Here is a 56,130-nt window from a genome sequence, read left to right as displayed (position 1 = left end):
TCACCGACCAGAAGACGGTCGAGATCGTCGAAATGGTGCTTGCAGGCTCGATCAACAAGGAGATCGTGGCCCTGATCAATGCCGAGGGCGAATGGGCGATCGGGCTCTGCGGCAAGGACGGAAACATGGTCTTCGCCGAGAAGGCGAAGAAGACCATGATCGACCCCGACAGCAACATCGAGCGCATCCTCGACCTGGGCTTCGTCGGGGAGCCGGTCGAGGTCGACCGCAAGCTGCTCGACCTGCTTGCCCGCTCGGAGGTGATCCCGGTGATCGCACCCGTGGCGCCGGGCCGTGACGGCCACACCTACAACATCAACGCCGACACCTTCGCCGGCGCCATCGCCGGGGCGCTGGGCGCTTCACGCCTGCTGTTCCTGACCGACGTGCCGGGCGTTCTCGACAAGGACAAGAAGCTGATCGACGAACTGACCGTGGCCGAGGCGAAGGCCCTGATCAGGGATGGAACCATCTCCGGCGGCATGATCCCCAAGGTCGAGACCTGCATCGAGGCGATAGAGCGTGGCGTCGAGGGCGTCGTTATCCTCAACGGCAAGACGCCGCATGCTGTCCTGCTGGAACTCTTCACCGAACACGGCGCCGGCACCCTGATCGTGCCGTGATGCTTGCCCATGCCGGTCGTCTTTCGGCACAAAGGCTTTCGGTTCTTCTTTTACTCGAACGAGGGAGATCCAAGAGAGCCACCGCATATCCATGTCTTGAGAGACGGTGTGGACGCCAAATTTTGGCTTTGGCCCGAGGTAGTGGTCGCATACAATGACGGCTTCAGCGCCAAAACATTGCGCGAATTGTCGGAGATCATAAAGAACCGCCGACAGATGATTATGGATACCTGGAATGAGTTCTTTGGTGAAAGCCACTAAAGTCTGGTTCGATGCAGACAGCCTGTGGGTGCAACTGTCCGATGGACGCACCCTGAGCGCCCCCCTGGCCTGGTTTCCGAAACTGCTGCAGGCGAGCGTCGCGCAGCGCAATGAAGTTATCATCAGCACTCGCGGCCTTCATTGGGAAGAACTGGATGAAGATATCTCAGTCCAAGGCCTGCTCGCTGGCCGGGGTGACCGGATACAGCCCAAATCCAAAAGCAACGCCGCTTAGGAACTGACAATCTAAAGCAGGTCGCGCGAATTGGTACTCGCCCAACATGCTTTAGCTGTTATTTTTGTGCATGTCGTTTTGCCCAAAACCGCTGCACACTTTTGGGCGACATGCATTAATCTCGCGAACCGCGGCTCCGTTCCGCGAACGCCCGGATTGCCCCTTCGGCGATCTGCGTAAAGCTCGTGCTGGGACCTTCCGTCCCGCATGCCCTGAGATTGGCGCGGGCGCCGTCGACAAGCAGGATCAGCGTGTTGGCAAGCAGCTCTGCATCGGCGATGCCTGCCCTTCGGCACAGATCGGTGAGCCGTTCTCTTTGCAGCCGCTCGAATTCCTGGATCACCGCGCGCGCGGGATGATCCCCGTCGGCCAGTTGGAACGCCACGCTGGCCATCTCGCAATTGCAGTCCCGGATTTCCAGCTTGTCGGCCGCCAGCCGCGCCCAATCCTTGAGCTGCGCCATCGGGTCGCCAGGGTAGGCAGCCTCTAGAGTTCCCCAGAAACCCTCCGCCTCTTGGGCCGCCTGCTTCAGGCAGGCGGCGACCAGATCGTCCTTCGAGCCGAAGTGGCGATAGAGCGTCATCTTGTTGCTGTCCGCGGCATCGACGATCGCATCGACGCCGATGCCGTTGATGCCATGTTTGCGGAACAGGTCGCGCGCGGCGCCGATGATGCGCTCGCGCGGTTTGAGGGTCGTACACATGTCCGTCATCGCGATTACCGCAGCCAAAAAATCCGTCCGGGCACCTTGACAAATGTTACCGATCAGTAACAAGTATGCGTTACTGACAAGTAACACCCTTGCGCGCCAAGTCAAGCCCGATGCGGCAACCTATCGGTCACCTCACGTCTGGGGACAAGGAAAAACGCGAGCGTCCCAGAGGGATCGCTCCGTTGCGCAGGAAGGACATGGAAGCACGGCGAAGGACGATCGTCCCCCGTCGATGAAAGGAGAAAAGTCATGACACCGCCCACCGTACATCCGATCGATCGCATTCTCGCCGATCCCATGATCCGGGCCGTCATGAAAGCCGACGGCATCGAGATCGCCGAGATGAAGAGCCTGCTCTGCAATGTCAGGCGACGCCTCACGGCATCGCCCATCATCGACGACGGCGGATTGGCCAATGCAGACGGCTACGGCGCGCTCGCGGCGGCAAGTACCGGCCGGCTCGGTCAGGGAACCAGCAGATCATGGTAGATTTCTTCATCCGGCGGCCGATCTTCGCGTCGGCCATCGCCATTATCATGACGCTGGCAGGGGGCATCTGTTATTTCCTTCTGCCGGTGGCGCAGTTTCCGGATGTCGCGCCGCCGCAGATCGTGGTGAGCGCCAACTATCCCGGCGCCAGCGCGCAGGTGGTCGCCGACACGGTGACCACCCCGCTCGAACAGCAGATCAACGGCGTACCGGGCATGCTCTATATGTCCTCGACGAGTTCCAACGACGGCTCGGCGCGCATCATCGTCTCCTTCGAGGTGGGCTATCCCCTCGACACCGCCGCCATGGACGTTCAGAACCGCGTCTCCCAGGCGGCGCCGATGCTGCCGGCGCTGGTCAACCAGAGCGGCGTGACGGTCACCAAGCAGAACCCGAATTTCGTGGTGATGGTGAGCCTGGATTCGCCCGACGGGTCGGTCGACCCGGTCACGCTCAGCAACTACGCCTATCTCCAGATCCTGGATCCCTTGAAGCGCCTGCCGGGCGTCGGCGAGGTGCAGATGTTCGGCGAGCGCCGCTACTCCATGCGCGTCTGGCTCGACCCCGATCGCATGGCCGCTCTCGGCATCACTGCCGTCGACGTCCAGAACGTGATCGCCGAGCAGAACATCCAGGTGGCAGCCGGCAAGATCGGGCAATCGCCCGCTCCCGCCGGAACAGCCTTCGAAATGCAGGTGAACGCGAGAGGCCGGCTGAGCGACCCCGCCCAATTCGGCGAAATCGTGGTCCGCACCGGCAAGGAAGACGGTTCGATCGTGCGGCTGCGCGACGTGGCGCGCATCGAGCTCGGCGCCTTGCAGTATTCATCGTCGACCGATTTCAACGGCAGCCAATCGATCGTGCTGGCGGTGTTCCAGTCGCCCGGCTCCAACGCGCTCGAGCTGCAGGCCCAGGTCAATGCCAAGATGGGGGAGCTCGCCAAGCGTTTTCCCAAAGGCATCGCCTATCACACCTATTACGACACGACCCGCTTCGTCTCTGCCTCAATGCATGACGTGCTGGTCACGCTGGTCGAGGCGCTGGTGCTCGTCGTCGCGGTCGTCTTCATCTTCCTGCAGAGCTGGCGCACCACGATCATCCCGGTCATCGCGATCCCCGTTTCCCTGGTGGCCACGCTAGGGGTCATGTATCTGCTCGGCTTCTCGCTCAACATGCTGAGCCTGCTCGGCATGGTGCTGGCCATCGGCCTCGTGGTCGACGACGCCATCGTCGTGGTGGAGAATGTCGAGCGGCAGCTCGAAGAAGGTCTGCCGCCGCTCGCCGCCGCGCGCAAGGCCATGCAGGAAGTGACCGGCCCGATCATCGCCACAACGGCCGTTCTGATGGCCGTGTTCGTCCCTGTCGCCTTCATTCCCGGCGTTGCCGGCAGGCTGTACAACCAGTTCGCCCTCACCGTCGCCATCTCCTTCGGCATTTCCGCGCTCGTTTCGCTCACCTTGACGCCCGCACTGAGTGCCGCCTTCCTGCGCCATCGCGGCGCGCCGACCTTCGCTCCGTTCCGCTGGTTCAATACCGGCTTCAACCGGCTGTCGGACGCCTATGCGGGCGGCGTCGGCACGCTGATCCGCTGGCGCTGGGCATTGCTCGGGCTGTTCGCGCTGGCGATGGGCGGTACCTGGATGCTGTCGCAGCGCATCCCCGCCACCTTCCTGCCCGTTGAAGACCAGGGCTATTTCTTCGTCGTCATCCAGCTTCCCGACGGCGCTTCGCTGGAACGCACGGAGGCGGTGGCGAGGAAATCACGTGAAATCCTCCAAAACACCCCAGGCGTAGACGTGGTCGGGTCGGTCAACGGTTTCAACTTCCTGACTTTCGCCAACCAGTCGAGCGCGGCCGCGCAGTTCGCCATCCTGAAGCCCTGGGATGAACGCGGTCCCGGCCTGCGTGCCTCCGACATCGTCGCGCAGGTCCGGCCGCAGCTCATGCAGATACCGGACGCGATGGTGCTCGCCTTCGATCCACCCTCCATCCAGGGGCTGGGCACGACCGGTGGCTTCGAGTTCCAGGTTCAAGATCTCAGCGCCCGCGGCAGCATGGCGCTCGACGAGGCCACGCAGGCGCTGATCGCGGAAGCGCGCAAGCAGCCCGAGATCGATCCGATGCAGCTCTTCTCGACCTTCAGCACGTCGACGCCGCAATTCGACTACGATCTCGACCGCAACAAGGCCAAGCTCCTGGGCCTCAATCTACCCGACGTGTTCAGCACGCTGCAGATCTTCCTGGGCTCGCTCTACGTCAACGACTTCAACCTGTTCGGCAGGACCTTCCGCGTGACGCTGCAGGCCGATCCTGGAGCGCGCGCATCAGCGAACGACATCTCGCGGCTTTCCGTCCGCAACGCATCCGGAGAGATGGTGCCCTTGAACACGATCGGCACGCTGAAACCGATCGTCGGACCGGAGACCGTGACACACTACAACAATTACGGCTCGGCCCTGATCAATGGCGCGGCTGCGTCGGGCTTCAGCTCCGGACAGGCGGTCGCGGCCATGGAACGCGCCGCCGCCACGGCGCTGCCGCGGGACTTCGGCTTCGAATGGACCGGGATCACCTACCAGGAGATCCGCGCCGGCTCCGTGGCGCTGATCGTCTTCGCTCTCGCGATCGTGTTCTGCTTCCTCATCCTGTCGGCCCAGTACGAAAGCTGGTCCATGCCCTTCATGGTCCTGCTTTCGGTGCCCCTCGCCCTTCTCGGCGCCATCGCCGCGTTGTGGATCCGCGGCATGCAGATCGACGTTTATTCGCAGATCGGCTTCGTCATGCTGATCGGGCTCGCGGCGAAGAACGCGATCCTGCTCGTCGAGTTCGCCAAGCGCCGGCGTGAGGAAGGCTTGAGCATCGTCGCGGCCGCCCAGGAAGCCGCACGGCTGCGTCTGCGTCCGATCCTGATGACGGCCTTCGCCTTCATCCTCGGGGTCGTGCCGCTGCTCAACGCGTCCGGCGCGGGTGCGGCCAGCCGGCAGTCGATCGGCACCACCGTGTTCGGCGGCATGCTCGCGGCGACGGTGCTGACCTTGATCTTCGTGCCGGTGTTTTACGCGACCATCGAGAAGTGGCGCGAACGCCGGCCTCTCCGGGCGGCCGATCACGTCGCCGATGTCCATCCCCAGGCGGCAGAATAACAGGAATTGACATATGCGTATCTGGAAGAGCTTTTTCGGCGCCGCCGCCATCTTGGCCGTGCTTGGAGCCGGCACCTATTTTGGGCTTCGTGACGGGCCGAGCAAGGCGGGAGCCGCTACCCCGCCCGCCGCGCAGGCAATGCCCGTGCCGGTGACCAGGGTCGTCAAGCAGACCATCCCGATCTACCTGGAATATTCGGCGCGCACGGAGGCGATCCGCAACGTCACGCTTCAGGCCAAGGTTTCCGGCTATTTGCAGGAACAGGGGGCGCCCGATGGGGTCGACGTCAAAGCGGGCGATCTCCTCTACCGCATCGACCCGCGCGACTACGAGGTCGCGCTCGACCAGGCAAAGGCGCAGTTCGAGCGTGACAGCGCTTCGCTAGAATATCTGCGCAGCAACCGCGACCGTGGCAACGAACTCGCCACCAGCGGTTATCTGGCCAAGGATAGCTTCGACCTGCGCAACTCCACGGTTCGTCAGGCCGAAGCCGCCCTCGCCATGTCCCGGGCCGCTGTCCGCGCCGCGGAGATCAATCTCGCCTATACGGAGATCCGCGCCCCCTTCGACGGCCGGCTCGGGCGCAATCTCGCCCCCAAGGGCACGCTGGTCGGCGCGGCCGGCACTGCTCTCAACGACCTCGTGCAACTCTCCCCGATCTATGTGACCTTCAATCCGAGCGAGACCGAAATGGTCGATATCGTGAAAGCACGCGCCGCCGGAAAGCTCGAGGCCGAGGTGTTCCTGCCTGGGCAGACAGAGCCCAGTCACCGCGGCGAGGTGACCTTCGTGGACAATTCTGTGCAAGGCAACACCGGCACCATCGTGGCGCGGGCGACGATCGAGAATGCCGACCGATCACTGCTGCCGGGCCAGTATGTGCGTGTCCGTCTGCTGATCCGCGAACAGCCGAACGCGCTGCTCGCGCCCGTCGCGGCGATCGGATCGAGCCAACTCGGCAAATATGTCTATGTGGTCGGCAAGGGCGACATCGTGGAGCAGCGCCTCGTCTCCCTCGGCCCCTCTGTCGGGAACTTCGTGGCGCTCTCCTCCGGCGTGTCCGAGAGCGACCAGGTGATCAGCGGCAATCTGCAGAAGATCTTCCCCGGCGCGCCCATCGCCCCCATCGCCGAGGCCAGGGCGCAGCAATAGCAGCAACTTGGCCTCGCCCCGGAACAGGATTTGCCGTCCGGGGCACGCGTGCTCCACAGCGCTCCCTTGGTGCCACTGTTCTTGCTGCCGTTCAGAAGGGACTTCACATTTACCGAAGTGCCGCCTTTATTCGGCTGCCCCTCCGAGAACGGGCAGCGCGAGTGAAAAGCGCTGCCCGCAATGAGTTAGGTCGTCAGTTACCCGGTTTGTTTCTGATGGCTTGATCGATTTGTTTCTTGACTGCGTCCAGATTGAACGATGCGGGATCCTGCATCGGTGGATAGTCCATCGCCGTGGCCGCCAGTTTTGCGACCTCTTGCTGAACGCTGACAAACCGCCAGAACTCGCGGGCATAGAAGTCGTTCATGTAACCGCCGCCCAGATCATTGAGGTTTTGGCCACCAATTGAGGGCGTCCGCTCGAACGGATCCTGGCGAATATTGATCATGGTGGGCATGTCCGTCGTCACTTTTGCGCCGGGCCAACCCTGCGGCTGTTGATAGAACTGGAACTTGAAGTCGCCAATGCGCACGGCACCCAGCTGGGGTCCACCGAAATAGAAGAACTCCTGACGTGCAGATGGCCCCTTCCCTTGCAGCAAGTCCATCTGGTTATAGCCGTCGAGATGGTTCTTGTAGGTTACATCGCCCAGCTCCACTCCCTTCAGGAGCTGATCGGTGATGTCGGGGTTGCCGGCAGCCGCCAGGAGGGTGGGAAACCAATCGAGGGCGGAGAAGACACCGTTCTCGACGGTGCCCGCCTTGACCTTGCCGGGCCAGCGAATGATTGCAGGTGCACGAAAGCCGCCTTCAAAGACGGTACCCTTGGTGCCCTTGAACGGAGTCATGCCGCCATCGGGCCAAGTGAATACTTCCGCGCCGTTGTCAGTCGTGAAAACTACGATCGTGTTGTTCGCATCCCCTGAGTCTTCCACGCATTTCAGAAGCGCCCCCACGCTATCATCCAGCTGCGCCATGCCGGCTTCCTCGAGACCGTAATTGGTGGAGCTGTTCATCATGGCCTGGTATTTGGGCCCGAGGAACGTCCAGACGTGCATGCGTGTTGTGTTGTGCCAAACAAAGAACGGCTTTCCGTCCGTCTTGGCCTTGTCCATGAAGTCGCATGAGGACTTGACCAGCACTTCGTCAAAAGTGGTCATGTCATACTTGGCCTTGGGGGTGATGTCGTGCATGTTCGGGACGTTCGACATATCCGGATAGGGAGCCAGCGGGCCTTCATCCACGATCCGCTGCTTGCCGATCTTGCCCCAGCGCGGTTGCACGGTCGCGTCGTCCGTAGCAGTGGCGTAACTATGCAGCAGATTTCGAGGGCCGACCTTGTCTCGATAAGATTGATCGTCGGGGAACGAATACCAGTATGGATCCGACATCGCGTCGAGGTGATAGAGATAACCGAAGAACTCGTCGAACCCGTGCAATGTGGGCAGATATTTGTTCAAGTCGCCGAGATGGTTCTTGCCGAATTGCCCGGTCGAATAGCCTTGATCCTTGAGGGCAGCGGCTATGGTGGCCGCCTTTTCGGGCATCCCAACGTCCGCCCCGGCCTGTCCCACTGTCGTCAATCCCGTCCGTAAAGGTATCTCGCCGGTGATGAAGCTCGCTCGGCCAGCGGTGCAGCTTGCCTCCGCGTAATAGTCCGTGAACATCATGCCTTCGGAAGCAAGCTTGTCGAGATTGGGCGTCTTCCCGGACATCATGCCGCGATGATAGGCGCCTATGTTGAACCAGCCGACATCATCGCCCATGATGACCAGGATGTTTGGCTTGGCCTGGTCTTGAGCGTGGATTGCCGAGGTGCTGGAAAGAAGACTGGCGCCGCAGGCGAGGGCCGCGCCAACACAGTTTCTGGCGAACGTCTTCATTTCTTTCTCCTCCGTTTATTTCAGCAATTTCCCGTTGAGCGGTCTCTCGATGGACAATCTGGCTGCATGTCTCGACAACAACGCCGGGTCGCTAGCCAAAAGTCTCGTGGCCATAGGCCAGGCACAAAAAAAGAGACCACCAGTTAATAAATTTAGGATAAATTACAATTACGCGATATTGTCCTTTAGATAATTTCACTTTGAAAAAACTTATCGCGCACGGATACAGGAAAATAGCACAAACTTATACTTTGGCGAGTCGATCTATTTTATATCTTTACCGCCGCCCCCTACGCGGGACGACGTTGCCGGAGCCGCAGGCGCCATTCAGTGAGCCGGCAACGTCAGAGCTGGTCGACTTGCTCGCCTACCGACGCAAATGCGCCAGCGGGGTGCGGCCCGGTCCCTTGATGTTCTGGAGCACAAGCTGGGTGTGCACGTCGCGAACGCCGGGAAAGCGCATGAGTCGGTGCATGACGAAATCGTTGAGATCATCGACCGAGCGCACCATGACGTGCAGCAGAAAGTCGTAGTCGCCGGTCATCGTCCAGCAGGACGACACTTCGTCCATGCGTTCCACGGCCGCAATGAACCGTTCGGGTGACCCATCGCTGTGGCTGACCAGCCGCACTTGGATGAAGACCTCCACCATGAGGCCGACGGCCCGCCGGCTGATCTGCGCCTGGAACCCCTTGATGATGCCCTTTTCCCGCAACGCCTCGAAGCGGCGGGCGCAAGGCGTCGCCGACAGGCCGATCTCTTCGGCCAGTTCCGAGACAGGTTTGCGCCCTTCGCCCTGCAGGATCTCCAGCATCCTGATCTCGAATTCATCCAGCCGAGACATATTCTCTCCCCTCGCAAGGACTTTGAGTGAAATCTACTCCATTTACGGTCATTCCACGAGGATAAAGGCGGAATTCACTAAGCCAACCGGCCTAGACTTTCGTCAGATCGGTTTTCCCTGCGAATGGAGGTTCGTCATGGAGATCAGCGTTCAGGAATACGCCCGCCAATGCGCCGCCCAGGGCCTGCGCGGCGATTATCTGGCTTGTCGGCCGGACTTCACGGTGCGGCAGGAATATGACTACGACGAAGCCCAGCAGGAGGTCTGGCGCCTGCTCTGCGACCGTCAAACACGGCTGACGCGACGCCTCGCCCATCGCTCCTATCTCGACGGGGTCGAGACGCTAGGGCTGCTCGAACGCATACCTGATTTCGACGAGGTCAGCGCCAAACTGCGGAAACTGACAGGCTGGGAGATCGTCGCGGTGCCCGGGCTCATCCCCAATGCTCCGTTCTTCGATCATCTCGCCAACCGGCGCTTCCCCGTCACCAACTGGCTGCGCAAGCGTGAGGAGCTCGACTACATCGTCGAGCCCGACATGTTCCATGATTTCTTCGGCCACGTCCCCGCGCTCACCCAGCCAGCCTTCGCCGATTTCATGCAGATGTATGGCGACAAGGCCGCCGGCATCGTCGATCTCGGCGGCGAGGAGATGATGGGCCGGCTCTACTGGTACACGGCCGAATTCGCTCTGATGCAGGAGCCTGGACAGCCGCTGAAGGCCTTCGGCGCCGGGCTGATGTCGTCCTTCAGCGAATTGCAGTTTGCTGTCGAGAGTCCCGACGCCCACCGCGTGCCGTTCGACATCGAGACGGTGATGCGGACGGGCTATGAGATCGACAAGTTCCAGCGCGCCTATTTCGTGCTTCCATCTTTCGACGCCCTGCGCGACGGGTTCCAGACTGCCGATCTCGCGGGCATCGTCAGGCGATGGAAGGACGAGCCGGCGCTCGACCCGTCCACAGTCTGATCGCGGCTCGCATCTTCGCCGTCCATCGTCGCGGCGAGATGCTTTTTTGAACGCAAACGCCCGTCGAGGAAAGTCAGCGCTGCATGTTCGGCCAGGATGCGTGGATGGCAGGGCGAAGCTTGCCTTGTCGCCATGACAAGGGATGTAGCCACAATAGCCGCCACATGATTGGACCTGGCTGCGTGATGCTCCCCGCCGACTCACACCTTGCCGTTCTTCAGCGCTGCGAGATGCTTTTCCTGTAGTGCGAGCGCGCCCTCCAGGAAGCGCAGCACTGTCTGCAGCTCGGGCTCGGAAAAGGTCGCAAGGAAGCGCGCGCCCTCCTCGGCAATAGGCTGATAATAACGCCCGGTCAGCGAGGCCGCGGCATCCGTGATCTCCACCATCACCTTGCGTCGATCTTCGACGCTGCGCGTGCGCTTGAGCAGACCACGCCCCTCGAGCCGGTCGATCAGCGACGTCACCGCGGCGGGCGTCAGACCAATGGCGGCAGCGATCGCGCCGGCGGACTGTTGTCCTCCATGCAGAAACGCCAGGCAGCGCCGCTCGGCTGCGTTGAGTTCCAGCCTTTCTCCGACCGCTTCGTCATAGGTCTGCGTGGCATCCTGCCACCGCATTACGGCCCCGCCAATCGCAATGACGAGATCGCCGCCCGCGGGGATTGACGAATTTGTTTCGATCATCTAAATATCAATCTATCGTAACTTATGTTGGTCGCACGAATATGAACCTTCGCTGCGACTGAAGCAAGCATCGGGAATGGCCATGCAATACGACAGCGAACCGTTCGAAGTCCCGGGAGATTGGGGCAGCGAGGATTGGGACGACCGGGAATCACTCGCCAGCCTCGCGCCGACGCGGGTTCTCGGGATCGCCGCGCTGCTGGGCGTCAGGATTTTGGAGATACTGCCATGACGGCTTCGACTGCGAACATACCTATCGCCATCATCGGAGCGGGTATAGCCGGCCTCACGCTGGCCATTCGCCTCCGGCAGGCCGGCTATGCGGTCAAGATCTTCGAGGCGCGCTCCGAAGAGGTCGGCAGCGAAGGAGCGTTCCTCACGCTCGCCCCCAACGGCATAAACGCGCTGAAGGCTCTTGGCCTTGCCGAACGCATCTCGGCGCGAGGCATACAGACCTTGGGCATCGAAATGCTCAATGCATCCGGCAAACGGCTGGCATTGATCGACGAGCGCAAGCTGCAACACGAGTCAGCGGCCGCGAGCATAACGCTTCCCCGCTCCGCCCTTCTCGAGGAGCTCCTCATGGCGGCCAAGGCAGCCGGCGCCGAAATATGTTTCGGTCACGCCTTGACCGATCTGGAGCGGGAGGGAGCCTGCGTCGTGCTCCGCTTCGCCAATGGAGTGGCGGTGCGTGCGGCCTGGGTAGCCGGCTGCGACGGCGTCTGGTCCAAGACACGTCGGCTTGCTTTTCCCGATGCGCCTCCGCCCACCTATACCGGCCTGACCGGCACGGGCGGCTTCATCGACCTGCCGGCCGTAGCGCCGACCGATGGCTTCATGCGAATGGTCTTTGGCGAGCATGCCTTCTTCGGCTATATCAAAGCGGAACAAGGTCCGGTGTTCTGGTTCGATTCCTTCCCGCTCGCCGAACACGACGCCATGGCCCGCCCAGATCCCAGAGCACTGGCGGCATTCACCCGACGGCTCCACGCCGGCGATCCCGAGCCTGTCGGCGAGATTGCCGCGAACATCACCCATGTTCCTCGTGCTTATCCTATCTATGACATGGCGCATCTGCCGCGTTGGCACGATGGGCAAATCGTGCTCGCCGGGGAAGCCGCGCACGCCGTCTCGCCTCACGCCGGCCAGGGGGCATCGATGGCGATCGAGGATGTCGTCGTGCTGGCCGCCTGTGTGACCCACCATTCGACACGCCCGGCAGCTTTCGCCGCCTATCAGGAGCTTCGGCGCGAGCGGGCCGAGCATGTCGTCAAGATCAGCCGGCAACGCGGTACACAGAAACAGGCGAAAGGCCGTTTCGCCTTGCTTCTGCGCGACCTCATCTTGCCCTGGGTCATACCGTTCGGCGCGCGCACAGCGCATTCGGTCATGCGCTATCGTGCCGATCACGCGCCGCTCGTGAAGCCGGGCCTCTGACGCGGGTCAGGCGACGACCCGTGTCAAGTGATCGCCCAATCTGACGGCAAGTGCCGTGATGGTGGTCGTCGGCGTGCACTGGCCCCCTGTGGCAAAGACCGAGGAACCGGCGACATAGAGGTTCTCCATGCCATGCACCTTGCAGTCGCGGTCGACGACCCCGTTCGCCGGATCGTCGCTCATCCGCGTGCCGCCCATATGATGGTTGCCGGCAAGCTCCATGCCGTCGGGATAGGGGCTGCCGTCCAGGACCCAGTCGCTGATCCGCAGGCGACCGAGATTGCTTCGCGCCATGTTCTCCCCGAACAGCCGCAGACCTTCCACCAAGGTACGCCGATCGAGCTCGTTCTTCTTCCAATGGAGTTCGAGGCGCGGCACCCCGGCGGCATCCCTGTCCGTCTTCGACAAGACGATCCTGTTCTCTGGGTCAGGCGCCTGCTCCCAGGCGACATGGACGCGGGAGCTGCATTGCAGGCGCAGATCGAGCTGGGAAGAAACCCACTCGGTAAAATCAGGAGCGTAGCAGGCAAGCTCAGCGATGTGCCGCTTCATGCCGTGATAGGGCATGGTCTCGATCTGGACATGGAAATTCAGGATGCCCCGCGCCGCCATGGCCTCCGGAGACGGGCAGAGGAATGCCTCGCCGTCGCGGTCCCATGCGATGGCGCCGGGATCGGTGATCAGGGCATCACCGCCCCAGTACATCGGATGCTCCATCCAGTAGCGGCCGAGTGCGGCATAGTTCGGCACGACGCCGCCATTCGACTGTTCGTTTGACCACAAGAGAAGTCGGGAATTCTCGAGCCCGCCGGTGGCGACGACGAAGTAATCGAGCGCGATTTCGCCGGCAGGCGCCCCGTTCGACCACAAACGCGCCGATGTCGCCACGCGGCCGTTGCCGATCAGCCGCTCGACTTCGGTGTTGAGCACGACGGCGACATAAGGATTCGTGGAGAGCTCGTTCCTGAACTTCTCGCCGAACTGCACGTGATCGCTCTTGATCATCTCGAACCAGCGGAAATCCGCACTCACCGGTGTGTCGGGCCGGAACGGCGCGATGTCCAATATCTCATAGGTCTCCGGCAGGAATGGCTCGATATCGGCACGACGGATCGGCCAGCCTGTATGCGGCACGTAGTCCTTGGGCGTGAAATCGTAATCCTCGAGCACCCGGCACCAGCCGGCCCAATGATTCGACGATCCCCCGAGGAATCGCAGGCGCGTGACGTCCAGGTCGAAATAGGGATCGCCGATCACCCTGCCCTTATAAAAATCCTGCGACTCTTCGGAAAACTCGTCGGACCCGGCCTCGAAGAGGACGCTCGGAATGCGTGCCTGGGCAAGCTTGTGAGCGATGGTGATCCCGGCCGGGCCGGCTCCAACGATACCGACGCGCGGCTGGAAAGCTGCCGCCTTGAACGCCGCGAAATTATCGAAGATCACGAGAGGTCACTCCGGCGCAGGATCCAACCGTTTATCTCAACGATGTCCTCGGACTGCCCTTCATTCTCCGTCTGGACGGGCGGCCCGGAGCGCAAGGTAAGCAGGAACGGCAAGGCCAGAAAGGCCTGCAGCAGGTTGCGGCGGCCAGTGCCGCGAATGTGGAACTTTTCGGTCATGTGTTACCCCAAAGGCATATTGCTTCAGCCGATGCCCTCACCAGCCATGCGGGACCATGGCAAAGAGCCTTGAAAGCCGTCTTTCTCCGATCGGTAAAACTTGAAGTATCGCTATCCGGCAGGCGCGTTTGCGCCCGCAACCGGACATGGTACAAGCCCCGCCAATGAGCTTGAAACACGCCATGACACGTCGCCCCGGAAAGAGTCGGGGCCGGAATGTATCGCCGTCACAATTTTGGCGGCGGCGTAGCCCGATGCCATCGGCGGACAAGCAGGCGTTCAAAAGCGCGCACTCCTGGTCGGCGCTCGCCTGTTTCCTGTTTCTCCTGGCCAAAGCACTGGCTGTCGTTCCCGCGGTTCCGTCCTTGCCTTCCAAGCAAGGCGCCGTCGCCCTGCGCTGGCAGGACCAGAAGCCGACGCGGGAGGCCGAAGCAGCTGCCGAGAGCCGTCGCGTCTATCTGGCCTCCAGTCGGACACGCAGCCCGGTCGATGCCGGGAGTGGCCAGGACCTGGTCCTGCCGACGCGCCCGCTCCTCGTTTCGCTCACCGAAGGAGGTGAGCGCCGAACTCTCGGGTCAGTCTCGGTTTCATCGCCTTTTGTCCCATCCGGCTTCCGCGCCCGGGCACCGCCGCCGGCCATAGGCTGAATCCCCTCTTTCTCGAAATCCTAGAAGCGCCTGGCTTGCGGCCGGGTGATGACGTCGTTTTTCGGGCCCGCGACGCGGCGCCTGAGCAAAAGGAGTCCTGCTATGGACAATATTGACAAAGCAAGGAAACAGCCCGACACCGAGCCGGTCGTCAGTTCAGCCAGATGGGGCTGGGTCGTGTTCGTGGTTTTGACGGCTGCGATCCTCGCGATTGCCTATTTCCTCAAGCCGTAACGCGGTCAAGGAGTGAAAGCGCCGCGCCCTGCTCTTGTCTGAGCCGCATTGTGCAACGCCAAGTGGCTCCACCTGGCTGTAAACGCTCGATCGCGGGGCGCGGCAATCAACACCTTCGAGCGAGGCTTCCCTTGCCATCGTTTCGTGTCATAAGAGCATCATGATCGCTCTTCCGGATCCCGCTCGCTTCGCCCATGTCACCGATTGGGTGTTCGACCTCGACAACACGCTCTATCCCCATCATTCGAACCTGTTCTCGCAGATCGACGTGAAGATGACGGCCTATGTGTCGGAACTTCTCAACATGTCGCGCGAGGAAGCCCGCAAGCTCCAGAAGGAGCTCTATCTCGAATATGGCACCACGCTGAACGGGCTGATGGCGCGCCACGGCATCGATCCGGACGATTTTCTCGAGAAGGTCCACGACATCGACTATTCGTGGCTGGTGCCGAACCCGGCGCTCGGCGAAGCGATCAGAACGCTGCCCGGGCGCAAATTCATCTTCACCAATGGCGACCGTGGCCATGCCGAACGAACCGCGCGCCAGCTCGGGATACTCGGCCACTTCGACGACATCTTCGACATCGTGGCAGCGGGCCTGACGCCGAAGCCCGCCCGCGCGACTTATGACCGTTTCGTCGATCTTTACAGGGTGGTCGGTCCCAACGCCGTGATGTTCGAGGACCTCGCCCGCAACCTGTCCGTGCCCAAGGCGCTCGGCATGACCACGGTCCTCATCGTGCCGAACAATTTCGAGCCTACCTTCTCGGAAATCTGGGAACGCGATCCCGGTTACGACGATGACGTGGACTTCGTGACTGACGACCTCTCGGCCTTCCTTCAAACCATCGTCAAGGCGCGGACATGAATAAGCCGTGCGTCTCTTTCGAGGCACTAGCGAAGCGGGCCTCGAAAGACTAGTGCGCCATGCCGTGACCGGAATGGTCCATGCCCTGGCCTGCGTCTTCACCGGGCTTGCGCACCGGCAGGCTCACATCCACCTTGCCGGCCTTCTCGAATTCCAGGCTGAGCGGCACAGCGCCGCCGTCCTTGAACGGCTCCGAAACCTTCATGAACATCAGATGGAGGCCGCCAGGCTTTAGCGCGACAGCGGCACCGGCAGGAATCTCAAGACCGCCTTCGACGGGCCGCATCGTCATGACGTCGTTCACGACCTTCATGTCGTGGACTTCGACCTTGCCGGCCGAAGGCGAGGATGCGCCTACCAGCCGGTCGGCCTCGTCGCCCTCGTTGACGATCGTCAGGAAGCCTCCGCCGGCCGGCTGGCCCGGCAGCATTGCCCGCGCCCACGCACCGGAGATCTCGATATTGCCGACCGTCACGGACGCGGTTTCCTCCGCCCCCGCCTTTCCCGAAAACGCGGAATAGATGGCGATGATCGTCAGCAGCACTGCTGCGGCGAAAGGCAGGGAAAGTCGGCGGGTCATCTGTCCTCCTGCATCAGAGAGCGTCGTGCAGGAAGAGCTATGGCCCTCTTGTGTCAGTTTCCAGACAGACGCCCTGCGTCATGCGCGCACAGCGACCGATCGAAGCGGTTCGTAAAGAATTGCTATAGCCTGTAAAAACGGCTGATGATGTCCCACGCCTCCTCGGCCGTTTCGACATAATCGATGATGTCCTGGTCGCCGGGCGAAATGGTGCCTTGCTCGGCCAGGAAATCGAGGTCGAAGGCGCGTTCCCAGAACTTGCGGCCGAAGAGAATTACCGGAACGCGCTCCATTCGCCCCGTCTGGATCAGTGTCAGCGTCTCAAAGAACTCGTCCAGTGTCCCAAAACCGCCGGGGAATACCGCGACCGCCTTGGCGCGCATGACGAAATGCATCTTGCGGATCGCGAAATAGTGGAAGTTGAAGCACAGTTCCGGTGTCACATAGGCATTCGGCGCCTGCTCGTGCGGCAAGACTATATTGAGGCCGATCGACGGGGCGCCGACATCGTTCGCTCCGCGGTTGCCCGCCTCCATGACGCCCGGCCCGCCACCCGTCACCACGACATATTCGCGATAATAGGAGGTGGCCGATTGCTCCGAGCAGAGCCGCGCGAACTTGCGGGCCTCCTCGTAGTATTTGCTGTTTTCCTCCAGGTTGCGCTTCTGCGTCTCGGTCTTGGCGGCCCAGGCATTGCCTCCGGGTTCCGGCAGGCGAGCCCCGCCGAACATGACGACGGTCGAGCGTATGCCACGCTCGGCGAGCAACATTTCGGGTTTCAGCAGTTCGAGCTGCAGGCGAACGGCGCGCAACTCGCGCCGGGTCATGAAATCCTCGTCGTTCCAGGCAAGCCGGTAGGTCGGCGACAGGGTCTGCGGGGTGGACGGCGTCTTGCGCGCCCGTTCGAGGTCTTCGTCCGAATGCGGGAGCGGGGTCCACCCCGTCTTTTCCATCGGATTCATATCAGCAACGATCCACTTCTGTGTCTCGGCGCCGTTCGGCGGCGCCGTCATGATTGACCGTCAATCAGGCATGACATAGGGTCCGCGCCGATTTGGGGCCAACTGTTTCAGAAACCTATGCCCCAGCCCTTAACGTCGCGTCAAATGGAGCCCCTCATGCCGAAGCCGGACCTCGCCAGCCTCGAGAAGACGATCGACAAGGCTTTCGAGGAGCGCGATAGCGTTTCGACATCGACGCGCGGCGAAGTCCGCGAGGCTGTCGAGACCTCGCTCGATCTGCTCGACCGGGGTGAAGCCCGTGTCGCCGTGCGGCAGGGCGACGGCCAGTGGCATGTCAATCAATGGCTGAAGAAGGCGGTGCTGCTTTCGTTCCGGCTGGCGCCGATGGAAGTGATCGCAGGCGGTCCCGGCCAGTCGGTCTGGTGGGACAAGGTTCCGTCCAAGTTCGACCGCTGGGGCGCGGTCGATTTCGAGAAGGCCGGCTTCCGCGCCGTGCCGAATTGCGTCGTCCGCCGCTCGGCCTATGTCGCGCCGGGCGCCGTCCTGATGCCGTCCTTCATCAATCTCGGCGCTTATGTCGACGCCGGCACGATGGTCGACACCTGGGCGACGGTCGGCTCCTGTGCGCAGATCGGCAAGAACGTCCATCTTTCGGGCGGCGTCGGCATCGGCGGCGTGCTCGAGCCCATGCAGGCCGGCCCCACCATCATCGAGGATAATTGCTTCATCGGCGCGCGCTCCGAAGTGGTCGAAGGCTGCATCGTGCGGGAAGGTTCGGTGCTCGGCATGGGCGTCTTCATCGGCAAGTCGACCAAGATCGTCGACCGCTCCACCGGCGAAATCTCCTATGGAGAAGTCCCCCCCTATTCCGTGGTCGTGGCCGGCACCATGCCCGGCAAGCCGCTGCCAAATGGCGAACCCGGCCCGAGCCTCTATTGCGCCGTCATCGTCAAGCGGGTCGACGAGAAGACCCGGTCGAAGACGTCGATCAACGAACTCCTCAGGGACTAAAGCATGTCGCGCGAATCGGTATTCGCCCAACATGCTTTGGCCGTTGTTTTTATGCATGTCGTTTGCCCAAAACCCCGGCACACTTTTGGGCGACATGCATTAGCAACCCAGGACCGCGGAACGGACCAGCTCCTTGCCTGATTCATCCCAACTCGTATGGCTGTTCTTCAGCGTATCTGGCCGCGTCAGCCGCGCGGCCTATTTTCTGGCGGGCCTTCTGCTCGCCATTGTTCCGGCCTTCTTCCTCTACCGCTTGATGCTTGTTTCGGACGGAACCACCCTTCCGCAAGGCGAAGGCCAGATGTGGGCATTCGCCTTCTGGGCCGCCTTCCTGGTGTCGATCTGGTCAAATGTGGCACTCGGCATCAAACGCCTTCACGATTTCGGCCAGCCCGGCATCTTCGCCGCCTCGCTCTTCATCCCGGTCGTTTCGATCGTGGCCTTCGTCGTGCTCTGTTTTTTTCCCGGTGATCCAGGTCCAAACAAATACGGGCCGCGGACCAACGCGCCCGGCTGAGACCGGTACGCCGGGGCCCGCCGGACGCTTTCCGGCGAAAGACGGGGTGAGCCCCTGCTCTCTTTCTCGGCTTCGCGGACAAGCTCCAAGATCCGGCGCGACAGGGGAGCGTCGCTACCTGTCTGCTCGGCAAGGCGGACGATCGTGCCCTGGAACTCATCGATCTCGGTTTTCCGGCGCCGGTCGAAGTCTTCCCACATCGAAGAGCGAGCGGCTGGATCGACCGCCAGCATGCGTCGGGCCAGCCATTTGAAGAGAATGTCCGGCAAGCGCAGGATAGCAGGCAATGCGCCCGGCCTCGGCCCGCCCGCGCTTGCAGGCATCACTCCCGCCCTGCGCATCACCGCCAGCGCTTCCGCGATCTGGTCGGCGAGGATCAGCCGCCAGCGCCGATCAGCAAGCTGCTCCGCAAGCGGAAGGCCGGAAAGCGCGTTGAGCGCATTGTTGAGATTGAACAGTAGCTTGCCCCATAGCACTGCTTCCATGTCGCCGCTCTCCTCGAAGGGAGCTCCTTGGACGTCCAGGAATTCGGTCAGGCCGGGCAATCCGGCCTGAACGAGGCATTGGCCTGACGTGGTGCGACGGAATGTCGGCGCCCGATCTCCGCCGAGAGATTGGACCACGTTGAACGGAACCATGCCGGCCAGCACGGTCCGCTCCTTCCCCAGCGTCGAGCGCAACGTGCCGGCATTGCGCACCCCGTTCTGAAGACTCACGACAATGGCATCCGGCGGAGCATGCGCCGCGATCAGCTGCGCCATCTCCTCCGTCGCGCCACTCTTTACCGTAACCAGGACGATCCGCGCTTCGGCGAAGGCTACGGCTGGTTCGTCCGTCAGCGCGACTGCCTCCGGAGCAAGCAAACGCTCCTTGCCATCGAGGTCGACGATTCCCAGGCTCCGGGCGCGGATCGCATCGGCTATTCGCGGCCGTGCGAGAAAGGCGACATTGCGACCGGCGAGTGCTAGGCAGCCGCCGATATAGCAGCCGATGCTGCCAGCGCCCGCGATTGCGACAGACGTACCCTTTGGGAACATGTTTTTCGACCGTCTTCCCCTACGGCATCACCGCATGCGGCGGCGATGCCGTCAATACCGCCCCCCTAGGCAGGTTTGCGTGACTTCATGCACGCTGGACCATGGTCCCGAGCGTGACAGGCCTGGCCGATTCGACTATCCATCCCAGCCATGAGTCTGCCCATCGATCCCGCCGCCAATCTCGCGACATTGATCCGCTGCCCGTCGGTCACGCCGGCCGATGGCGGCGCGCTCGCGGCATTGGAGGCGATGCTGGAGCCGTTGGGTTTCGGCGTCGAAAGGCCGGTCTTTTCCGAAGACGGCACGCCTGACATCCAGAATCTCTATGCGCGCCTTTCCGGCAACGGGCCGCATCTTATGTTCGCCGGCCATACCGACGTCGTGCCGGTCGGCGACGAAGCGGCCTGGACGCATCCGCCTTTCGCCGCGGCGGTCGCCAATGGCGAGATGTATGGCCGGGGTGCCGTCGACATGAAGGGCGGCATCGCCTGTTTCCTCGCGGCCGTCGCGCGGCACGTCGAGCGCCATGGCCCGCCGAAGGGCTCGATCTCCCTCCTGATTACAGGCGACGAGGAAGGACCGGCAATCAACGGCACGACGAAGCTTGTCGACTGGGCCGCGGCGAAAGGCGAGACATGGGATGCGGCGATCGTCGGCGAACCGACCAATCCGGAAGCCCTCGGCGACATGATCAAGATCGGCCGGCGCGGATCGATCTCCGGGCAGATCACGGTCCATGGACGCCAGGGCCATGCCGCTTATCCGCATCTCGCCGACAATCCCGTGCGCGGCATTGTCACCCTGGTCGAGGCGCTGCTCACGCCGGGTTTCGATGAAGGCACCAAGGATTTCCAGCCGACAAACCTCGAAGTCACCTCGATCGATGTCGGAAATCCCGCGACCAATGTCATTCCGGCCAAGGCGACCGCCGCCTTCAACATCCGCTTCAACGACAGCTGGACAGCCGAAAGCCTCCATGCCGAGATCCACAACAGGCTTGACCGGGCCGCGCGCCGCGGCAAGCTCCGGCCAGGCCGGGCAGAGCCGATCGACTACGAGCTCGTCTGGCGCGACCGGCCGAGCCATGTATTCCTTACGCGCGACGAGAAGCTGATCGCCACGCTGTCGGGATCGGTGGAGGCGGTCGTCGGCCGAAAGCCTGCCCTCTCCACCTCCGGCGGCACCTCCGACGCGCGCTTCATCAAGGATTATTGTCCGGTCGTCGAGTTCGGCCTCGTCGGCAAGACGATGCATATGGTCGATGAGCGGGTAGCGCTCGCCGATCTCGAACTGCTGACCCAAATCTATCAGCGGTTTCTCGTTGATTGGTTCGAATAGCGATGATCGCGGCGAATGAAATGCAGAACAGCCTGCTGGGCGCCTGGCGCTTGATGACAGGCAGGGCCGACGGCCTGAGACTGCTCGACCTGTCGGCGGACGGGTTCTGGAACTCCTTTTTCGCCATGGTCGTCGCATTGCCCCCTCTCTTCGTCAGCTGGACCAGCTTCGCCAACGAGATGAGCCCGGGCCCAGAAATGTTCGCCGAGCGCCTCGGCCTGATGCCGCGACTCGCCATAATCGATTTCTGCGCCTGGGTGGTTCCGCTGGCCGGACTGGCCGCCGTGGCGAAACCGGTGGGCATAGCCGGACGTTTCGTCCACTATGTCGTGGCCAGCAACTGGGCCTCCGCGATCATTGCATGGATGATGATGCCGCCCGCGCTGCTCAGGCTCATCTTTCCGACGGCCGGCGACGTCGCATCATTGATAAGCTTCGCGCTCTTCCTTCTCTCGATGCTGTTCAGCTGGCGGCTGACCAATGCCACGCTGAACAGGGGACCCGCCGTCGCGACCGCCGTCTTCGCGGCCATGTTCGTCGCCTCGGTGGTCGTGCTGCTTGCCTTGCAGTCGGCGCTCGGTCTCGCGACAGCCGGTCAGGTACCGGCGTAATCGACCGCGACGAGATAAAGACCTTGCGGCGGCGCGAGGCCGGCGCAGGCAGCGCGATCCCTCGCCTCGAGGGCGGCCTTGACATCGGCCGCCGTCCAGGCGCCCTCGCCGACGCGTTTCAGCGTCCCAACCATCGAGCGTACCTGGTTGTGGAGGAAGGAGCGCGCGGAGGCACGTATTTCGACGACCTCTCCCGAGCGCCCGACATCCAGCCGATCAAGCGTGCGCAATGGGCTGTTCGCCTGGCAATGGGAGGAGCGGAACGTCGTGAAGTCGTGTCGGCCGACGAGCGCCTGCGCGGCCTCGTGCATGGCTTCCGCATCCAGCGGCTTCGGAACCCACCAGGCCTTGTTCTTTTCCAGCGCGAGCGGGGCGCGCCGGTTCACGATCCGATAAAGATAGTGGCGGCCGCGCGCGGAAAAGCGAGCGTCGAAGCTTTCCACGGCCCGGCTCGCCACAAGTATGGCGACCCGCTCCCCGGCCATGGTCAGGTAGGCGTTCAGCGCATCGCGAACCTTGTCGGCCGACCAGTCCCTGGCGAGATCGACATGCGCCACCTGGCCGGTCGCATGGACGCCCGCGTCGGTACGCCCGGCGCCACGCAACGAAACCTCCTCGCCGCAAAAGCTCTTGATCGCCTGCTCGATCGCAGCCTGCACGGAATGATGGCCTGCCTGCCTCTGCCAGCCGGCATAAGGCGTCCCGTCATATTCGATGTCGAGGCGGTATCGCGGCATTTAGGACCTGCCATCAGCCGAGATTGTCATCCCGAATTTGACGACGCTGCGCTCTACGTTGCCCCCCTCTGCCCTGCCGGACATCTCCCCCTCAAGGGTACGAGATTCACACATCCGGCGGAGCTTTCTGGAGCGCCCCTCATCCGACCGCGCTTCGCGCGACCACCTTCTCCCACAAGGGGAGAAGGGGGAGTTTTGCAGAAGCGCTCCTGCCAATCGCCAGCGCTGGCGATTGGCAGGAGCGCTGCGGCCGTCTTGCCTTCTCCCCTTGTGGGAGAAGGTGGCCGACGAGCTTGTGACGCGGCCAGGCCGCGGCACAAGCGCCGGAGGTCGGATGAGGGGTGTTCCAGAGACCGCCGACGCCACATGAGGTGCGTGAATTTCGCAACCCACAAGGAGGGAGATTGGCCGTCGCGCATGTTCCCGCCAATCGTCGGCGTAACGGACGATGCGCTGGCGCCAAAGCTGCCAATCTCCCCGCTTGTGGGCTACGAGATTCACACATCCGGCGGAGCTTTCTGGAGCACCCCTCATCCCACCGCGCTTCGCGCGGCCACCTTCTCCCACAAGGGGAGAAGGAGGAGTTTTGCAGAAGCGCTCCTGCCAATCGCAAATGCTTGCGATTGGCAGGAGCGCTGCGGCCGTCTTGCCTTCTCCTCTTGTGGGAGAAGGTGGCCGACAAGCTTGTGACGCGGCCAAGCCGCGGCACAAGCGCCGGAGGTCGGATGAGGGGTGTTCCAGAGACCGCCGACAATACGTGAGATGTGTGAATGTCGTAGCCTTGTGGGGGAGATGTCCGGCAGGACAGAGGGGGGTGTAACGCATGTTCCAACCGATAAGAGATAAGGACTTCAGAGCCCGCTGAAGGGAGCGGGATAGACAAGCTTTCCCAGGAGCGGCGCGTCACCCCAGGCAACCGCCTGCAGGGCATCGCATTGGTAATCGCTTTCGAAATCCTTTGCCCGCTGGTGTTCATATCCGAACCGACCGTAATAAGAGGGCTCTCCGAGCACCACGGACAACGTCTCGCCGGCTGCCTGGAGACGGCGGTGGGCTTCCTCGACGAGGGCGCGACCCACACCCGTGCCCTGCTCTTCCGGCAGGACGGCGAGCGGCGCGAGGGCTACGCCGGTCAAGGCGGCACCGTCCTTCTCGACGCGCAGCCGGGAGAACAGGACATGGCCGACGATCTCTCCGTGGCGCTCTGCGACGAGCTCGAGCACCACATCGCCGGCCGCTACGAGCTCCTCGACCAGATCTGCCTCGTCCGCGCGACCGAAGGCGCGCTGCTCCACGTCCCGGATCGCCCCGCGATCGCGCTGCTCGGCCAGCCTCAACGTCAGACCGCTCATGCGAGCTTCCCTCCTTTTGCAAGCTTGGCGCCGCGCAGGAACTCCACCGCGCCGGCAGACTTTCCTCCCGCGCGCTGCACTTCGACCAACCGCACCGCACCCCTGCCGCATGCGACGGTCAGCCGATCGTCCAGGATCTCGCCAGCCAAGCCGGCGCCCTCAGCCAGTGACGAGCGCAGCAGCTTCAGCCGCTCCGTCCGGCCGGCAATCTCGAACTCGCACCAGGCACCGGGAGCTGGCGATAGGCCACGGATGCGATCGTGAACCGCCCCGGCCGTCAAGCTCCAGTCGATGCGGGTCTCGCTCTTGTCGATCTTCCGGGCATAGGTCGCACCTTCCTCGGGCTGGTATGTCAGCGGCAATGCTCCCGCCTCCAGCAGGTCGAGAGCCTGCGTCATCAGCTTCGCCCCCACGATCATCAGCACGTCGTGGAGTTCGCCGGCGGTCATATCCGGACCGATCGGCACTCGCTCGCTCATGGCGACAGGGCCGGTGTCGAGACCGACATCCATCTTCATGACCATCATGCCTGTCTCGGTATCACCGGCCATGATTGCGCGCTGGATGGGCGCGGCACCGCGCCAGCGCGGAAGCAGCGAAGCATGGCCGTTGAACGCGCCGAGCCTGGTGCCCTCGAGGACAGGCTTCGGCAGCAGCAGGCCATAGGCGACCACGACAGCGACATCGGCCCGCAAGGCCCGGAACGCCTCCTGTTCCGCCTCGCCCTTCAGCGAAACCGGCGTGCGTATTTCCAGGCCGAGTTTCTCGGCCTCGCGTTGCACCGGGGAAGGCGTCAGCTCCAGTCCCCGGCGACCGCCCGGCCGCGGCGGCTGTGTATAGACCGCCGCCACCTCATGACCGGCCTCGACGATGCTGAGCAATGTGGGGACGGAAAAATCCGGCGTTCCCATGAAGACTACGCGAAGGGGCATCCGATCCTATCCGCTTGTTTCTCCCACCGGATCCCGATGGAGTAGCGTCCCGCATGGCGGATTTACATGGCTCGGGTCAAGTCCAATGTCGAGCCGGCAGTCCTTTACAGCGCGTCGCGTGAAAAGGATTCACACGACGCGCTGTAGGTTCTTGATTTAGCGCATGTCTTTTCCCGAAACCGCTGCATACTTTCGGGAGACATGCTTTAGGATCTGCCCTTTAAGAATAGAGATAACCCACGCCGCGGATGGTCTTGATCACTTCCGGCTTGGAGGGGTCCGCCTCGATCTTCTTGCGCAACCTCGAAATGCGGATGTCGATGCTGCGGTCGAACGGGTCCCAACCGCGATCATGGGCGAGCTCGAGAAGTTGGTCGCGATTGAGAATGCGGCCGCGATGCTCGGCAAAAACCTTCAGGAGCCGAAATTCCATGGGAGTGATCGCGATCTCGACGCCTTCGGCACCGTAGAGCTTGTGGGCCTCGATATCGAAACGGCAATGACCGAATTGCACGAGGTGACGCGACAAAGCCTCGGCCTTGTGGTTATGCCGCTGCCGGCCGGAGGTGCGGCGCAGAACGGCCTTGATCCTGGCCAGGAGTTCGCGCAGGTCCACGGGTTTGGCGATGTAGTCGTCGGCGCCGATTTCCAATCCGACCACCCGGTCGACGACGCCCGCCGAACCCGTCAGCATGATGATGCCGACGTCGAAATGCTCGCGCAGGTACCGGGCCAGCGAAAGACCGTCCTCGCCGGGCATTCGCAGGTCGAGTATGACCACGTCCGGATGTCCTTCGGTCATAAGCTTGCGGAGCGCCGGTCCGCCATCGGCGGTCGTGACGTTGAATCCGCTGCGTTGCAGATACTCGGCGACGGTATCCCGGACGTCGGGCTCGTCGTCGCAAACAATAATATGTGCGTTGGCGGTCAAGGCTTTACCCGGACGATCCTGGAACCTCCGATCTCCTGCAAATCACGGCTTGGCGCCGTTCGAAGGACCCGGAGGTTGTTCGTTGCGTGGAGCCGTGCCCACACCAAGACACCGCCATGTGCCGCCGTCATGGCGAATGCAGGCCGGGCATACGCCCCGGACAAGAAACAAGATTCCTTGAAGCCGGCGGGCAAGTCAACAAGCGTTGCCATCAGGGGCCCCTCTGAACGACTCGGGAGGCAAAGGCCCGCAGATCGATCGGCTTCACCGGCTTCTCGATGTAGGGCCGCTTGGTCGTGCTCAAGAAACTGCGAGCGTCCGGGCTGATCGTGTCGCCGGTCAGGAAGGCGAGCTTGTCGAGCGCGCCAGGATGGAATTCGGAAATGTGCCTGAACAGGCGGCGTCCATCCATGTTGGGCATCTTCAGGTCGCTGAGGATCAGGGCGAAGGCGTTCTTCTCGAGCTGCGCCAGCGCCTCCTCGCCCGACCGGGCGATGGTCACCTCGAAACCGTCTCGGCTCAGCACGTCCGCTATCATGTCGCCGACCTCCCTCTCGTCGTCAACGACCAGACAGGTAAGCCCTCTGGAGGCGGTAGGCACGGGCTTCGCCGCCTCGCCCGGAGCTTCGAGCCGGTCGGAAGCGGGCAGCGAGACGATGAAAGTCGATCCTCCCCCTTGGGATGTCTCGACCTTGATCGTGCCGCGATGGGACTGCACGATTCGGTGGCAGAACGACAGTCCAATCCCGGTCCCGGCACCGACGTCCTTGGTGGTGAAGAAGGGCTCGAAGATGCGCGGCAGGATTTCCCTTGGGATTCCCGGGCCGGTATCGGCAATCTTCACGACAATGCTGCCGGTCTTGGCGCGTCGCTTGGTGGACACGATTATCTTCCTGCGACCATCCCAGTCGTGCAAGGCCTGCTCGGCATTGACCAGGAGATTGATCAGCACCTGGCTGAGTTGATCCGGATCGGCCCAGATCGGCGGAAGGCCCGGCTGAAGCCTGAGCACGAGGTCGATGTCCGATGACCTGATGGCGTAACCGGCCACCTCCACGGCGGCGGCAACCACATCATCGATGGCCACGTTGGAGGTGCGCGCAGGCTGCTGCCTGGCCATGGCCAGGAACGTCTTGACGATCCGCGCGCAACGTTCGGCTGCCCGGCAGATGCGGTCGGCGCGCTCGGCGACGGCCGGATCGACGACCGTCTCCTTCATCATCAGGGATAGTCCGAGAACGACGGAGAGCGGGTTGTTCAGTTCGTGGGCGACCCCGGCCAGGAGCCCTCCCAACGCCGACATCTTTTCATTCTGGTGCAACGTCTCGCGCTGGCGCTCCAGTTCCTGCTGCATCTCGATGCGATCGGTGAGGTCGTAGGTATGGGAGACGATGACCTTCTCACCCTGGAAGTCGATGAGGCGCGACGATATCGAGCACCAGCAGGGCTGGCCGTCCCTCCGCCAGAGCTGCGTCTCGAAATCGTCGACCCACCCTTCCCTCAACAACCGCTCGACATAGCGACTGCGGTCCGCGGGATCGACATAGTGATCGACCGCATGGGGAGCATCGCCGAGCAACGCGGCGGTAGCCGGGCTGCGATAAAGCAGCTTTCCATCTCGGGCTCGGGTCATCTGGATGTTAACGGGGCAGGCCTCCAGCACCTTGCGGACGAGTTCGTCAGCCTCCTTGGCGGCGAGTTCGGCACGCTTCCGCTGGGTGATATCGACTCTGGTAACAACGAACCCACCTTCTCGTGTCGGGCAGTTGGACACGAAGAACCAGCCGCCGTCCGTGTGCTGGAATTCCTGTTGGCGAAACTCCCTGCGGTCTCTTGCGCGCTCGGCAAGCCATTCGTCGATCTTGTCCCGCGGCACCCGAAACTGGTTACGTTCGGCCGTCACGCGCAGAAAGTCGAACCAGTTTACGCCCGGCACCAGAACGTCGGCGCAGATCGAATGCATCTTCCGGTACTGGCTGTTGGCCATGACAAGGCAGTCGTTGCGATCGTAAAGCGCGAAACCTTCGGCGAGCGATTCGATCGCGTCGATCAACCGGTCGTTCGCCTGCCTCGTCTGCTCCTGGGCGACGATCATGTCGGTGATGTCCGAGGTATTGGACACGATCACCTGGCGGCCCTGAAAATCGATCAGCCGCGCCGAGATCGATCCCCAGAATATGTTGTCGTCGCCGTCATATTGCCGGACGCGGAAATCGTCGATCGCCCCTTTTTCCTGCAGGACCCTGACCAGTGTTTCCCGATCGCCGGGGTCGACGTAGTAATCCGTAAGCCGGGGCCGATCCCCGTAGAGCTTCCTGCTGGCCGGATTGCGATAGAGCGTCTCGCCCTCGATGGTCGACATACGGGTTGGCGACGGGCAGGCATCCAGCACCTTCTGCATCAGCGTCGTGGCCATGCGATCGGCGGCCTCGGCCTTCTTGCTCTCGCTGATATCGGCCCGCGTCACGACGAAGCCGCCGAGATCTGTCGGATGGATGGACACCGAATGCCATCGGCCATCGCCGAGGTCGGCTTCGTAGCGGCCACGGAAGCCGGTTCGATCCGGCTGCAGCCGTTCTTGCAGCCAGGCCTCCTCCTGCCCGACCGCATCGACATAGACACCCCGTCGGACCGACTCCCGCAGCAACTCGGACCATTCGACGCCGGGCTTTATGAGATGCTGCACCGGCTGGTTCATCTCGCGGTAGAGACTGTTGCACATGACCATACGGCGATCTTCGTCGAAGAGCGCAAAGCCTTCCGACAACGACTCTATCGCGTCGGCAAGCATTGCCCGGGCCAGCATCACCTCCCCGTCCCGCTTCTTCTGCCGGGTGACGTCCGCAATGCCGGACAGGACCACTGGCCGCCCGTGATACTCGACCATTCTCAGATTGCCGGTCGCCCAGAATTCCTGGCCGTCCGCTCGGCGCAGCAACGCCTCGCAATTTTCGACCGCCCCATTGGCCACGAGTTCGCGGCTGATCTCCAGATATTGTTCGTGATCGACGAAACGCTCCGCCAGCCACTGCGTGGTGTGACGGCCGTTCTCGTCCCATCCAAGGAGGCGCTCGGCCACGCTGCTGAGATAGATCACCTCCCCGGTGACGGCATCGTTCATCCAGACGGCCAGCGGATGATTCTTGATCAGGAACCCCAACAAGTCCTCGCGCTGCTTGCGCTCGGTGATGTCCAGCACGCCGATGACAAGCGAAGGCCGTCCGCCATAGGCGCCGCGTCGGCAATTCGTCGAGCACCAAGCCACCGCACCGTCGCTGCGCCGGAGCTCGATCTCGTGGTCGCGAACGATGCGGTTTCTGGCGACCAAGCCGCGCATCTCATGGAACCCATCGGGATTCACATAGTGGTCCGTAATGTACTGGGGTGTGCTTTCCTGCCATTCGCGGCCGAGGAGGTTGGACGCGTCGAGACTCTCGTACAGGATTTCACCGCTCTCCTCGTCGACGACCCATACAGGCAGAGGATGGCTGTCCGTGATGCAGCGGAAGATTTCCGCCTTCTCGGCATAGGCAAGCTGGGCGCGCTTCATGTCCGTGATGTCGACGCTCACAAGCGCGGTCTCGCCGTTCGCACTGGGATGCACGGTCAGCAGTTTCCAACGACCTTCCAGCGTCTGTGCCTCCACCGGCTGCCTGTCGGCACTTTTCCAGCGCGTCGTCGCAGCTGCGAGGAACTCCTCGCTCTCCTCTACCGGCTGACCGTCGAAGCTCCTCAGCCCGGAGAACATTTCGGCGATGGAGCCGTGATTGCCGGATCGCCTTCGCCGACGTCGCGCAGGCCCGAAGATCTCCGGATTGGAAGCGACGAGATGCCCGTCGCCATCGAAAAGCGCATAGCCCGTGCGCATGTTCAGTCACTCGCAGCAAGGACCCAAAGGCGATCCTGCATTTCGGCAGGATTTCGGCAGCCCGTGTTCGGTTTTTCAGAAGCGCTCGTATCGAGCCTAGACTTTCCTACGCAGAGACGATGCTCTTGCCCCAAGCCCGCTCTCTGACGGGCGAGAGAATGCTCGGCATGGCAATCGCCACAGCTGCAACTGCAAAATGCCGAAAGCAAACCCCTCAACCAAGTTCAATCTCCGACAATCACGCTCTTTTCACGTAAATAGTGTCATAATCTCTACGACGATGTCAAATTCACAGAGTCAAATATCTGATCTTCTCCAGCGTGATACAAATGAAACCTTTCAACCTAACTTCAGAAAAACTTGTGAAACACGGGCCGATTAGACCGTTGGATGCCGCCAACTGGGCGGATTCCACCAAAGGAGCACTGCAATGTCTACCGGACCACTGGCCGCTGCCTATCGCGCATTCCGTAGTCACAGAGCGCGCCGGCATGGAATGAAGCTCCTCGCGGAGCTTGACGATCATATCCTCAAGGACATCGGACTGAGCCGCTGCGTCGGCTCCGTCTATATCGGCGCGGCCGACGAGCGGAGGCACAATCATGACCTTCATAGATCTTGACCGGGCCATACGTGGCCCGGTTGCTACCGATGCTCGCAAACCCGTCCTCGCCCTGCACGCCGCAGCGAGCTCTGGTGAACAATGGCAAGGTCTTACCGACTATCTTCGCGGTCGCTACAAGGTGATCGCGCCCGACCTCCCCGGCTATGGAAAGGCCCGCCTGTTGCAATCGCGCTCCCCCAGGGACACCGCCGAACAACTCGCGCATGCCGTCGCTCACGATGCGCCGCTTCATATCGTCGGCCATTCCCTCGGCGCCGCGATAGGCCTGGAACTCGCGACTTCGCACCCTCATCTCGTGCGCAGCCTGACTTTGATCGAGCCGATGCTCTTTCACCTTCTGCGCGACGGCGTGTCTTCCGACCGCGCGCTTCATGGCGAACTCGTCAGGCTGGCAGACCGGATGCTGACGGCGGTCGCGGCGAACGACAATGCCATCGGGATGCAGGCATATATCGACTTCTGGTATGGGGTGGGCGCGTGGCGCCGGACTGGCGAGGCTCTCAAAGAGCGTCTGGCGCGGCTGACGTTACGGGTCGCCTCGGACCTGACGGCCTCGCTCGCAGCGGCCGGAAGTGCAAGCGTGTATCGTGAGCTTCGCTGCCCCACGCTTCTCGTGAAGGGGCTTCAAAGTCCTGTCGCCAGCCTTCGGGTCACCGAAATGGCGGCCCAGGCGATCCCGCACGCACGGCTCATGATGATAGCGGACGCGGGGCACATGGCCCCTCTCACAGATCCGCATATCATAGACCCCTTGATCGGCCGACATCTGTCGTCGGTCGAAACGTTCGGCAGCAGCCGAGCTTTCCTGTATCGTGCGGCCTGAGGACGGGCCGCATCGATCGAGCATCGGCGAGCGCCAACGCGATGAGGGTCAGGTTTTCATCCCCGATTCGCCAAAAGCAGGGCTGCGGACCCGAACTCTGCGGCCAGCCGGTCAATCAGGCCAGCGACGTTCGGCAGATCGTCAATGGCTCCGACGCCCTGGCCGGCGGCCCAGAGGTCCCGCCAGGCTTTCGCATCCGTGGTTCCGAAATCGAGCTTGTCCGGCGGCGTCAGGTCATCGGGGTCGCGACCATACGCCGTCAGGCTGGCACGAAGGAAATTGCCGGGGATGCCGCTGACGGCCGGCGTGTAGACGATGTCGGCGGCCTTAGCCTCGAGCAGCATCTGTCGCTGGCGCTCGACGGCCATGCTTTCGGCCGTCGCCATGAACCGGGTGCCCATATAGACCATGTCGGCCCCCATCAGGCGCGCGGCCGCCACCTGTCGTCCCGTCGATATCGCACCGCCGAGAACAAGCACGCCATCGAAGATCTGGCGGATTTCATGCAACGCAGCGAAGGGGCTGATGAGACCGGCGTGCCCCCCGGCTCCATAGGATACCGCGATCAGGCCGTCCACGCCTGCTTCCGCCGCCTTGGCGGCAAATTTGAGGCTGGTGACGTCGTGAAACACCAGGCCGCCATATGCATGGACGGCCGATATCAAGTCGCGGTTCAGCCCAAGCGATGTGACGACGAGCGGCACCCGCTTTTCCACGGTGATGGCGAGGTCCGTGTCCAGTCGCGGATTGCTTCTGTGCACGACGAGATTGACCCCGAAGGGCGCAGCCTCCGGCATCAACCGGCTGGCGATCTCGTCGAGCCAGTCGCGGTACCCTTCACTGGTGCGCTGGTTGAGCGCGGGAAATGTTCCCACGACCCCGGCGTTGCAGGCCTCCACGACAAGGTCCGTCCCCGAAATCAGGAACATCGGCGCAGAAATGACCGGCACGCGCAGCCGATCGGTCCAGGTTGGCGGGATAGCCATCATTCCCTCCGGTGAAGCGGAAAGGCCCGCCGCCGGCGGGCCTTTCTCGGTCAGTAATCGACGAAGTCGGTGAGTGCCTTGAACGTCTTGTCCGCGGCATTGAGCTGGTAGATCGCCAAGGCGGTGCCGGAGAGCTGCTGCTCGTTGTCGAAGCTCAGCGGCGCGCTGATCCCGCCGGTGTCGAAGTTCTTCAGGCCGCGCAGCTTCTCGACCGTGCATGCGCGCGTCAGTTCCTTGCCGCATTGGGACATAGCCTCGGCAAGCGCCTTGAGGCCGATATAGGTCACATAAGTGTAGCGGTTCATCGCCGCTATCTCCTCCGCGGAGGCATATTTCTTGGCTTTCTCCATGAAGGACTCGATCGCCGGTCCGCTCAGCGCCACATAGTCGGCAACGAGGAAATCGTAGCCCGCCGGAGCGGTGAGATTGACCGAAGGCGGCATGTCTTCGCTCCAGACGGAGGCCACCTGCACGTCCATGCCCAGCTTGCGCGCCTCGCCCAGTATGTTGGCCGCCCCCGCGATGATGCCGCCATTGGCAAGCACGTTGACGCCCGCCTGCTTCATCTGAGCCACTTCGGCGGCGAAGTTCGCCGTTCCCTTCTTGAAGCGGATGCGCGCAGCATCCTTGACGCCGAATTCCTTGATCGCGCGGTCATAGCCGTGTTCGACCGCCACGCCGAAATCGTCGTCCTGCCGGATCAAGCCGTAGACGGGCTCAGCTGGCGCCATTTTCTCGTGAATATATTTCAGCTGCCCATAAAAGGCGTCGGAATAGGAGGCGCCGATCGTGAATACGGAAGGCCTGACCGGGTCGTACACGAGTTCGTTCGGCGCGGTGGTGACGACCGTCGGCAGGTTGTTTTCCTCGATCAGCGGCATCATGGCAAGAACGTTGGCGGTGCCGGACGTGCCGTTGAGCGCGAAGATGCCGTCGACCTCGATCAACTTCGTCAACGCCTGGAATGATCGCGACGGGATGTAGCCGTCGTCCTCCGTGACGATGGTGATCTTGCGTCCGTGGATTCCGCCTGCCTCGTTGATTTCGCCAGCGGCAATCTTGGACCCGACGGAGACGGCCCGGCCGATGAAAGAGGCAGGTCCCGTCATGATGTTGACATCGCCGATCTTGATCTCGGTATCGGTGACGCCGGGATCACCGGCGAGCGACGCCGTGGTAGCAAACAGAAACGCGCTGAGCGCGAGCAGTCCGGTCTTCATAGTCTCCTCCACAATTTTGCTCCCTGTCCGGTTATCGGCCGGCTAATAGGCGAGCGGCCATCTGCTCCAGTATTTACGAATGTCCCGCCAGATCCCGATCAGTCCTTCGGGCTGCAGGCGCAGGAATATGATGATGACGATGCCGTAGGTGATGCCGCGTATTTCGTAGACATAGCTCGTGTAAAAGCTCGAGCTCGTGTCGGCGAACGCCTCGAAGAAGAGCCGGATGGCCTCGGGCAGCAGCGACAGGAATATCGCGCCGAGAATTGCTCCGGCGATCGAGCCGAGCCCGCCGAGAATGATGATCGCAAGCGCCTCGATCGAGAGGATCAGAGCGAAGACGTCGATGTTGATGAAGCGAATCTGCAGCGAGATCAACGCGCCGGCGATACCGACGATGAAGGAGCTCACCATGAAGGCGAGCAGTTTGTAGCGCACCAGATCGACGCCCATGACCCGCGCGGCGATATCGTGGTCGCGGATCGCCATCCATGCCCGCCCCACGCGAGAACGCTGGATATTCAGCGCCGCGAACACGACGATCACGGTGATCCCGAAGGTCATGTAGTAGAGAGGCATGCCCCGCTGGAGATCGATGCCGAGCACCTTTGCGCCGGAGACGAAAATGCCGTTCGGGCCGTGCGTGAGCCCCTCCGCGTAGAGGATCACATGATTGATGATGAAGGCGAAGGCGAGAGTCGTGATGGCGAGATAGAGCCCCTTGAGACGCAGTGACGGCACGCCGACGAGGATGCTGATGAGAGCCGCGGCAACGCCTCCCGCGGGCAGCGAAAGCCATACCGGCCAACCGAAATCCATCATCAGGATGGCGTTGGTATAGGCGCCGACCGCGAGAAAACCTGCCTGGCCGAGCGAGATCAGCCCGGTCGTGCCCGTGAGCATGTTCAGCCCGACCGCGCCGATGACCGCGATCAGAGCGGAAACGAGCAGCGTGAGCTGATAGTTGCCGAGCATCAGCGGCGCCAGGAGCGCGAGTGCGAACAGCAAGCCGACGAAGGCCCACACCACCTTGCTGTCGCTCAGAGCGATGAGCTCGCCGGTCCTCTCCTTGAAATGACCCGTACGCATCAGACCCGCTCGATATCCTTGCTGCCGAACAGTCCGTAAGGTCGGACCATCAGGACGATGATGATGACGATGAAACCCGAGATTTCGCGGAGGCCCTGGCCGACATAACCCTGGAACAGGTTCTCGATCATGCCGATGATGAGGCCGGCCATCGCCGAGCCGATCACAGAATCGAGCCCGCCCAGGATGACGGCCGGGAAAGACTTCAATCCCTGGAACCAGAGATCCGGCGCAAGCTTGAAGTTCGCCGCGAAGAGAACGCCCGCAACCGAGGCGATGGCCGCCGAAAGCATCCAGGCCACGGCGTGAATCCGGCTGACGCTGATACCCATGAGAAGAGCGGCGGTTTCGTTGGCTGCGACGGCGCGCATGGCTATGCCCATCCGGCTGAAACGGAGGAACGCCCAGCCTGCAGCGGTCAAAACCACGAGAGCCCCGATCAGGTAGAGCTGCGCGGGATAAAAAGGAATGGAGCCGATATAGACCACATCCACCGGGATGCCCGCCGTGAAATTGAACGGATCGGGTCCCCAGATCATGATCGTAATGCCGCGAAGGATGACCGCCAGTCCTACTGTGACCATGACGATCGCGAAGATGGGTTCGCCGAGCATGGGCCGGATGAAGAGCCGCTCCAGCACGAGGCCGATCACCATGGAGATCGGGATCGTCACGATGATCAGCGGGAAGAAGGAGAGCTCGAAGGTCGAGTAGAGCGTAAAGGAAATATAGGCGGTGAGCATCACGAGCTCGCCCTGGGCGAAATTCACCACGCCGGTCGACTTGAAAATGATGGCGAAGCCCATCGCTATCAGGCCGTAGGCGGCGCCCGAGACCAGTCCGGTCGAAATGAGCAGAAGCAGGAAGTCCATCAGGCCGCATCCCCGTAGATCGACTGGATTTCGGTGTGGAACTTTTCCTCGATGATCCTGCGACGCACCTTCATCGTGGCTGTCAGCTCGCCGTCGTCATGGTCGAGCTCCTTGCTCAGGATCGCAAACTTGCGCACGTTTTCGACACGCGCGAAGCGGTCGTTCACCCGCTTTACCTCCCCGGAAATGAGTTCGCGGACCTTCTCGTTCTGCGCCAATGTCCGGTAGGTGGTGTATTGGAGGTTCTGTTCCTGGGCCCATTTCCCGGTCGTCTCGAGATCGATCTGGATGAGAGCCGACAGGAAGTTGCGTCCGTCGCCGAGGAGGATGGCCTCGCGGATATAGGGCGAATCCTTCAGCGCGTTCTCGATCAGCGAAGGCGTGATGTTCTTGCCGCCGGAGGTTATGAGGATGTCCTTCTTGCGGTCGAGGACATGGGCCTCACCACTTGCTTCCACCTCGACGATGTCGCCGGTATGGAGCCAGCCATCGCTGAAGGCGCGAGCAGTCGCCGCCTCGTCGAAGAGATATCCCTTGAAGATGCTCGGGCCGCGCAACAGCAGCTCTCCATCCGGAGCATCCTTCTGTTCCACCCCGGCGATCAATGGCCCCGATCGGCCGAGTGTCGTCGCCCCCGGGCGTTGGGTGTGCGAAACCCCAGCGCTCTCTGTCATGCCGTAGATCTGGTAGACCGGCACCCCGAGGATCCAGAAGAAGAGCAGCACCTCCGGCGACACGGTCGCGCCGCCGCAGAAGCCCGCTCGCACACGATCGATGCCAAGATAGGTCCGCAAGCTGCGGAAACAGATCAGGGATAGAAGCATGAACAGAAGACGGTCGCCTGCCCCGGCAAGGCTTCCACCATTGGCCAGCCGCCGCTCCGCGATCGGGCGGCCGCGCTTCATGCAGGCTTCGTAGACGCGGCGCTGGAAAAGCGTCGTGTCTTTCACCCTGTAGAGCACGCTCTGCTGCATCTTTTCCCAGATGCGCGGGACGCCGAGGAAGCCCTTCGGCGCGATCTCGCGAAGATTGACGACCACGGTATCCACGGATTCCGCAAACGAGACGGTGCAACCGGTCACCAGTTGCATAACGGTGGAAAAGCTCCGCTCGGCCACGTGGCAGAGCGGCAGGTAGCAGAGAACCGAATAGGTCTCGCGACTGAGCCCATGAATATCCACGACCTGCGCGGCCGAGTGCAGCATGTTGCGATGCGTCAGCATCGCTCCCTTCGGCATACCGGTGGTGCCGGAGGTATAGACGACGATCGCGACGTCGTCGGCGCTTCCCTCGGCAAGCTGGGCGTCGATCAAGGGTCCGAATTCGGTTTCCTTGCTGCGGCCGAGTTCGAGCAAGTCCTCGAAAGACATGAGGCCCGGCTCGCGATACTGGCGCATGCCTTTCATGTCGACACAGACGATATGCGCGAGGTCGGGAAGGCCGCCATCATGCAGACGGGCCTCGAGAACCTTGTCGGTCTGCTCCTGGTCTCCGCACACGACGATCTTCGCGCGGGAATGACGCACTATGTATTGCAGTTCCGGCCAAGGATTTGTGGGATAGATCCCCAGGCAGGCCCCGCCGGCCATCTGCGCTCCGAGATCCGAGAAGAGCCATTGCGGGCTGTCGTCACCGGCAACGGCGATGCGGTCGCCGGGACGAAAACCGAGGGCATAAAGCCCGATGGCGGTCAGCCGCGCGTTCTGGAAATAGTCGCTCCAGGTAAAGCGGCGCCAGAGCCCTCTTTGCTTCTCGCGCAGCGCCAGCTCCGCGCCTTGCGTGTCGGCGCGGCGCTTCAGCACCTGCGGCATGGTGACGTTCGAGAAATCGAGTGCCCCGGTCATGCCGCGCTCCTCTTGACGCCGAGATAGGCGTCGATGACGGCAGGGTTCGAGGCAACTTCGGCCGGCGTGCCCTCGGCAATCTTGCGGCCGTAGTTCACGACGCAGACATGGTCGGAGATGTCCATGACGATACCCATGTCGTGCTCGACCATGAACACCGTCATGCCGAGTTCGTCTTTGAGGTCGAGGATGAAGCGGGCGATATCCTCGCGCTCCTCCTGGTTCATTCCCGACACCATCTCGTCGAGCAGCAGCAGCTTCGGCTCGACGGCAAGCGCGCGGCCCAATTCGACGCGCTTCTGCTGCCCGTAGGACAGCGTGCCGACCGGATGATCGCGAATGTCCTCGATCTCGAGGAAGTCGATGATTTCCTCGACACGGTCTCGGGCGTGAATCTCCTCGCGGCGCGTCCGCCCCCAGAAGAACGCGGCCGAGATCGGATCCGATTTCAGATGGGAATGCATGCCGACGAGCAGATTATTGACGACCGTCTCGTGCTTGAACACCGCCAGGTTCTGAAACGTCCTGGCCATACCGAGGCGGGCCAGCACATGGGTCGGAAGCCGCGTCAAATCCTGCCCCTGAAAGAGGATCCGACCGCTGCTGGGCCGGAAGACGGCGCTGATCAGGTTGAAAAGCGTGGTTTTGCCCGCGCCGTTGGGTCCGATCAGGCTGTATATCTGCCCTTCTTCGACAGCCAGGCTGACATCGTTGACGGCCACCAAACCGCCGAAGCGCTTGGTGACACCCTGCAGTTCGAGAAAGCCGGTCACGACAGCCACCTCTTGCGACGCTTGTAATGCTTCACGTCGCGCATGCTCTTGCGCTCGCCGCCGGAGAAGCCGAGGTAGAACTCCTGCACGTCGTCATTGGCGCGCAGTTTCTCGGCCGAGCCGTCGAGAACGATGCGGCCGTTTTCGATGATGTACCCGTAGGAGGCGGTCTGAAGCGCCAACTGCGCGTTCTGTTCGACAAGCAGCACCGTCAGCGCGCTTTCATTGTTCAGCCCTATGATCGCTTCGAAGATCGTGTCGACGATCTGAGGCGCCAGCCCCAGCGATGGTTCATCGAGCATGATCAGCCTGGGCTTGCCCATCAGCGCGCGGCCGATCGCCACCATCTGCTGCTCGCCGCCGGAGAGATAGCCGGAGATCTGGCTGCGCCGCTCCTTCACCCTGGGGAACATCTGGTAGACACGCTCGAGCCCTTCCCCCGACTCGGCGCGGCTGCGCGTGAAACCACCCATCAGCAGGTTTTCCTCGACCGTCAGCGTCGCGAAAAGCGCCCTGCCTTCCGGCACCTGCAGGACGCCTTTCTCGACAATCCCCCGCGGCGTCTCGCCGGAGATCTGTTTCCCTTCGAGTTGAATCGACCCGCTGACGATCTCGCCGTCCTCCTGATAAAGGACGCCTGAGATCGCCTTGAGGATCGTCGACTTTCCCGCGCCGTTGGAACCGAGCAACGCCACGATCTTGCCGGCAGGCACTTCGAGAGAAACGTCCCGGACGGCCTCGATTGCTCGGTCGTAGAGTATTTGCACGTTGTTCAGCGCGAGCATGGCCGATTGCCGAGACATAAATGAATTACGCTTATCAACGACCTGCCTCCACTTCGATGGAAGGTCGTCAAAACCTCATGGTCAGCTCCCTGGGGTGCGCCAAAGACAGATAAAGCCAAGGAAAAACTGTGAGATAACGGCACTTCCGCTGCCACTGCGCCCCCTCCCGGTGTAGCCGCTCGCGCTGTTTTCTGCTCTTGCGCTTAGCGAAGAAATGATGAATTGTATTCATTAAGGGCAGGCTTTCATCGTTTGTCAATCTGCAATTCGCAATTTTTCGGAGGGGTGATCATGACCGAGCAGGAGGTGGGGGCGCCCGCGGAACTGGACTGGCCGGCTGCGCAAATCGCACGCATTACGCTGACACGCGCGTCTTCTCACAACACGCTGACCGCCGAACTCCTCGGCACGCTCAATCGGCTGCTTGACGAGGCTTCGCAGCGCGGCGCGCGGGTGCTTGTCGTCACCGGATCCGGCAAGACGTTCTGCGGCGGCGCCCACATCAAATACTTCACGGATAACGGGTCGCCGCTCCACCGGAACCCCCGAGCGATCCGGGACGACTATGTCCTGCCGATCGTGCGGACCTTCCGCAGGCTGAGGGACGCGCCATTCGTGACGGTAGCCGCGATCAATGGATTCGCCCTGGGAGGTGGCTGCGAGCTGGCTCTTTCCTGCGACTTCCGGATCATGGCCGACCACGCCAGGATCGGGCTCACGGAAACCAGACTTGGCGCACTCGCCGGCGCCGGCGGCGTCCAGTCGCTGGCGCATGTCCTTGGTCGTGCCAAAGCGCTGGAGGTAGCCCTTCTCGGAGAACAACTGGGGGCGGCCGAGGCGAAGGCCCTGGGGCTCGTGAACGCGGTCCATCCGGCGCACGAGCTTGACGAGGCAACGACGGCGTTTGCACGGCGTTTCCTGCTCTGCAGTCCCATTTCCGTTGCGGAGACCAAGCGAGCCTTGTATCGCTGCGAAACCGCAGGGGCGGACGAGGCCGACCGAATCGCGCTCGATGCGGTCGCGGCTGCCGCCTCGGGTCCGGAATGGTGGGAAGGTATGTTGGCCTTCACTGAAAAGAGGCCTGCGGGCTTCCGGATGGAGGGTTGATGAGCAACGGAACAGGGCGTCGGCAGGTCTTCCGGCTGTCGAGAGAACGGCGTGTCGCCGACATCATGACAGCCGCACGATCGGTGTTTCGCGAAAAGGGATACGAGGATGCCCCTCTCTCCGAAATAGCCGAACTGGCGAATGTCGTCGAAGGCAGCATCTACCGCTACTTCGAAAACAAACGCGACCTGCTCGTCAAGGTGATCGAGGATTGGTACGAGTCGATGCTTGCCGACTACGACCAGCAGCTTTCAGGCATACAGGGCACACGCAACCGTCTGCGCTTCATGATCTGGCGTCATCTCAAGACGATCCATGAGGAGCCGGCCCTGTGCAACCTGATGTTCCAGTTTCTGAGGACGGGCAACGATTACAGCCACACCGCAGTCTATGAGCTCAACCGCCAGTACACCCGCCGCACCCTGGATATCGTCAAGGAGGGGATCGACGCCGGCGAACTTCGCGAGGACGTGCCGCTTCGACTGGTACGCGACCTGATCTACGGCTGCGTCGAGCACCGCACCTGGGCCTATCTGCGCGGCGAAGGAGATTTCGAACCGGATGCCACCGCCGATGCCGTCGTCGATCTCGTTTTGAGCGGGCTTCAGAAGCGGCGGCCGGCAGAAACACAGCCGGACTTTGCCGAGCGCATCGAGAACGCAGTCGCCAGATTGGAGCGCGCGGCCGCCAGGGTCGGCCCCTGAACGACGGCAGAAACGCCAACCGAATTTGCACCGCAGGGAGGAGACTGGGATGCATTCATCGACATCGGACATCGCTTGGCGCGACGATATCGCCGCCGCAGGCAGATTGACCGTCCACGGGCTTTTCCGCGCCTGCGTCCGCCGCGATCCCGGGAGCGTAGCCATACGCACCAGGACCGCGGAGGTGACTTACCGGGAATTGGACCAACGTGTCTTGCGCCTCGCTTCGGCACTTTCCGAGCTCGGCGTTTCGCGTGGGTCACGCGTCGCGCTCCTTTCCGAAAACCGTCTCGAATATGCCGAGATCGAACTCGCCGCCGCCTGCCTCGGTGCGATCGTGGCCTGCCAGAATTGGCGCCTTGCGCCCAGCGAACTCCAACACTGCATCGATCTCGTGGAACCCGTTCTCATCCTGGCATCGGAACGGTTTGCCGCCACCGCACGCGGTCTCGACCTTCGCGGCCAGCGCCTTCTCGTCATCGAGGACGATTATGAAGCTCTGCTCGCCGACGCGCGGCCGCTGGATTCCTTGCCGCATGTCGATCCGGAAGATGGGATCGTCATCCTCTACACCAGCGGCACCACCGGCCTGCCGAAGGGGGCGCTGATAAGCCATCGGGCGCAGTTGGCCCGCAACATGTTGCTGCGCGTCGACATGCACGCCAGGGAAAGCGACGGTTTTGTCGCCTGGGCGCCGATGTTCCATATGGGATCCACAGACCAGGTGCTTGGCGCGCTGATGTCAGGCGCCACAGTCCACATCGTCGACGGTTTCGACCCGGACATGATCGTCGACGCCATGGAACGCTATGAGCTCGGATGGATGCTGCTGATGCCGGGCTCGATCGAGCCGGTCGTCGAAATCCTGCAGCGTACCGGCCGTCGCCCGAGAAGCATCCGCGCCGTTGGAGCGATGGCCGACCTCGTTCCGAAGCACCTGATCGCGGAGCTCTCCCGCCTCTCCGGCGCGCCTTATCTCAACAGCTTCGGCTCGACGGAAACAGGACTTGCGCCTGCCTCTTCCTGCCTGCTTGCTTCCGGCGTCATGCCGACGAGCCTCTCGAAGCGCAAGAGTGCCTTCTGCGACCTGCGCCTTGTCGATCCCGACGGCATGGACGTGCCGGACGGCGAACCCGGCGAGGCCGCCGTGCGTGGTCCGACCGTATTCAGCGGATACTGGAACGCGGCCGAAACCAATGCCCGCGATTTTCGGGACGGCTGGTTTCGCATGGGGGATCTCTTCCGCCGCAACGCCGACGGCAGCTACGATTTCGTCGACCGCGCAAAATACATGATCAAGTCAGGCGGCGAGAACATCTACCCCGCCGAGATCGAACGGGTGCTGCTTTCCGATCCACGCGTCAGCGACGCGATCGTGGTACGGCAGAAGGACGACCGTTGGGGAGAAGTGCCCGTGGCATTCATTTCCCGCAAGGACGACAGCCTGTCGGAGAATGATGTCGAAAGTCTCTGCAGACGAGAGCTTGCCGGCTACAAGCGACCGAAAGCGGTTCATTTCATCCGCTTCGAGGATTTTCCGCGCAGCACCACCGGCAAGATCCTGCGCCACGAGATGGAAACGCGGTTGCGCGGCGCCTGATACGATTGGCGCTGACCTTGGCCGGTCGCGAGTTGTCCTCATTGTCCTGCCGGGAATTTCTCCCCGCGCATGGGTGGCCATCGGGTTCACGCATTTGGGCGGTACGGGATGATGGCTGCTGTCATTGCCGTTCGGCCAGTCCGTTCTGCACCGTTGGGTGAGTTGCCCGAATGGAACGGAATGGATCCTCGGATCAGCTCGCCCGCTGGCGCGGGCTCCCGTCCGAGGATGACGACCGCGTTGAAGCCCTGCCCCCAATCGCCAACGTTGGCGATCGGCATCGACATAAAAGCTTCGTCCTCCTTGGGCCGGCGCCGAGCGAAGCGATGGCGACGTGACCCGAGGATCCATTCCGTTCCATTCGGGCAACCCACCCAACGGTGCAGGACGAGAGGGCGGAACCGGCGCCAGCACCATCCGCTCTTCGAGCCTTTCATGCATTGTGCGAGGTATTTCACCATCCAAGGTGCCCTCGCCACCCGCCGATGCCGGGTGATTGGCGGCAGCGGACACGCATCGTCCGTCTCCCCGTTCCTTCACGGGGAGACGATGCCGTCACTCAGATGAGGGGCTAAGCAGCAAGCAGCGGATCAATGAACCGCCGCATACATGATCTTCTCTTCCGTCGCTTCCGACGGCGCGAATTCCTCGACTACGCGGCCTGAGCGGCAGACAAGGATGCGATCGGAGAGATTGAGGATCTCCGGCAGGTAGGACGAGATCACGATCACCGCGAGACCGTCGTCGGCCAACTGGTTGATGAACTGGTGGATCTCGGCGATCGCACCGACATCCACGCCGCGCGTCGGCTCGTCGAAGATGATGATCTTCGGTTTTTGCACGAGCGATTTGGAGATGACGACCTTCTGCTGGTTTCCGCCCGAAAGCTCGATCACGCGCGCATTCTTGTTGATTGCCCGGATGTTCAAAACCTTCGTCCAATCGGCCGCGAGCGAGCGCATCTCTGCCATATTGACCACCGCGCCACCAGTCAGTCCGGCGGCTAGCGCTCCCATGTAAAGGTTCTCGGGAATGGTCATCGTCTCGAAGAAACCTTCGATCTTGCGATCCTCGGTGACGTAGACGATCCCGTCGCGCACGGCTTGTCGTGGGACGCGATAACGGATCGACCGATCGCGTAGCCGTATCTCTCCTCCGTTGAAGAAATTCCGCTTCACGACACCGGCGACGATCTTGGCCACCTCGGTGCGCCCGGAGCCGATCAGCCCGAACATTCCCGTGATTTGTCCGCTGTAGACCGAAAACGAGGTGTTGCGCACGATCATGCCCATGGACACGTTCTGCACGCTCAGCACCTTTTCGCCGACCGGCCTCGGTTCCTGCCCGGATTCACGCCGATAGAGCGAGGCCGACAAAAAACGACCGACCATCGCCCGGATAATCTTGTCGCGGTCGAACGCCTTGGCTTCGTCGCTCGCGACCAGTTCCCCGTCGCGTAGCACCGTGATGTGGTCTGCGATCGCAAGCGCCTCCTCGAGAGCATGTGAAATGAAAATGATGGAGACGCCTCGCCGCTTGAGCCGCTCCACCAGCGCGAAGAAATGGTGCTTCTCCTCCGGGGTCAGCGACGCCGTGGGCTCGTCGAAGATGATGACCTCGACGTTCTTGCGCACGGCGCGGGCGATCTCGACCATCTGCTTGTGCGCGGCCCCGAGAGAGGAAACCAGCGCGGTCGGATTCACGTTGAAGTTGAGGGATTGCAGGAAGGTCTGCGCGGCGATGTTGAGGCCGCGAATCCGATTGAAGAGGTTCTCGTCGCCAAGATAGAGGTTCTGCGCCACCGTCATCGACGGCACCAGGCTCGTCTCCTGGAAGACCATGGCGACGCCGTTGTCGAGAGCCTCGGCTGGGGTCTGGAACAATACTGGCCTGCCGTTGAGCATCATTTCGCCGCTGGTAGCCTGCGTGACGCCGCACATCATCTTGGTGAGCGTCGATTTGCCGGCGCCGTTTTCTCCCAGGAGGGCGTGAATCTCGCCCTTTCGAAGCACGAAATTCACGTTGGTTACGGCCGGCACGCCGCGATACTCCTTGGTGACGCTCCTCATTTCGATAAGCGGCTGCATCATGCTCCTCCAACGTCCGGCGAGAGGCGCCCGTGAGGGCCGGCGTCGATCTCCAAGATCGCATTGCCTCCCTTGGAAGCCGCCAGCGCCCTCCCTTCGAACGGAAGACAGGTGAACACGCCGTGGCGCGTGCCGTCGGCGCGACTGTGGTACGACATGACCGGCCGAAAGGCGTCGTCGAGCCTGACAACGAGACCATAAGAGCGGGTCGGCGCCCACGGCTTCAGCATGCCGAGGTGCTTTTGGGCACCGCCCTGCAGCGGCTCCAGGAACGTGGCGGACGGCTTCAGCGACGGCGCAGCCCAATAGGCCTCGTCGACTTCCGACGTCATCCTGGCGAGGAAGGCAGGCTCGCGCTGGATGAATTCGATGATCTGGTTACGGGGCGCGAACACGGCAAGCCAGTATCCTCCGGCGGGATCGCGATGGATGCGTGCGGGATATCCGGGGAGATCGGCAAGGACGGTCTCGGGCGGCCCGCCTTCGGCCACGGCAACCAGGCGATGACGCCAGCTTTCGGATACCACGACCCGCCCATCCTGAGCCGAAGAGAGGCCGAGGGGCCAACCGAGTTGGGTAGCGAGTAGCGTTTGCCGGCCGCCCTCGAGCGCGAGCCGCCATACCGCCCCGTCGCTCCGGCGCTCCATAAGGTCTCGCTTCCACTCGGTGTGGGCGCGCTCGGCCGATCCCTGCGCGACGATGAGTTCACGTTCAGAGGGAAAGCAAAGCGCAGTGATGCAACTGACCGGCCCCTTCCCGATCCTGTCCAGCACCACGCGCGAGCCGTCGCGGTCGAGAATCACGATGCCGCCTTCGGCGAGCGCGATGGCGATCCGGCCGTTTGGCGATGCCGCGATCGCGGTCACGTTCGAACCGAATTCGGCCACAAGCTGGGAATTCCCGTCCTTGCTTAAACGGAGGATCTTGCCCTCGCTGGAGAAGAGCAGTCCCTCCCCGTCCCGGGCAAGGTCGTCGGGTGCTTCGACCTGGAGAAGCAGTCGGGCCTCCTCGATAAGGCGGTTCGGCCGGAGCGCACCGTCCATCGGCGGCACGGTGACCGCTGCTTCGCCGCTGCCGCGGAAATTATCCCATGCCCTCCTTAACGCGCCGATCACGAGTGTTTCTCCCAATAATCCGCAAGCGAGGTCCAGGTCGTATCCACGTTCGGGATACGGTACTTGCCGACGCGATTGTTGTAGATGCCGCCCAGGTAGAGAAAGCCCTTGTGCTCGCGGATCGACGTGATCATCGGGTGCGCCTCTCCTCCAAGATCCCAGAGCACATTGAGCACGTTTCCTTCGGCGTCGAACTTGATGACGCACCCCGTGTTCATGTTGGGGTAGAGCCAGTCGTCGCGGCCGACCTTCTGAACCATGCGCCGTCGGAAGCCCGGCATTGTGAGCGCGAGATCGAAGACGGGGGCGCGCATACCGCAAAGAGCGCACCAGTAGGTGCCGTCGGAGGCACGATTGATATTGTCGGGATATCCGGGCAGGTTGTCGATGACGACTTCTTTCCTCCCCTTCTTGGGCCCATCGAAGTACCAGCGGGTGATCCGGCAGCCCCAGGTTTCGGCGAACAACAGAGACTGTCCGTTCCTTTCGACACAGATTCCATTCGGCAGTTGCAGGTCGGGCAACACCGTGCGCGAGCTGTCGGTGGCCGGGTCGTAGCAGATGATGCGCCCGTTGCCGCGCCCTTCGAGGGCATCCACCATCCAGTCGTACATCTCGTAACGAACCGTCGCCTCGCTGAAAAAAACGCGGCCGTCCGGCGCTATGTCGAGATCGTCGGCGAGGCGCAGGCGGCTGTCGTCGACGACGGAGAGCAGGCTGCGATTGGTTTCGTCGGAAAGCTTGCGGACCTCGCCGTCCGGAGAGATGCGGTAAAGCCCCATGCCGCCCACGCAGGTGTGCAGATTGCCGTCCTTGTCGAAGGCCATGCCGAGCGGATGCCCGCCGATATGCGCGAATATCTCCCAGCGTTTGTGGTCGGGTGCGAAGAAGCGGATGATGTCGCCGTGGCGGCTGCCGCAATAGAGATTGTCATCCTTGTCGAAAATGACGTCCTCGGGCCCATCGAGTTCGCCAAGCCCGATTGCTTCGACCCCGCGCAGCTTGTCGTTGAGGGCATAGGGCGAGCCTGAACCGGCAGCCGTTTCCGGAAGCGGCGGCAGCCGGAAGTAGGTCGGCGAAACATAGGCGCGCGCCAGCACCTTGTGCCTGTTCTTGACCCATCGGACGTCGATTGCCACCGCGCTCAGAAGGATGAGGCCGAGGACCAGCGAGCTGGTGCCGCTGGTAAGACCCATCCGGATGAGGCTGTTCTGAACGAGCAGGATGATGATCGCGCCGAGCATAGCCTTCACGATCGAGCCGCGTCCGCCGCCCAGGCTTATGCCGCCAAGCACCGCGGCCGTCAGCATGGTCACCTCGAGGCCCTTGCCGACATCGGTGCCGGCGCTGGAAAGCCGCGCGGCATAGAAAGTCGCCGCCAGGCCGGTGAGCACTCCTGAAAGGACGTAGGTCAGGCAGATCGTACGCTTGACCTTGATGCCGGCGTTGTAGGCGGACCGGCGCGACCCGCCGACGGCCATGACATGCCAGCCGAAGCGCATGCGCGTCAGAACGACATGCCCTATCAACGCAATAACGGCGGCGACGACGAGGCTGGACGGCACGCCGAAGACCTTGCCTATGGCCATGAATTCCCAGGCTGCGGATGCGTTGAAGCCCCTGCTGATAATCTGGCCGTAGTCGAGCAGGCCCTGGTCCACTATGGCACGCACGATGATCAGCATGACGAGGGTCGTCAGGAAGGCCCTCATGCCGAGATAGCCGATCAGCAAGCCGTTGATCAGACCGATCAATCCGCCGAGCATCATGATCGCCGGTATGCCGATGGCGAGATTGACTTCCATCGAGTTGATGAGAAGCAGCGCCGCCAGGTTGCAAAACGCAAAGACGGAACCGACCGTGAGATCGATGCCGCCGGCCATCATGACGAAGGTGATTCCGACGATGATGATCAGGTACTCGCCGTAGATCTGGGCGATGTCCGACAGGTTCGACCCGCCCAGAAACCCCGGCATGTTGATGCTGAAGAAGGCGAAGACGGCGGCCAGGATGACAACCGGTATCAGCGTATCGATCCAGCTCTTTGAAAGGATCTCGCCGACGAACTTGTCCGGGATGTACCGGTAACGCCAGCGCGTCCAGGTCTCTGACGTTGCCATCTGCGGTCTCTCCATGGGCCGTGACAAAAAGAGGACCGACGCTCGAGGCGCCGGTCCAGGAAGCGCCGGCGAGGTCAGCCGCCGCTCTGCTTCAGCTGGTCAAGAGTCCAGCAGGAGGATGGGTTGAGGTTGTCCTTGGTGATCAGCTTCAGCGGCGTGTAGAGCGCGAAGGGCGCGCTTCCCGGCTCCGGCTTGGTCTGCAGGAGGATCTTCACCGCTGCATTGAGGTCGCGGGCCTGGCCCGGAACATCATAGCTGAAATAGGCATCGAAACTTCCGTTCTCGACGTTGTCGCAGGCGGCCGCCTTGTTGCCGCCTCCCGAGCTCACCATGTAGACCTGATCGAGCATTCCGGCCTCGCGAATGGCGGCCGCGGTTCCGGTATCCTGACCATCCCAGACGCCGAGGATGCCGCATAGGTCAGGGTTCTGCTTCAAGATCGTCGAGGTGATGGCCTGTGCCTTGGCCGGATCGAAATCGGCCGATTGCTTAGCTACGACCTGGATCTCGGGATGTTGGGCGAAAACGTCTTCGATAGCCTGGTTGCCGATGACGATCGTAGGTGTCGCCGCCTGTCCGGTGACGATCGCCACTTTGCCGTTCTTGCCGGAATCCTTGCCGCAGGCCGTCACGATGGCCTCGGCCTGCTTGTATCCCATCTCGTACCAGTCGGCGCCCACATAGGCGTCGCCATTGGTGACCGATTTGAGATTGACCTGGACGATGTTGATACCCTCCTTCATGGCCTTCGGGACCAGCCGGTTATAGGCCTGCTGGTCGAGCGGATGCAGGATGAGGACATCCGGCTTGTCGGCGATGAAGCCGTTCACCGCCTGAACGCCGGCTTCGACGTTCCAATTGGGATCGCGTACATCGACCGTGTAGCCCAGCGCCTTGGCCTGGTTCTGCAGGCCCGCATTCCATCCCTCCGTCAGGTCGAAACCCATCGACAGCGGCACGAACGCCACTTTTTTGCCTTTCATGACCTCGTAGTAGGTCTTGGACTGGCCGTCGTCGTACGGTTCCGACAGGGCTGTGCCGGTCACGACGGCCAGAGCGGCCGTGGCGACCAGCGCCTTCATCAATTTCATTCCTTTCATGTCACTCCTCCACTTTGTGACAGTTGGTTCCCTGACTTGCTTAGATGTCTCCGTGCTGGGCAGTCTGCTCGTCCCGCGGATTGAGCAGAGTGTCGACCACGATCGCCATGAGCAGGATCACGCTCTTGAGAATGCTCTGGACGGTGTAGGTGAGGTTCATGATCGTCATGCCGTTCAAGAGGATGCCGATCAGAAGCGTGCCGACGACGACGTTGCGGATGCCGCCCTTGCCGCCAGACAGGCCGATGCCGCCCAGAACCACGACAAGGATCACGTCGTAGACCATGGTCGACAATGCGAGCCTGGTGTTGATCGCAGCGAGCGCTGTCGCCATCACGATCCCCGCGATCAGCGCGATGATCGATATCAGCACGTATTGGACGACGATCATCGGCCGCACCGGAACACCGGTGACGCGGGCGGCGAGCGGATTGTCGCCCATGCCGTAGATGAAGCGGCCCGCCTTCATGTAGCGAAGGAAGAGGTACGCCGCGAGCGCGACCAGAGCGAACACGATAACGGGAGCGGGCACGCCGAGGAAACGGCCGCTTCCGATGCTGTAGAACCAGGAATCGCCGCGGCCGATATAGACGGCATCGATGGGCGCCATGAATGCCTTGCCGAAGCCGTAGACGACGATGCCCATGGCAAGCGTCGCGAAGATCGCCGGGATCTCCACATAGGCGATCAGGATACCGTTGATGATCCCGACCAGCATGACGAAGCCCAACGCGCACAGCACGGCCAACCAGATCGGCATCCCGCCATTGATGAGGTTGAGCAGCCAGGCGACGGAAACCGGCATTGTCGACAGGATCGAAAGATCGATGCCGCGTCCGATGATCGCGATGGCCATGCCGACCCCGAGGATTCCCAGGATCGACACGTTCTGAACCAGCGACAGCAAATTGCCGGGAGACAGGAAGCCCGGCAGCGCGACCGAGAACATGACAAAGAGCCCGATCGCGATCACCAGGACGATGCGTTCCTGACTAAGGCCTTTCACCATCGGTGTGGTCTCCTCCCACCGCCACGCCCCATAGGCCGGCGAGGTTTAATGAATGATGTTCACTAACTATCGGTCATGTCAACCAAGATTTATGCTTTCCGGCCTCGAAATAGTTTCCTTTAAACAAGCCTTTGCCGATCGTATAGCAAAAGAATATCGTCTTGAGACGTTAGTGAATACGTCTCATTTGTAGCTTGCCGGAGAACGCCAGAGCCTATGTCAGAGTGGAAAGCCGGCGAGCTTCCCGTCCTCGATGCGCTCGATGTATTCCGTCATGCCGTAGCCAACCTGTTCACCCCATCGAAACCGTGTGAACCCCTCGGCGATGCGCGAAACGAGAATCCCGTCGTCGGTCTTCCTGCGATTGCGCAGCGGCGCGAGCCTAAGGATCTCGCCGTCGATGCGGGCCTTCCGGTTGGCTGTGAGAACTCCTAGGCGCACGAAGGACGGGTCCTGTTTATCGGTCCAGTCGGTCGACACTTCGAGATCGAGGATTTCTTCGTACTGTCCGTTCACGAGCAGCACCCCCGTCCGTCTGACATGGCCCGCCTTGTCGGTGATCTTGAGCAGCATCAACCCATCGCCATTCGCGAAATTCGCGATGAAAAGACGATAGAAGTAGATCGCCTGCCAATAGCGCGGCCCCCATGAGTGGTCGCGCCAGCCATGGCCGTCGATCGTCCAGCTTTCCTCGCCGACCCGAATTTCGCCTTTCACCCGACTGTGCTGATTGAAATGCCCCAGGGAAAAGTCGCGCCCGTACATGGTCTGAACGGTGTCATCCACCGGCTCGCCACCGTGGACAGGTGATTTCGCGATATGTTCCCAGGAGACGAGACCAGGCAGCCGCGGGCCCTTGGCGAACAACGCGCCGGGGTCACGCAGATCGTCCGGGTTCTCGACGATGATGAGATCTCCGCTGTAGGTCATCGACACGCTGCGCAGCGGTTCGTTGACCGTGTAGCTGAGACCACCGGCAGCGAAGCCGTCGTTGCTGCCGATCGTCGGGCGCTGGAACTGGCATGCGATACGCCCGTCGGGTAGATAAAGGCAGACCGACAGCTCGGCATACCCTTCGTTTGCCCGATTCCCGAGCCGCATCCATCCGCCGACCGGGGAAGTCGCGTCGAAGCCGTTTGTATAGACGCTTTCGTTGAAGTTGATCGAACCGTCAGGCCTGTGCATCAGTTCGTGCTCTGGCCTCATGATGAATTTGTCGCTCATTCCAACGCCTCCCGGGCCTCGTCGGAGCGAACGATGACCATCATCCGTCCGCGTTGAATCTGCTCGTCGCGCTGGTTGAGAACCTCGAACGCGAATGTTGCCAGGCTGCGTCCCTCCTTGGAGGTCGGCCGGACAGCCTCGACCGTCACCTTCGATCGGATCGTGTCTCCGATTTTCACCGCCCCGGAAAAATCCCAGTTGAGATTGACCAGACCGATCACCCGCTCGCCGAACAGCCCGGTCTGCGTCGCCATGCCGATGGCGGTCGCCATCGAATGAGGGCCATGGGCGATGCGGGACTTGTGAGGCGACGCCTGCGCGAAGGTCTCGTCGACATGGATGGGCGTGAAGTCGCCGACGAGACCGGCAAAAAGAGCGATGTCGCCCTCGCCGATCGTCCGTCCGGGCGTCATGACCGTCTGGCCTGTTTTCAGTGGTGGCATGATCTTCCTTTCAATGCTGTCGCGCCAGTTCCGCGCGAGCGAGCGCTTCCCGATGAACCTCGTCGGGGCCATCGCCGATGCGCAGGAACCGGGTTTCGGCAAATGCTTCCGCGAGAAAGAAATCCTGCGAAAGCCCTGCGCCGCCATGAACCTGGATGGCGCGATCGATGACTGCGCCGGCGATCGTCGGCACGACGATCTTGGCGACCGCGATCTCGTTGCGGGCAGCCTTGTTGCCGACCTTGTCCATCGTCCAGGCCGCCCGCAGCGTGACCAGCCGCGCCTGCTCGATGTCGCAGCGCGATTGTCCGATGGCCTGCCGGACCGCGCCCATCTCGGCAAGCGTCGAACCGAAGGCTACGCGCTCCCGAGCGCGCGCGCACATGATCTCCAGGGCACGCTCGGCCAGCCCGATGAAACGCATGCAGTGGTGGATGCGTCCAGGTCCGAGCCTTCCCTGAGCGATTTCGAAGCCTCGCCCCTCGCCGAGAAGCATGTTCTCGGCGGGAACTCTCACATTGTCGAAGACGACCTCGCCATGCCCCAGTGGGGCGTGCTCGTATCCGTAGACGCTGAGCGGCCGCTCGACCGTGACACCAGGGCTGTCCATCGGCACCAGGATCATCGATTGCTGCAAGTGCTTGGCCGCCGCGGGGTCGCTCTTGCCCATGACGATGGCCACCTTGCAGCGTTGCGAAGGGGCGCCGGTGACCCACCACTTGCGGCCGTTGACGACATAATGGTCGCCGTCGCGGCGGATCTGCGTTTCGATATTGGTTGCGTCGGACGACGCGACCTTCGGCTCGGTCATCGCGAAACAGGACCGGATTTCGCCGGCGAGCAGCGGCTTGAGCCATCGCTCCTTCTGCGTCTCTGTGCCATAGGCCGCGAGCAGTTCCATGTTGCCGACATCGGGAGCGTTGCAGTTGAATATTTCCGGCGCCGCCAGGGAACGCCCGAGAACCTCGCAAAGCTGGGAGTACTCCCAGTTGGTCAGTCCCTGTCCCTCGGGGCCGTGGTTGTAGAATAGGTTCCAGAGCCCCTGCGTCCTGGCCTTTTCCGTCAGGGCGACGGCGAGCGGACGGGGCGCCCACTTCTCCGCCTCGGCCGGCGGGGCCAGCAACGCCCGCTCGTTGGGATAGATGTGCTCACGCATGAAAGCTTCGAGGCGATCGCGCAAGCCGCGTGCATGGGGAGAAAGTTCGTCAAACATCAAAATCCCCCCGTCAAGCGCTCTTGAGCCCGACCTTCTCACGCTTCACGACGATGCCCGCGGCATCCCGATCCCACGTATCGGCGGTCACCCCCTGTTCGCGAAGCTTGACCTTCTCGACCTTGGCCGTCGGTGTCCGCGGCAAGGCGTCGACGACGCGCACGTAGCGGGGGATCATGAAGTGGGCCATGCGGGGACGCAGGAACTCGATAAGCTCGGCAGGGTCGAAGCTGGCTTCGTCCTTGAGCGCGACGACGGCCATGACCTCGTCCTCGGCGATCTCGCTTTTCACCGCGACAGCGGCAGCCTCCCGCACGGCGGGATGCGACAGCACTTCCGACTCGACCTCGAAGGACGAGATGTTCTCGCCGCGCCGGCGAATCGCATCCTTCAGCCGGTCGACGAAATAGAAGTTGCCCGCCTCGTCGCGCCGGAACCCGTCGCCAGTGTGGAACCAGCCGTTTCGCCAGGCCGCGGCAGTCGCTTCCGCATTCGCGGCGTAGCCATGATTCATCGCCCAGGGGCAGTCGGTCCGGACCACCATTTCGCCGACCGCCTCGACGGGCACCTCGCAATCGTTTTCGTCGACGAGACGCACCTGGACCCCGGCGCGCGGCTTGCCGGCACTGCCGAGCGCCGTGGGGTTGGGTTCCGAGACGATGGGCATGCTGATCTCGGTCATGTTGAAATGGGTATGCACCTCGGTACCGAAACGTTGGTGGAATTTCAGCGCGGTATCATTGAGAGGCACGTAGGTGCAGGTCCGCAGCGTGTGATTCCTGTCGTCCTCGCTTGCCGGGCGTTTCAGGAGAAACCCGCCCATGACTCCCAACAGGATGGCTGTCGTGATGCCGGTGCGGCGGACCGTGGGCCAGAACGCTTCGGTATCGAACGCGTCGACCATGACGATCGAACCGCCATGGATCAGCATTGCCGTGACCGGCATGACGCCGCCGGAATGGAACATCGGCAGGTTGATCATGTAGCGGTCGTCGGAACGAAGGAACGGCGCGGCCGCGGCCATGCTGTAGAGATGGACATAGGAAGACATCACCCCCTTCGACGGTCCGGTCGTGCCAGAGGTGAAGATGATCGACTGCATGTCCCAGGGCGCGATCGCGCGCTCCAACGTGGGCGGGTTCACATTTTGCGAGGCAAGCTTGTCGGCCTGATGGACCTTCAACCCGGCCACGTCGCTTCCCTGGCCGCCCAGGACGACGATTTCTTCCAGCCTGTTCAACTCGATTTCCCCAAGACGCTGGTGAAGGTCGGCATGGACGATGCCGAGGCGCGCTTCCGACAGCTTGACAGCATGCCTCAGGAGATTGCCGCGATAGGCGAGGTTCAACGGCACGAAAACGGCGCCGAGATAGTTGAGGCCGAACCAGACCTTGAGGCAGTCCGCGCTGTTGGGAAGCCAGCACATGACGCGCTCGCCCTGCCGCACTCCGAGTGCGCGCAGCGCGTTCGCGGTGGTGACTGCCTGGCGCAGCGTTTCAGCATAGGTCCACTCCGACCCGTCCGCGAAGGTCGCGAAGACCTTTTCCGGCTGGACCGAGGCCCAGCGCTTGAGCATGTAGCGCTGGACGCACGCCTCGGGCGCGGGCATCCGTGGATCGAGATGATATTCCATGGTCCACCTCCCGTGGTCCCGTTCTTGATCAGGTATTTGCCGTGTCGCCGCTCGCGATTTCGGCAAAGAGCGGCTTGCGCGTTATCTTCATCTCGGCCGTCATCTCGTCGTGGAGATGGGCCTTGATCAGCCCCGCCGCACGACTACATTCCGGCTCGTCCCGGCGCGGCCACACAAAGGCGATGGCCTCGCAGATCGCGGCGTCCAGCCGGCCCTTGAGGACCAGCAAATCTTCGGCCGTCGCCGGTGTCTGCTCGACGATCGGCTGCGCCTTCACCTCGGGCACCGTCCGAGCGATCTCTTCGAGAAGGCGGCGTTTCGCCTCGACCAGATCCTGGAGCGGCGCCTGCGCCCATTCGACTCTCGGCGCGATGTTGTTCAGAAGGTCGATGACACCGACAGCCTGACCTCGTGCAAAGGAATCCGAGACGTGCGGGATCACGTCGCTGCGCATCGTTGCGATGATGCCCTCGATCATCCTGGAAAGAGGAACATTCATGATGCGCGTTCCATTGCGGATTCCACTTGAAGGAGCATGCGCGGGATCTGCGCGCCCATCCCGGCCATGCGCAGGTCGTTGAAGCCGCGCCGGGCGAAACAGTCCGTGGCTCCGTAGTGCATGACGGCCAGCTTGAACGTGCCGAACGCTTCCCAATAAGCCATGTCGGCGAGCGAGACCTCGTGCCCCGTCAGGACGGCATATCGGTCTCGCAATTCCTCGCGTTCGAAGAAGTGGCACATATAGGGCGAGCGCCCACGCCAAGCCTGGAGGCAGACCCAGCCCAGGTCCTCGACCGGGTCGCCGAGACGCACCAACTCCCAGTCGAGGATGGCCGTGATGCGACCGTCGACTTCCAGGAAATTGCCGATGCGGAAGTCGCCATGTGTGATCGAGATCCTTGCCGCGACCGGTGCGCGTTCGCGCAACCAGGCCGCAGCCAGCTCGAGCATCGGAATACGGTCCGGCGACCAATTTTGGAGCAGTTCCATCCAATGGTCGACCTGCGTAGCGGCCGTTCGTTTCACATCCTTGGTGCCGTCGATCGTCGCGACGGGCGTGTCGCGCCATTCAAAGCGGTGCAGGGCGGCCAAGGCGCCCACGAACTGCGTGCCGAGCTGGATTCGTCGCCGCTCGTCGAAAGCCGGTCCGCCATCGTGCGTCCACGGTATGGGCGCCTCACCGGGAACGAGATCGCAGACGAAGAACGGCGCCCCCAGGACGGAGGTGTCGTCGCTGTACCAGTAGACACGCGGGACAGGAACGGTGCTGTTCTCAAGCTCTCGAAGCGTGACGAATTCCGGATAGGCGCGATAGGGTCCGAAAATCCCCGCGGGTGGACCGGCGCGCAGAATGAGGTCGCGTTCCACGGCCTGACCGCTTTCGAGCCAGCGAGCGCGGAAACCGTAGGTCACCCAGGAGAAGCCTACTGTAAAGCGCCTGAGCGGCCCAATCTCGACCGGTGCACCGGTTTGGTCGCGGATGAAGCCGGCCAGCACGCCGCGTATCGTCTCGACATCGGTCGGGTCGAAAGTTTCGGTCAATGCCGCGGAGGGCGAAGGGCTGGCGGAGGCGGTCATACTGCCGAACTCCCGTGGAACGCCGGCTCGTCGGCGGCGGCCTCGAGGCCCAGGACCCGTCTGACATCGCGGTAGAGCAGCCGGCCCATCTCCAGCAGCATCAGCCCGAAAGCGAGCGGCATCATCACGAGGATCGGCCACAACGGCCAGAACGAGGTGCCGATCTGCATCGTCCGGTTCGACTGGATGCTGGTCCAGACGAAGCGGACGATGTACCACATGAACACGGCGTAGACGGCGATCTCGACGGCCGTCACCAGGGCCGCGACGATGGCCCGCCGGCGCGGCGGCTGCGCATCGGCCAGGGTCTCCAAGCGCGGAAACATGCCTTCGCGATGCGCGATCGGCAACGCCCAGAAGACCAGCAGCGGGAAGATGATGCGCTCGACGATGTTGTAGGCGCCGGGGATGAGGTCGGCCTGCAGGAAGTAGCGTCCGGCGACGCTGATCACCGTCACCATCATCATCAGGAACAGCATGGAACCGGCGCCGATCGCGGCAAGC

54 protein-coding genes and 1 pseudogene (1 of these 55 only partly in view) are annotated in these 56,130 nt (G+C 62.3%); 21 read left to right on the top strand and 34 right to left on the bottom strand.

The window, feature by feature from the left end; all coding sequences use genetic code 11:
- The 3 genes in view from argB to ACCO56_RS00265 are tightly spaced (at most 9 nt apart) and all read left to right on the top strand, a layout consistent with a single transcriptional unit that may run on beyond the window.
- Nucleotides 1-623, top strand: partial view of an acetylglutamate kinase gene (argB, locus tag ACCO56_RS00275; RefSeq protein WP_433636519.1) — the 3' portion only. The gene continues 274 nt to the left of window position 1, outside the view; 623 of the gene's 897 nt are visible here — the last part of the coding sequence; its start codon lies off the left edge, out of view; it ends in the stop codon at nt 621-623.
- 9 nt (nt 624-632) lie between these two features.
- Nucleotides 633-884 (top strand): DUF4160 domain-containing protein, encoded by a 252-nt coding sequence (locus ACCO56_RS00270; RefSeq protein WP_433636517.1) that lies wholly within the window; start codon nt 633-635, stop codon nt 882-884.
- Nucleotides 859-1,119, top strand: coding sequence for a DUF2442 domain-containing protein (locus ACCO56_RS00265; protein WP_433636516.1), 261 nt, complete (start codon nt 859-861; stop codon nt 1,117-1,119). Before ACCO56_RS00270 ends, ACCO56_RS00265 begins: the two co-directional genes overlap by 26 nt.
- Nucleotides 1,120-1,234: 115 nt before the next feature.
- On the opposite strand, the gene ACCO56_RS00260 is transcribed toward ACCO56_RS00265, so the two are convergent.
- The gene (locus ACCO56_RS00260) at nt 1,235-1,936 is read right to left on the bottom strand and encodes a TetR/AcrR family transcriptional regulator (RefSeq protein WP_433636514.1); all 702 of its coding nucleotides are present in this window, start codon (nt 1,934-1,936) and stop codon (nt 1,235-1,237) included.
- 144 nt (nt 1,937-2,080) lie between these two features.
- Here ACCO56_RS00260 and ACCO56_RS00255 point away from each other — a divergent pair, with 144 nt between their 5' ends.
- From ACCO56_RS00255 to ACCO56_RS00245, 3 genes are read left to right on the top strand one after another with little or no spacing between them, the layout of a single operon-like run.
- Complete coding sequence (locus ACCO56_RS00255) at nt 2,081-2,320, top strand: hypothetical protein (RefSeq protein ID WP_433636513.1); 240 nt, start codon at nt 2,081-2,083, stop codon at nt 2,318-2,320.
- The gene (locus tag ACCO56_RS00250; protein WP_433636510.1) at nt 2,314-5,463 is read left to right on the top strand and encodes an efflux RND transporter permease subunit; all 3,150 of its coding nucleotides are present in this window, start codon (nt 2,314-2,316) and stop codon (nt 5,461-5,463) included. Before ACCO56_RS00255 ends, ACCO56_RS00250 begins: the two co-directional genes overlap by 7 nt.
- 13 nt (nt 5,464-5,476) lie before the next feature.
- The gene (locus ACCO56_RS00245) at nt 5,477-6,616 is read left to right on the top strand and encodes an efflux RND transporter periplasmic adaptor subunit (protein ID WP_433636509.1); all 1,140 of its coding nucleotides are present in this window, start codon (nt 5,477-5,479) and stop codon (nt 6,614-6,616) included.
- Between the two features lie 193 nt (nt 6,617-6,809).
- On the opposite strand, the gene ACCO56_RS00240 is transcribed toward ACCO56_RS00245, so the two are convergent.
- Together ACCO56_RS00240 and ACCO56_RS00235 are read right to left on the bottom strand one after the other, a co-directional pair.
- Nucleotides 6,810-8,498 (bottom strand): arylsulfatase, encoded by a 1,689-nt coding sequence (locus ACCO56_RS00240; protein WP_433636507.1) that lies wholly within the window; start codon nt 8,496-8,498, stop codon nt 6,810-6,812.
- Between the two features lie 367 nt (nt 8,499-8,865).
- On the bottom strand, nt 8,866-9,342 hold the full coding sequence (locus ACCO56_RS00235; RefSeq protein WP_433636505.1) for an Lrp/AsnC family transcriptional regulator: 477 nt from the start codon (nt 9,340-9,342) through the stop codon (nt 8,866-8,868).
- A gap of 136 nt (nt 9,343-9,478) precedes the next feature.
- Here ACCO56_RS00235 and phhA point away from each other — a divergent pair, with 136 nt between their 5' ends.
- Nucleotides 9,479-10,312: a phenylalanine 4-monooxygenase gene (gene phhA / locus ACCO56_RS00230; protein ID WP_433636503.1), complete on the top strand. Its 834-nt coding sequence runs from the start codon at nt 9,479-9,481 to the stop codon at nt 10,310-10,312.
- 200 nt (nt 10,313-10,512) lie between these two features.
- On the opposite strand, the gene ACCO56_RS00225 is transcribed toward phhA, so the two are convergent.
- Nucleotides 10,513-10,995 carry a MarR family winged helix-turn-helix transcriptional regulator gene (locus tag ACCO56_RS00225; protein ID WP_433636501.1) on the bottom strand — a complete coding sequence of 161 codons (483 nt, stop codon included), beginning with the start codon at nt 10,993-10,995 and terminating at the stop codon, nt 10,513-10,515.
- 82 nt (nt 10,996-11,077) lie between these two features.
- Between ACCO56_RS00225 and ACCO56_RS00220 the strand changes: the two genes are divergently transcribed.
- Together ACCO56_RS00220 and ACCO56_RS00215 are read left to right on the top strand one after the other, a co-directional pair.
- Nucleotides 11,078-11,227, top strand: a complete 150-nt coding sequence (locus ACCO56_RS00220; protein ID WP_433636499.1) for a hypothetical protein — start codon at nt 11,078-11,080, stop codon at nt 11,225-11,227.
- Nucleotides 11,224-12,432, top strand: a complete 1,209-nt coding sequence (locus ACCO56_RS00215) for an FAD-dependent oxidoreductase (protein WP_433636497.1) — start codon at nt 11,224-11,226, stop codon at nt 12,430-12,432. Before ACCO56_RS00220 ends, ACCO56_RS00215 begins: the two co-directional genes overlap by 4 nt.
- A 6-nt stretch (nt 12,433-12,438) precedes the next feature.
- Here the strand turns inward: ACCO56_RS00215 and ACCO56_RS00210 are convergent, their stop codons facing one another.
- Together ACCO56_RS00210 and ACCO56_RS00205 are read right to left on the bottom strand one after the other, a co-directional pair.
- Nucleotides 12,439-13,875 carry a GMC oxidoreductase gene (locus ACCO56_RS00210; RefSeq protein ID WP_433636495.1) on the bottom strand — a complete coding sequence of 479 codons (1,437 nt, stop codon included), beginning with the start codon at nt 13,873-13,875 and terminating at the stop codon, nt 12,439-12,441.
- Nucleotides 13,872-14,051, bottom strand: coding sequence for a hypothetical protein (locus ACCO56_RS00205; RefSeq protein ID WP_433636493.1), 180 nt, complete (start codon nt 14,049-14,051; stop codon nt 13,872-13,874). The genes ACCO56_RS00210 and ACCO56_RS00205 overlap by 4 nt, the downstream gene beginning before the upstream one ends.
- Before the next feature lie 254 nt (nt 14,052-14,305).
- Here ACCO56_RS00205 and ACCO56_RS00200 point away from each other — a divergent pair, with 254 nt between their 5' ends.
- From ACCO56_RS00200 to ACCO56_RS00190, 3 genes are all read left to right on the top strand, one after another.
- Nucleotides 14,306-14,698: a hypothetical protein gene (locus ACCO56_RS00200; RefSeq protein ID WP_433636491.1), complete on the top strand. Its 393-nt coding sequence runs from the start codon at nt 14,306-14,308 to the stop codon at nt 14,696-14,698.
- Nucleotides 14,699-14,800: 102 nt separating this feature from the next.
- On the top strand, nt 14,801-14,932 hold the full coding sequence (locus tag ACCO56_RS00195; protein WP_433636489.1) for a hypothetical protein: 132 nt from the start codon (nt 14,801-14,803) through the stop codon (nt 14,930-14,932).
- A 160-nt stretch (nt 14,933-15,092) separates the two neighbouring features.
- Nucleotides 15,093-15,800 carry a pyrimidine 5'-nucleotidase gene (locus ACCO56_RS00190; protein WP_433636487.1) on the top strand — a complete coding sequence of 236 codons (708 nt, stop codon included), beginning with the start codon at nt 15,093-15,095 and terminating at the stop codon, nt 15,798-15,800.
- Nucleotides 15,801-15,849: 49 nt separating this feature from the next.
- Here the strand turns inward: ACCO56_RS00190 and ACCO56_RS00185 are convergent, their stop codons facing one another.
- Complete coding sequence (locus tag ACCO56_RS00185) at nt 15,850-16,380, bottom strand: copper chaperone PCu(A)C (protein WP_433636485.1); 531 nt, start codon at nt 16,378-16,380, stop codon at nt 15,850-15,852.
- 122 nt (nt 16,381-16,502) lie between these two features.
- A complete protein-coding gene (locus tag ACCO56_RS00180; RefSeq protein WP_433638265.1) occupies nt 16,503-17,342 on the bottom strand; it encodes an LOG family protein in 840 nt (279 codons plus the stop codon).
- Nucleotides 17,343-17,498: 156 nt separating this feature from the next.
- Here ACCO56_RS00180 and dapD point away from each other — a divergent pair, with 156 nt between their 5' ends.
- Entirely contained in the window at nt 17,499-18,353 is an 855-nt protein-coding gene (gene dapD / locus ACCO56_RS00175; protein WP_433636483.1) for a 2,3,4,5-tetrahydropyridine-2,6-dicarboxylate N-succinyltransferase, read from the top strand.
- A 133-nt stretch (nt 18,354-18,486) separates the two neighbouring features.
- On the top strand, nt 18,487-18,870 hold the full coding sequence (locus tag ACCO56_RS00170) for a DUF805 domain-containing protein (protein WP_433636481.1): 384 nt from the start codon (nt 18,487-18,489) through the stop codon (nt 18,868-18,870).
- A gap of 59 nt (nt 18,871-18,929) precedes the next feature.
- Here ACCO56_RS00170 and ACCO56_RS00165 read toward each other — a convergent pair.
- A pseudogene (locus ACCO56_RS00165) lies at nt 18,930-19,907 on the bottom strand (2-dehydropantoate 2-reductase); the annotation flags it as partial.
- A gap of 150 nt (nt 19,908-20,057) precedes the next feature.
- On the opposite strand from ACCO56_RS00165, the gene dapE reads away from it, so the two are divergent.
- Both dapE and ACCO56_RS00155 read left to right on the top strand, forming a co-directional pair.
- Entirely contained in the window at nt 20,058-21,245 is a 1,188-nt protein-coding gene (dapE, locus tag ACCO56_RS00160; RefSeq protein WP_433636479.1) for a succinyl-diaminopimelate desuccinylase, read from the top strand.
- 2 nt (nt 21,246-21,247) lie between these two features.
- Nucleotides 21,248-21,856 carry a transporter gene (locus ACCO56_RS00155; RefSeq protein WP_433636476.1) on the top strand — a complete coding sequence of 203 codons (609 nt, stop codon included), beginning with the start codon at nt 21,248-21,250 and terminating at the stop codon, nt 21,854-21,856.
- On the opposite strand, the gene truA is transcribed toward ACCO56_RS00155, so the two are convergent.
- From truA to ACCO56_RS00130, 5 genes are all read right to left on the bottom strand, one after another.
- The gene (gene truA, locus ACCO56_RS00150) at nt 21,841-22,593 is read right to left on the bottom strand and encodes a tRNA pseudouridine(38-40) synthase TruA (protein WP_433636474.1); all 753 of its coding nucleotides are present in this window, start codon (nt 22,591-22,593) and stop codon (nt 21,841-21,843) included. The genes ACCO56_RS00155 and truA overlap by 16 nt on opposite strands.
- An 851-nt stretch (nt 22,594-23,444) precedes the next feature.
- On the bottom strand, nt 23,445-23,945 hold the full coding sequence (locus tag ACCO56_RS00145) for a GNAT family N-acetyltransferase (protein WP_433636472.1): 501 nt from the start codon (nt 23,943-23,945) through the stop codon (nt 23,445-23,447).
- Nucleotides 23,942-24,877 (bottom strand): methionyl-tRNA formyltransferase, encoded by a 936-nt coding sequence (fmt, locus tag ACCO56_RS00140; protein ID WP_433636471.1) that lies wholly within the window; start codon nt 24,875-24,877, stop codon nt 23,942-23,944. Before fmt ends, ACCO56_RS00145 begins: the two co-directional genes overlap by 4 nt.
- Before the next feature lie 220 nt (nt 24,878-25,097).
- Entirely contained in the window at nt 25,098-25,808 is a 711-nt protein-coding gene (locus ACCO56_RS00135; protein WP_433636468.1) for a response regulator, read from the bottom strand.
- A 211-nt stretch (nt 25,809-26,019) separates the two neighbouring features.
- A complete protein-coding gene (locus tag ACCO56_RS00130; protein ID WP_433636466.1) occupies nt 26,020-29,676 on the bottom strand; it encodes a PAS-domain containing protein in 3,657 nt (1,218 codons plus the stop codon).
- Between the two features lie 430 nt (nt 29,677-30,106).
- Here ACCO56_RS00130 and ACCO56_RS00125 point away from each other — a divergent pair, with 430 nt between their 5' ends.
- Both ACCO56_RS00125 and ACCO56_RS00120 read left to right on the top strand, forming a co-directional pair.
- Entirely contained in the window at nt 30,107-30,298 is a 192-nt protein-coding gene (locus ACCO56_RS00125; protein WP_433636464.1) for a DUF1127 domain-containing protein, read from the top strand.
- Nucleotides 30,279-31,124: an alpha/beta fold hydrolase gene (locus ACCO56_RS00120; RefSeq protein WP_433636461.1), complete on the top strand. Its 846-nt coding sequence runs from the start codon at nt 30,279-30,281 to the stop codon at nt 31,122-31,124. Before ACCO56_RS00125 ends, ACCO56_RS00120 begins: the two co-directional genes overlap by 20 nt.
- Nucleotides 31,125-31,180: 56 nt before the next feature.
- Here ACCO56_RS00120 and ACCO56_RS00115 read toward each other — a convergent pair whose 3' ends face one another.
- From ACCO56_RS00115 to ACCO56_RS00085, 7 genes are read right to left on the bottom strand one after another with little or no spacing between them, the layout of a single operon-like run.
- Nucleotides 31,181-32,113, bottom strand: a complete 933-nt coding sequence (locus tag ACCO56_RS00115; protein WP_433636460.1) for an NAD(P)H-dependent flavin oxidoreductase — start codon at nt 32,111-32,113, stop codon at nt 31,181-31,183.
- 47 nt (nt 32,114-32,160) lie between these two features.
- Nucleotides 32,161-33,330, bottom strand: coding sequence for an ABC transporter substrate-binding protein (locus ACCO56_RS00110; protein ID WP_433636459.1), 1,170 nt, complete (start codon nt 33,328-33,330; stop codon nt 32,161-32,163).
- Nucleotides 33,331-33,372: 42 nt separating this feature from the next.
- Nucleotides 33,373-34,419, bottom strand: coding sequence for a branched-chain amino acid ABC transporter permease (locus ACCO56_RS00105; protein WP_433636458.1), 1,047 nt, complete (start codon nt 34,417-34,419; stop codon nt 33,373-33,375).
- Nucleotides 34,419-35,291: a branched-chain amino acid ABC transporter permease gene (locus ACCO56_RS00100; RefSeq protein WP_433636457.1), complete on the bottom strand. Its 873-nt coding sequence runs from the start codon at nt 35,289-35,291 to the stop codon at nt 34,419-34,421. Before ACCO56_RS00100 ends, ACCO56_RS00105 begins: the two co-directional genes overlap by 1 nt.
- Nucleotides 35,291-37,135, bottom strand: a complete 1,845-nt coding sequence (locus ACCO56_RS00095; RefSeq protein WP_433636455.1) for an AMP-dependent synthetase/ligase — start codon at nt 37,133-37,135, stop codon at nt 35,291-35,293. Before ACCO56_RS00095 ends, ACCO56_RS00100 begins: the two co-directional genes overlap by 1 nt.
- Entirely contained in the window at nt 37,132-37,908 is a 777-nt protein-coding gene (locus tag ACCO56_RS00090; RefSeq protein WP_433636453.1) for an ABC transporter ATP-binding protein, read from the bottom strand. The genes ACCO56_RS00095 and ACCO56_RS00090 overlap by 4 nt, the downstream gene beginning before the upstream one ends.
- Nucleotides 37,905-38,693: an ABC transporter ATP-binding protein gene (locus ACCO56_RS00085; protein WP_433636451.1), complete on the bottom strand. Its 789-nt coding sequence runs from the start codon at nt 38,691-38,693 to the stop codon at nt 37,905-37,907. The genes ACCO56_RS00090 and ACCO56_RS00085 overlap by 4 nt, the downstream gene beginning before the upstream one ends.
- 291 nt (nt 38,694-38,984) lie before the next feature.
- Between ACCO56_RS00085 and ACCO56_RS00080 the strand changes: the two genes are divergently transcribed.
- From ACCO56_RS00080 to ACCO56_RS00070, 3 genes are read left to right on the top strand one after another with little or no spacing between them, the layout of a single operon-like run.
- Nucleotides 38,985-39,800, top strand: a complete 816-nt coding sequence (locus ACCO56_RS00080; RefSeq protein WP_433636449.1) for an enoyl-CoA hydratase/isomerase family protein — start codon at nt 38,985-38,987, stop codon at nt 39,798-39,800.
- Nucleotides 39,800-40,504, top strand: coding sequence for a TetR/AcrR family transcriptional regulator (locus ACCO56_RS00075; protein ID WP_433636447.1), 705 nt, complete (start codon nt 39,800-39,802; stop codon nt 40,502-40,504). The genes ACCO56_RS00080 and ACCO56_RS00075 overlap by 1 nt, the downstream gene beginning before the upstream one ends.
- 49 nt (nt 40,505-40,553) lie before the next feature.
- The gene (locus ACCO56_RS00070; protein ID WP_433636446.1) at nt 40,554-42,104 is read left to right on the top strand and encodes a class I adenylate-forming enzyme family protein; all 1,551 of its coding nucleotides are present in this window, start codon (nt 40,554-40,556) and stop codon (nt 42,102-42,104) included.
- 86 nt (nt 42,105-42,190) lie between these two features.
- Here the strand turns inward: ACCO56_RS00070 and ACCO56_RS00065 are convergent, their stop codons facing one another.
- The 13 genes from ACCO56_RS00065 to ACCO56_RS00005 all read right to left on the bottom strand — a co-directional run.
- Nucleotides 42,191-42,391, bottom strand: a complete 201-nt coding sequence (locus ACCO56_RS00065; RefSeq protein WP_433636445.1) for a hypothetical protein — start codon at nt 42,389-42,391, stop codon at nt 42,191-42,193.
- A 303-nt stretch (nt 42,392-42,694) separates the two neighbouring features.
- Nucleotides 42,695-44,194, bottom strand: a complete 1,500-nt coding sequence (locus ACCO56_RS00060) for a sugar ABC transporter ATP-binding protein (protein ID WP_433636443.1) — start codon at nt 44,192-44,194, stop codon at nt 42,695-42,697.
- Nucleotides 44,191-45,306, bottom strand: a complete 1,116-nt coding sequence (locus ACCO56_RS00055; protein ID WP_433636441.1) for a strictosidine synthase — start codon at nt 45,304-45,306, stop codon at nt 44,191-44,193. Before ACCO56_RS00055 ends, ACCO56_RS00060 begins: the two co-directional genes overlap by 4 nt.
- Nucleotides 45,303-47,426 (bottom strand): ABC transporter permease, encoded by a 2,124-nt coding sequence (locus ACCO56_RS00050; RefSeq protein WP_433636439.1) that lies wholly within the window; start codon nt 47,424-47,426, stop codon nt 45,303-45,305. The genes ACCO56_RS00055 and ACCO56_RS00050 overlap by 4 nt, the downstream gene beginning before the upstream one ends.
- 74 nt (nt 47,427-47,500) lie before the next feature.
- Nucleotides 47,501-48,526 carry a sugar ABC transporter substrate-binding protein gene (locus ACCO56_RS00045; RefSeq protein WP_433636438.1) on the bottom strand — a complete coding sequence of 342 codons (1,026 nt, stop codon included), beginning with the start codon at nt 48,524-48,526 and terminating at the stop codon, nt 47,501-47,503.
- Nucleotides 48,527-48,566: 40 nt separating this feature from the next.
- On the bottom strand, nt 48,567-49,535 hold the full coding sequence (locus tag ACCO56_RS00040; RefSeq protein ID WP_433636436.1) for an ABC transporter permease: 969 nt from the start codon (nt 49,533-49,535) through the stop codon (nt 48,567-48,569).
- A 219-nt stretch (nt 49,536-49,754) separates the two neighbouring features.
- Nucleotides 49,755-50,759: a DUF7064 domain-containing protein gene (locus ACCO56_RS00035; protein ID WP_433636434.1), complete on the bottom strand. Its 1,005-nt coding sequence runs from the start codon at nt 50,757-50,759 to the stop codon at nt 49,755-49,757.
- A complete protein-coding gene (locus tag ACCO56_RS00030) occupies nt 50,756-51,202 on the bottom strand; it encodes a MaoC family dehydratase (RefSeq protein ID WP_433636432.1) in 447 nt (148 codons plus the stop codon). The genes ACCO56_RS00035 and ACCO56_RS00030 overlap by 4 nt, the downstream gene beginning before the upstream one ends.
- 10 nt (nt 51,203-51,212) lie before the next feature.
- The gene (locus ACCO56_RS00025; RefSeq protein ID WP_433636430.1) at nt 51,213-52,415 is read right to left on the bottom strand and encodes an acyl-CoA dehydrogenase family protein; all 1,203 of its coding nucleotides are present in this window, start codon (nt 52,413-52,415) and stop codon (nt 51,213-51,215) included.
- Between the two features lie 13 nt (nt 52,416-52,428).
- Complete coding sequence (locus ACCO56_RS00020) at nt 52,429-54,048, bottom strand: AMP-binding protein (RefSeq protein ID WP_433636428.1); 1,620 nt, start codon at nt 54,046-54,048, stop codon at nt 52,429-52,431.
- A gap of 28 nt (nt 54,049-54,076) precedes the next feature.
- Entirely contained in the window at nt 54,077-54,547 is a 471-nt protein-coding gene (locus ACCO56_RS00015) for a hypothetical protein (RefSeq protein WP_433636427.1), read from the bottom strand.
- On the bottom strand, nt 54,544-55,626 hold the full coding sequence (locus ACCO56_RS00010; protein WP_433636425.1) for a phosphotransferase family protein: 1,083 nt from the start codon (nt 55,624-55,626) through the stop codon (nt 54,544-54,546). The genes ACCO56_RS00015 and ACCO56_RS00010 overlap by 4 nt, the downstream gene beginning before the upstream one ends.
- A partial coding sequence (locus ACCO56_RS00005) for a TRAP transporter small permease (protein WP_433636422.1) occupies nt 55,623-56,130 on the bottom strand: 508 nt, incomplete at its 5' end. The genes ACCO56_RS00005 and ACCO56_RS00010, both read right to left, overlap by 4 nt.

Origin of the sequence: Mesorhizobium sp. 1B3, assembly GCF_050958605.1 — a bacterium.
In the GTDB taxonomy this organism is placed as follows: domain Bacteria; phylum Pseudomonadota; class Alphaproteobacteria; order Rhizobiales; family Rhizobiaceae.
Note: the sequence above shows the minus strand (reverse complement) of the source record. Positions and strands in the feature narration are given on the sequence as shown.

Excerpts from the sequence above, each read along its gene's own strand:
- ACCO56_RS00270 (WP_433636517.1), top strand. The coding sequence starts at position 633 with ATGCCGGTCGTCTTTCGGCACAAAGGCTTTCGGTTCTTCTTTTACTCG.
- ACCO56_RS00265 (WP_433636516.1), top strand. The coding sequence starts at position 859 with ATGAGTTCTTTGGTGAAAGCCACTAAAGTCTGGTTCGATGCAGACAGC.
- ACCO56_RS00255 (WP_433636513.1), top strand. The coding sequence starts at position 2,081 with ATGACACCGCCCACCGTACATCCGATCGATCGCATTCTCGCCGATCCC.
- ACCO56_RS00250 (WP_433636510.1), top strand. The coding sequence starts at position 2,314 with ATGGTAGATTTCTTCATCCGGCGGCCGATCTTCGCGTCGGCCATCGCC.
- ACCO56_RS00245 (WP_433636509.1), top strand. The coding sequence starts at position 5,477 with ATGCGTATCTGGAAGAGCTTTTTCGGCGCCGCCGCCATCTTGGCCGTG.
- ACCO56_RS00240 (WP_433636507.1), bottom strand. The coding sequence starts at position 8,498 with ATGAAGACGTTCGCCAGAAACTGTGTTGGCGCGGCCCTCGCCTGCGGC.
- ACCO56_RS00235 (WP_433636505.1), bottom strand. The coding sequence starts at position 9,342 with ATGTCTCGGCTGGATGAATTCGAGATCAGGATGCTGGAGATCCTGCAG.
- phhA (WP_433636503.1), top strand. The coding sequence starts at position 9,479 with ATGGAGATCAGCGTTCAGGAATACGCCCGCCAATGCGCCGCCCAGGGC.
- ACCO56_RS00225 (WP_433636501.1), bottom strand. The coding sequence starts at position 10,995 with ATGATCGAAACAAATTCGTCAATCCCCGCGGGCGGCGATCTCGTCATT.
- ACCO56_RS00220 (WP_433636499.1), top strand. The coding sequence starts at position 11,078 with ATGCAATACGACAGCGAACCGTTCGAAGTCCCGGGAGATTGGGGCAGC.
- ACCO56_RS00215 (WP_433636497.1), top strand. The coding sequence starts at position 11,224 with ATGACGGCTTCGACTGCGAACATACCTATCGCCATCATCGGAGCGGGT.
- ACCO56_RS00205 (WP_433636493.1), bottom strand. The coding sequence starts at position 14,051 with ATGACCGAAAAGTTCCACATTCGCGGCACTGGCCGCCGCAACCTGCTG.
- ACCO56_RS00200 (WP_433636491.1), top strand. The coding sequence starts at position 14,306 with ATGCCATCGGCGGACAAGCAGGCGTTCAAAAGCGCGCACTCCTGGTCG.
- ACCO56_RS00195 (WP_433636489.1), top strand. The coding sequence starts at position 14,801 with ATGGACAATATTGACAAAGCAAGGAAACAGCCCGACACCGAGCCGGTC.
- ACCO56_RS00190 (WP_433636487.1), top strand. The coding sequence starts at position 15,093 with ATGATCGCTCTTCCGGATCCCGCTCGCTTCGCCCATGTCACCGATTGG.
- ACCO56_RS00185 (WP_433636485.1), bottom strand. The coding sequence starts at position 16,380 with ATGACCCGCCGACTTTCCCTGCCTTTCGCCGCAGCAGTGCTGCTGACG.
- ACCO56_RS00180 (WP_433638265.1), bottom strand. The coding sequence starts at position 17,342 with ATGAATCCGATGGAAAAGACGGGGTGGACCCCGCTCCCGCATTCGGAC.
- dapD (WP_433636483.1), top strand. The coding sequence starts at position 17,499 with ATGCCGAAGCCGGACCTCGCCAGCCTCGAGAAGACGATCGACAAGGCT.
- dapE (WP_433636479.1), top strand. The coding sequence starts at position 20,058 with ATGAGTCTGCCCATCGATCCCGCCGCCAATCTCGCGACATTGATCCGC.
- ACCO56_RS00155 (WP_433636476.1), top strand. The coding sequence starts at position 21,248 with ATGATCGCGGCGAATGAAATGCAGAACAGCCTGCTGGGCGCCTGGCGC.
- truA (WP_433636474.1), bottom strand. The coding sequence starts at position 22,593 with ATGCCGCGATACCGCCTCGACATCGAATATGACGGGACGCCTTATGCC.
- ACCO56_RS00145 (WP_433636472.1), bottom strand. The coding sequence starts at position 23,945 with ATGAGCGGTCTGACGTTGAGGCTGGCCGAGCAGCGCGATCGCGGGGCG.
- fmt (WP_433636471.1), bottom strand. The coding sequence starts at position 24,877 with ATGCCCCTTCGCGTAGTCTTCATGGGAACGCCGGATTTTTCCGTCCCC.
- ACCO56_RS00130 (WP_433636466.1), bottom strand. The coding sequence starts at position 29,676 with ATGCGCACGGGCTATGCGCTTTTCGATGGCGACGGGCATCTCGTCGCT.
- ACCO56_RS00125 (WP_433636464.1), top strand. The coding sequence starts at position 30,107 with ATGTCTACCGGACCACTGGCCGCTGCCTATCGCGCATTCCGTAGTCAC.
- ACCO56_RS00120 (WP_433636461.1), top strand. The coding sequence starts at position 30,279 with ATGACCTTCATAGATCTTGACCGGGCCATACGTGGCCCGGTTGCTACC.
- ACCO56_RS00115 (WP_433636460.1), bottom strand. The coding sequence starts at position 32,113 with ATGATGGCTATCCCGCCAACCTGGACCGATCGGCTGCGCGTGCCGGTC.
- ACCO56_RS00110 (WP_433636459.1), bottom strand. The coding sequence starts at position 33,330 with ATGAAGACCGGACTGCTCGCGCTCAGCGCGTTTCTGTTTGCTACCACG.
- ACCO56_RS00105 (WP_433636458.1), bottom strand. The coding sequence starts at position 34,419 with ATGCGTACGGGTCATTTCAAGGAGAGGACCGGCGAGCTCATCGCTCTG.
- ACCO56_RS00100 (WP_433636457.1), bottom strand. The coding sequence starts at position 35,291 with ATGGACTTCCTGCTTCTGCTCATTTCGACCGGACTGGTCTCGGGCGCC.
- ACCO56_RS00095 (WP_433636455.1), bottom strand. The coding sequence starts at position 37,135 with ATGACCGGGGCACTCGATTTCTCGAACGTCACCATGCCGCAGGTGCTG.
- ACCO56_RS00085 (WP_433636451.1), bottom strand. The coding sequence starts at position 38,693 with ATGCTCGCGCTGAACAACGTGCAAATACTCTACGACCGAGCAATCGAG.
- ACCO56_RS00080 (WP_433636449.1), top strand. The coding sequence starts at position 38,985 with ATGACCGAGCAGGAGGTGGGGGCGCCCGCGGAACTGGACTGGCCGGCT.
- ACCO56_RS00075 (WP_433636447.1), top strand. The coding sequence starts at position 39,800 with ATGAGCAACGGAACAGGGCGTCGGCAGGTCTTCCGGCTGTCGAGAGAA.
- ACCO56_RS00070 (WP_433636446.1), top strand. The coding sequence starts at position 40,554 with ATGCATTCATCGACATCGGACATCGCTTGGCGCGACGATATCGCCGCC.
- ACCO56_RS00065 (WP_433636445.1), bottom strand. The coding sequence starts at position 42,391 with ATGTCGATGCCGATCGCCAACGTTGGCGATTGGGGGCAGGGCTTCAAC.
- ACCO56_RS00060 (WP_433636443.1), bottom strand. The coding sequence starts at position 44,194 with ATGATGCAGCCGCTTATCGAAATGAGGAGCGTCACCAAGGAGTATCGC.
- ACCO56_RS00050 (WP_433636439.1), bottom strand. The coding sequence starts at position 47,426 with ATGGCAACGTCAGAGACCTGGACGCGCTGGCGTTACCGGTACATCCCG.
- ACCO56_RS00045 (WP_433636438.1), bottom strand. The coding sequence starts at position 48,526 with ATGAAAGGAATGAAATTGATGAAGGCGCTGGTCGCCACGGCCGCTCTG.
- ACCO56_RS00040 (WP_433636436.1), bottom strand. The coding sequence starts at position 49,535 with ATGGTGAAAGGCCTTAGTCAGGAACGCATCGTCCTGGTGATCGCGATC.
- ACCO56_RS00035 (WP_433636434.1), bottom strand. The coding sequence starts at position 50,759 with ATGAGCGACAAATTCATCATGAGGCCAGAGCACGAACTGATGCACAGG.
- ACCO56_RS00030 (WP_433636432.1), bottom strand. The coding sequence starts at position 51,202 with ATGCCACCACTGAAAACAGGCCAGACGGTCATGACGCCCGGACGGACG.
- ACCO56_RS00025 (WP_433636430.1), bottom strand. The coding sequence starts at position 52,415 with ATGTTTGACGAACTTTCTCCCCATGCACGCGGCTTGCGCGATCGCCTC.
- ACCO56_RS00020 (WP_433636428.1), bottom strand. The coding sequence starts at position 54,048 with ATGGAATATCATCTCGATCCACGGATGCCCGCGCCCGAGGCGTGCGTC.
- ACCO56_RS00015 (WP_433636427.1), bottom strand. The coding sequence starts at position 54,547 with ATGAATGTTCCTCTTTCCAGGATGATCGAGGGCATCATCGCAACGATG.
- ACCO56_RS00010 (WP_433636425.1), bottom strand. The coding sequence starts at position 55,626 with ATGACCGCCTCCGCCAGCCCTTCGCCCTCCGCGGCATTGACCGAAACT.